Origin of the sequence: Algoriphagus aurantiacus (assembly GCF_035156405.1) — a bacterium.
Taxonomy (GTDB): domain Bacteria; phylum Bacteroidota; class Bacteroidia; order Cytophagales; family Cyclobacteriaceae; genus Algoriphagus; species Algoriphagus aurantiacus.
Genome location: NZ_JAXRUT010000005.1, coordinates 1 through 57,671, shown reverse-complemented (window position 1 = coordinate 57,671; position 57,671 = coordinate 1). Strand labels below are relative to the sequence as shown.

Annotated in this window: 47 protein-coding genes (1 of these 47 running past the window's edge); 24 read left to right on the top strand and 23 right to left on the bottom strand. The window is 40.8% G+C overall.

The features are described 5' to 3' along the window. Nucleotides 1-1,030 carry the 5' portion of a sugar isomerase gene (locus SYJ56_RS06870; protein WP_323832907.1) on the bottom strand. Its footprint begins 245 nt before the window's first position, so 1,030 of the gene's 1,275 nt are visible here — the first part of the coding sequence; it begins with the start codon at nucleotides 1,028-1,030; its stop codon lies off the left edge, out of view. Nucleotides 1,031-1,818: 788 nt separating this feature from the next. On the opposite strand from SYJ56_RS06870, the gene SYJ56_RS06865 reads away from it, so the two are divergent. From SYJ56_RS06865 to SYJ56_RS06840, 6 genes are all read left to right on the top strand, one after another. Continuing rightward, nucleotides 1,819-3,939, top strand: coding sequence for a bifunctional aldolase/short-chain dehydrogenase (locus SYJ56_RS06865; protein WP_323832906.1), 2,121 nt, complete (start codon nucleotides 1,819-1,821; stop codon nucleotides 3,937-3,939). A gap of 110 nt (nucleotides 3,940-4,049) precedes the next feature. Continuing rightward, the gene (locus SYJ56_RS06860; protein ID WP_323832905.1) at nucleotides 4,050-5,030 is read left to right on the top strand and encodes a GntR family transcriptional regulator; all 981 of its coding nucleotides are present in this window, start codon (nucleotides 4,050-4,052) and stop codon (nucleotides 5,028-5,030) included. A gap of 10 nt (nucleotides 5,031-5,040) precedes the next feature. Next, nucleotides 5,041-6,366, top strand: a complete 1,326-nt coding sequence (locus tag SYJ56_RS06855; protein ID WP_323832904.1) for an FGGY-family carbohydrate kinase — start codon at nucleotides 5,041-5,043, stop codon at nucleotides 6,364-6,366. Nucleotides 6,367-6,478: 112 nt separating this feature from the next. Continuing rightward, nucleotides 6,479-7,237 carry a (Fe-S)-binding protein gene (locus SYJ56_RS06850; RefSeq protein WP_323832903.1) on the top strand — a complete coding sequence of 253 codons (759 nt, stop codon included), beginning with the start codon at nucleotides 6,479-6,481 and terminating at the stop codon, nucleotides 7,235-7,237. Further along, nucleotides 7,234-8,595 (top strand): lactate utilization protein B, encoded by a 1,362-nt coding sequence (locus SYJ56_RS06845; protein WP_323832902.1) that lies wholly within the window; start codon nucleotides 7,234-7,236, stop codon nucleotides 8,593-8,595. The genes SYJ56_RS06850 and SYJ56_RS06845 overlap by 4 nt, the downstream gene beginning before the upstream one ends. Beyond that, nucleotides 8,588-9,148, top strand: coding sequence for a LutC/YkgG family protein (locus SYJ56_RS06840; RefSeq protein WP_323832901.1), 561 nt, complete (start codon nucleotides 8,588-8,590; stop codon nucleotides 9,146-9,148). The genes SYJ56_RS06845 and SYJ56_RS06840 overlap by 8 nt, the downstream gene beginning before the upstream one ends. Here SYJ56_RS06840 and SYJ56_RS06835 read toward each other — a convergent pair. The 3 genes from SYJ56_RS06835 to SYJ56_RS06825 form a co-directional block, all read right to left on the bottom strand. Then, entirely contained in the window at nucleotides 9,145-10,452 is a 1,308-nt protein-coding gene (locus SYJ56_RS06835; protein ID WP_323832900.1) for a sensor histidine kinase, read from the bottom strand. The genes SYJ56_RS06840 and SYJ56_RS06835 overlap by 4 nt on opposite strands. A gap of 99 nt (nucleotides 10,453-10,551) precedes the next feature. Next, nucleotides 10,552-10,932 (bottom strand): VOC family protein, encoded by a 381-nt coding sequence (locus SYJ56_RS06830; protein WP_323832899.1) that lies wholly within the window; start codon nucleotides 10,930-10,932, stop codon nucleotides 10,552-10,554. 80 nt (nucleotides 10,933-11,012) lie between these two features. After that, on the bottom strand, nucleotides 11,013-12,056 hold the full coding sequence (locus tag SYJ56_RS06825) for a 6-bladed beta-propeller (RefSeq protein WP_323832898.1): 1,044 nt from the start codon (nucleotides 12,054-12,056) through the stop codon (nucleotides 11,013-11,015). A 208-nt stretch (nucleotides 12,057-12,264) separates the two neighbouring features. Here SYJ56_RS06825 and SYJ56_RS06820 point away from each other — a divergent pair, with 208 nt between their 5' ends. The 4 genes from SYJ56_RS06820 to SYJ56_RS06805 all read left to right on the top strand — a co-directional run bounded on the left by SYJ56_RS06820 (nucleotide 12,265) and on the right by SYJ56_RS06805 (nucleotide 17,398). Further along, nucleotides 12,265-13,104, top strand: coding sequence for a sugar phosphate isomerase/epimerase family protein (locus tag SYJ56_RS06820; RefSeq protein WP_323832897.1), 840 nt, complete (start codon nucleotides 12,265-12,267; stop codon nucleotides 13,102-13,104). 136 nt (nucleotides 13,105-13,240) lie between these two features. Continuing rightward, nucleotides 13,241-14,371, top strand: a complete 1,131-nt coding sequence (locus SYJ56_RS06815) for a geranylgeranyl reductase family protein (protein ID WP_323832896.1) — start codon at nucleotides 13,241-13,243, stop codon at nucleotides 14,369-14,371. Nucleotides 14,372-14,624: 253 nt separating this feature from the next. Beyond that, nucleotides 14,625-15,230 carry a DUF2911 domain-containing protein gene (locus tag SYJ56_RS06810; protein ID WP_323832895.1) on the top strand — a complete coding sequence of 202 codons (606 nt, stop codon included), beginning with the start codon at nucleotides 14,625-14,627 and terminating at the stop codon, nucleotides 15,228-15,230. A 386-nt stretch (nucleotides 15,231-15,616) separates the two neighbouring features. After that, nucleotides 15,617-17,398, top strand: a complete 1,782-nt coding sequence (locus SYJ56_RS06805; RefSeq protein ID WP_323832894.1) for an arylsulfatase — start codon at nucleotides 15,617-15,619, stop codon at nucleotides 17,396-17,398. Between the two features lie 322 nt (nucleotides 17,399-17,720). Here SYJ56_RS06805 and SYJ56_RS06800 read toward each other — a convergent pair whose 3' ends face one another. The 3 genes from SYJ56_RS06800 to SYJ56_RS06790 all read right to left on the bottom strand — a co-directional run bounded on the left by SYJ56_RS06800 (nucleotide 17,721) and on the right by SYJ56_RS06790 (nucleotide 24,289). Continuing rightward, nucleotides 17,721-20,147, bottom strand: coding sequence for an ABC transporter permease (locus tag SYJ56_RS06800; protein ID WP_323832893.1), 2,427 nt, complete (start codon nucleotides 20,145-20,147; stop codon nucleotides 17,721-17,723). Between the two features lie 214 nt (nucleotides 20,148-20,361). Continuing rightward, on the bottom strand, nucleotides 20,362-22,722 hold the full coding sequence (locus SYJ56_RS06795) for an ABC transporter permease (protein WP_323832892.1): 2,361 nt from the start codon (nucleotides 22,720-22,722) through the stop codon (nucleotides 20,362-20,364). A gap of 352 nt (nucleotides 22,723-23,074) precedes the next feature. Then, nucleotides 23,075-24,289, bottom strand: coding sequence for an exo-beta-N-acetylmuramidase NamZ family protein (locus SYJ56_RS06790; RefSeq protein ID WP_323832891.1), 1,215 nt, complete (start codon nucleotides 24,287-24,289; stop codon nucleotides 23,075-23,077). A 708-nt stretch (nucleotides 24,290-24,997) separates the two neighbouring features. Here SYJ56_RS06790 and SYJ56_RS06785 point away from each other — a divergent pair. Next, nucleotides 24,998-25,144, top strand: coding sequence for a hypothetical protein (locus tag SYJ56_RS06785; protein ID WP_323832890.1), 147 nt, complete (start codon nucleotides 24,998-25,000; stop codon nucleotides 25,142-25,144). A gap of 481 nt (nucleotides 25,145-25,625) precedes the next feature. Here the strand turns inward: SYJ56_RS06785 and SYJ56_RS06780 are convergent, their stop codons facing one another. The 3 genes from SYJ56_RS06780 to SYJ56_RS06770 all read right to left on the bottom strand — a co-directional run bounded on the left by SYJ56_RS06780 (nucleotide 25,626) and on the right by SYJ56_RS06770 (nucleotide 28,282). Then, a complete protein-coding gene (locus tag SYJ56_RS06780) occupies nucleotides 25,626-26,627 on the bottom strand; it encodes an NADP-dependent oxidoreductase (RefSeq protein ID WP_323832889.1) in 1,002 nt (333 codons plus the stop codon). A 132-nt stretch (nucleotides 26,628-26,759) separates the two neighbouring features. After that, nucleotides 26,760-27,524, bottom strand: a complete 765-nt coding sequence (locus SYJ56_RS06775; RefSeq protein ID WP_323832888.1) for an SDR family oxidoreductase — start codon at nucleotides 27,522-27,524, stop codon at nucleotides 26,760-26,762. A gap of 17 nt (nucleotides 27,525-27,541) precedes the next feature. Beyond that, on the bottom strand, nucleotides 27,542-28,282 hold the full coding sequence (locus SYJ56_RS06770; protein ID WP_323832887.1) for an SDR family oxidoreductase: 741 nt from the start codon (nucleotides 28,280-28,282) through the stop codon (nucleotides 27,542-27,544). A gap of 104 nt (nucleotides 28,283-28,386) precedes the next feature. On the opposite strand from SYJ56_RS06770, the gene SYJ56_RS06765 reads away from it, so the two are divergent. Further along, on the top strand, nucleotides 28,387-28,806 hold the full coding sequence (locus SYJ56_RS06765) for a winged helix-turn-helix transcriptional regulator (protein WP_323832886.1): 420 nt from the start codon (nucleotides 28,387-28,389) through the stop codon (nucleotides 28,804-28,806). 846 nt (nucleotides 28,807-29,652) lie between these two features. Next, complete coding sequence (locus tag SYJ56_RS06760; RefSeq protein WP_323832885.1) at nucleotides 29,653-29,958, top strand: hypothetical protein; 306 nt, start codon at nucleotides 29,653-29,655, stop codon at nucleotides 29,956-29,958. A gap of 104 nt (nucleotides 29,959-30,062) precedes the next feature. On the opposite strand, the gene SYJ56_RS06755 is transcribed toward SYJ56_RS06760, so the two are convergent. The 5 genes from SYJ56_RS06755 to SYJ56_RS06735 form a co-directional block, all read right to left on the bottom strand. Beyond that, on the bottom strand, nucleotides 30,063-30,353 hold the full coding sequence (locus SYJ56_RS06755; protein WP_323832884.1) for a hypothetical protein: 291 nt from the start codon (nucleotides 30,351-30,353) through the stop codon (nucleotides 30,063-30,065). Further along, nucleotides 30,346-30,678, bottom strand: a complete 333-nt coding sequence (locus tag SYJ56_RS06750) for a hypothetical protein (RefSeq protein ID WP_323832883.1) — start codon at nucleotides 30,676-30,678, stop codon at nucleotides 30,346-30,348. Before SYJ56_RS06750 ends, SYJ56_RS06755 begins: the two co-directional genes overlap by 8 nt. Nucleotides 30,679-30,689: 11 nt before the next feature. Continuing rightward, nucleotides 30,690-31,736 carry a HEPN domain-containing protein gene (locus tag SYJ56_RS06745; protein WP_323832882.1) on the bottom strand — a complete coding sequence of 349 codons (1,047 nt, stop codon included), beginning with the start codon at nucleotides 31,734-31,736 and terminating at the stop codon, nucleotides 30,690-30,692. Nucleotides 31,737-31,943: 207 nt separating this feature from the next. Next, entirely contained in the window at nucleotides 31,944-34,919 is a 2,976-nt protein-coding gene (locus SYJ56_RS06740) for a TOTE conflict system archaeo-eukaryotic primase domain-containing protein (RefSeq protein ID WP_323832881.1), read from the bottom strand. Between the two features lie 697 nt (nucleotides 34,920-35,616). Continuing rightward, nucleotides 35,617-39,087 carry a DEAD/DEAH box helicase gene (locus tag SYJ56_RS06735; RefSeq protein ID WP_323832880.1) on the bottom strand — a complete coding sequence of 1,157 codons (3,471 nt, stop codon included), beginning with the start codon at nucleotides 39,085-39,087 and terminating at the stop codon, nucleotides 35,617-35,619. 434 nt (nucleotides 39,088-39,521) lie between these two features. Between SYJ56_RS06735 and SYJ56_RS06730 the strand changes: the two genes are divergently transcribed. From SYJ56_RS06730 to SYJ56_RS06715, 4 genes are all read left to right on the top strand, one after another. Then, nucleotides 39,522-39,944 carry a helix-turn-helix domain-containing protein gene (locus SYJ56_RS06730; protein ID WP_323832879.1) on the top strand — a complete coding sequence of 141 codons (423 nt, stop codon included), beginning with the start codon at nucleotides 39,522-39,524 and terminating at the stop codon, nucleotides 39,942-39,944. Nucleotides 39,945-40,024: 80 nt separating this feature from the next. Next, complete coding sequence (locus tag SYJ56_RS06725; RefSeq protein ID WP_323832878.1) at nucleotides 40,025-40,297, top strand: helix-turn-helix domain-containing protein; 273 nt, start codon at nucleotides 40,025-40,027, stop codon at nucleotides 40,295-40,297. Nucleotides 40,298-40,354: 57 nt separating this feature from the next. After that, entirely contained in the window at nucleotides 40,355-41,323 is a 969-nt protein-coding gene (locus tag SYJ56_RS06720) for an AAA family ATPase (RefSeq protein ID WP_323832877.1), read from the top strand. 9 nt (nucleotides 41,324-41,332) lie between these two features. Then, nucleotides 41,333-43,789, top strand: coding sequence for a S8 family peptidase (locus SYJ56_RS06715; RefSeq protein WP_323832876.1), 2,457 nt, complete (start codon nucleotides 41,333-41,335; stop codon nucleotides 43,787-43,789). 71 nt (nucleotides 43,790-43,860) lie between these two features. Here SYJ56_RS06715 and SYJ56_RS06710 read toward each other — a convergent pair whose 3' ends face one another. The 8 genes from SYJ56_RS06710 to SYJ56_RS06675 form a co-directional block, all read right to left on the bottom strand. Beyond that, nucleotides 43,861-44,994, bottom strand: coding sequence for an ISAs1 family transposase (locus SYJ56_RS06710; RefSeq protein WP_323832875.1), 1,134 nt, complete (start codon nucleotides 44,992-44,994; stop codon nucleotides 43,861-43,863). A gap of 201 nt (nucleotides 44,995-45,195) precedes the next feature. Then, on the bottom strand, nucleotides 45,196-45,402 hold the full coding sequence (locus SYJ56_RS06705; protein WP_323832874.1) for a hypothetical protein: 207 nt from the start codon (nucleotides 45,400-45,402) through the stop codon (nucleotides 45,196-45,198). Beyond that, the gene (locus tag SYJ56_RS06700; protein ID WP_323832873.1) at nucleotides 45,402-45,818 is read right to left on the bottom strand and encodes a DUF6941 family protein; all 417 of its coding nucleotides are present in this window, start codon (nucleotides 45,816-45,818) and stop codon (nucleotides 45,402-45,404) included. Before SYJ56_RS06700 ends, SYJ56_RS06705 begins: the two co-directional genes overlap by 1 nt. Before the next feature lie 536 nt (nucleotides 45,819-46,354). Beyond that, a complete protein-coding gene (locus tag SYJ56_RS06695) occupies nucleotides 46,355-46,909 on the bottom strand; it encodes a hypothetical protein (protein WP_323832872.1) in 555 nt (184 codons plus the stop codon). A gap of 6 nt (nucleotides 46,910-46,915) precedes the next feature. Further along, a complete protein-coding gene (locus SYJ56_RS06690) occupies nucleotides 46,916-48,265 on the bottom strand; it encodes a restriction endonuclease subunit S (protein WP_323832871.1) in 1,350 nt (449 codons plus the stop codon). Nucleotides 48,266-48,278: 13 nt separating this feature from the next. After that, the gene (locus tag SYJ56_RS06685) at nucleotides 48,279-49,919 is read right to left on the bottom strand and encodes an HsdM family class I SAM-dependent methyltransferase (RefSeq protein WP_323832870.1); all 1,641 of its coding nucleotides are present in this window, start codon (nucleotides 49,917-49,919) and stop codon (nucleotides 48,279-48,281) included. Between the two features lie 3 nt (nucleotides 49,920-49,922). After that, a complete protein-coding gene (locus tag SYJ56_RS06680) occupies nucleotides 49,923-52,748 on the bottom strand; it encodes a DEAD/DEAH box helicase family protein (RefSeq protein WP_323832869.1) in 2,826 nt (941 codons plus the stop codon). Next, nucleotides 52,749-52,994, bottom strand: a complete 246-nt coding sequence (locus SYJ56_RS06675) for a hypothetical protein (RefSeq protein WP_323832868.1) — start codon at nucleotides 52,992-52,994, stop codon at nucleotides 52,749-52,751. It lies immediately after the preceding gene. Between the two features lie 200 nt (nucleotides 52,995-53,194). Here SYJ56_RS06675 and SYJ56_RS06670 point away from each other — a divergent pair, with 200 nt between their 5' ends. The 7 genes from SYJ56_RS06670 to SYJ56_RS06640 all read left to right on the top strand — a co-directional run bounded on the left by SYJ56_RS06670 (nucleotide 53,195) and on the right by SYJ56_RS06640 (nucleotide 57,493). Continuing rightward, on the top strand, nucleotides 53,195-53,449 hold the full coding sequence (locus SYJ56_RS06670; protein WP_323832867.1) for a hypothetical protein: 255 nt from the start codon (nucleotides 53,195-53,197) through the stop codon (nucleotides 53,447-53,449). A 102-nt stretch (nucleotides 53,450-53,551) separates the two neighbouring features. Then, nucleotides 53,552-53,719 carry a hypothetical protein gene (locus SYJ56_RS06665; RefSeq protein WP_323832866.1) on the top strand — a complete coding sequence of 56 codons (168 nt, stop codon included), beginning with the start codon at nucleotides 53,552-53,554 and terminating at the stop codon, nucleotides 53,717-53,719. A gap of 140 nt (nucleotides 53,720-53,859) precedes the next feature. Next, nucleotides 53,860-54,216, top strand: coding sequence for a helix-turn-helix domain-containing protein (locus tag SYJ56_RS06660; RefSeq protein ID WP_323832865.1), 357 nt, complete (start codon nucleotides 53,860-53,862; stop codon nucleotides 54,214-54,216). Beyond that, nucleotides 54,197-54,931, top strand: a complete 735-nt coding sequence (locus tag SYJ56_RS06655) for an ImmA/IrrE family metallo-endopeptidase (protein WP_323832864.1) — start codon at nucleotides 54,197-54,199, stop codon at nucleotides 54,929-54,931. Before SYJ56_RS06660 ends, SYJ56_RS06655 begins: the two co-directional genes overlap by 20 nt. Then, nucleotides 54,918-55,448 (top strand): hypothetical protein, encoded by a 531-nt coding sequence (locus SYJ56_RS06650; protein ID WP_323832863.1) that lies wholly within the window; start codon nucleotides 54,918-54,920, stop codon nucleotides 55,446-55,448. The genes SYJ56_RS06655 and SYJ56_RS06650 overlap by 14 nt, the downstream gene beginning before the upstream one ends. Before the next feature lie 450 nt (nucleotides 55,449-55,898). After that, complete coding sequence (locus tag SYJ56_RS06645; protein ID WP_323832862.1) at nucleotides 55,899-56,555, top strand: DUF6266 family protein; 657 nt, start codon at nucleotides 55,899-55,901, stop codon at nucleotides 56,553-56,555. Nucleotides 56,556-56,824: 269 nt separating this feature from the next. Beyond that, on the top strand, nucleotides 56,825-57,493 hold the full coding sequence (locus tag SYJ56_RS06640) for a DDE-type integrase/transposase/recombinase (RefSeq protein ID WP_323832861.1): 669 nt from the start codon (nucleotides 56,825-56,827) through the stop codon (nucleotides 57,491-57,493). Nucleotides 57,494-57,671 lie beyond the last annotated feature (178 nt).

Below are 57,671 nucleotides of genomic sequence, written 5' to 3'. Positions count from 1 at the left end.
TAGTAATCGCTTCCAATGCCTGGATTAAATCGACCAATGGGTCTTGAGTATTGTAGCTCGCATCGATCATCCAAGAAATACTATTCCAATCCTGAGCACCGTCTTGATCTCCACCTATCAGTTCACAGAAAATCAAAAACAACTGATATGGCTTGATACTACTTGGATTCAGGTCGTCGTCCCCATATTTACTATCGTTAAAATGAAATCCAGCAAGAAGATTTTGGTACATCAGCGTGGCAACGATCTGTTCAATATTAGTTTTTGGCAAATGATGGCCAAGATCCACTAGCACTTTGGCTCGCGAGCCCAATCGCTTGGCAAGCATAGTGGAAGTCCCCCAATCAGGAACTACTGTATGGTAGCAATTCGGCTCGTAGGGCTTATACTCTAACATCAAGTCCCAGTCCGAAGGCATGAATTCGTAGATTTCACGGAGCGACTCCTCCGTCCAAGCAAGTGTACTTCTAAAATTTGACTGCCCGGGAAAATTACTTCCATCCGCCATCCAAACTGTAAGCCCCTTGCTTCCGAGTTTTTTACCTATGTTTATCACATCCTCATTATGAGCGATGGCTTCTTCTCTGATTGCTTTATCCGGATTGCCTAATGATCCCAATTTGGCGTATTCCTTCTGATTCTGATCCTGAGAACTAGTGCTGTTCATCGTATCAAATTTCAGATGTAGCTCAGTCGCCAAGTCTTTCACCTCCTTGTAATCTTCTGGCATATCCCAAGGAATATAGACAGATACAGAGTTTGTCTTACATGTTAATTGCTTAAGCAATCCAATATCTTCTAGCTTTTCGTTAAGATTTCTAGGCTCTCCGCCTGTTCTCGACTTCTTATTCTTTGATCTACCATTACCTAATGCTGCACTTGGAATAGCAATCTGAAATTCCTGAATCTTACAGATAACATCCTCAAAATTTATACTTTGCTTGGAAAATCTCTCCCGTAAAAGATCTAGCGAACGGGAATGAAAGTCATTGGAAGAAAATGATGCTATTTGGTCTTCTGTAATTCTCATAGAAAAGTTTATATAGTTACGTTTTTACTCGGTTTGTTGAAAAGAAGGGCAGTTAACAGTGCGTAAGTACACAATGTCCACAATAAATGTAAGTAAGAAATCATGTGTCTCTAATACAAATCTTACCAGTATACTAGAGAATGAGAGTGAAATAATCGCACCGTAACTTCATTTTGACAACACTTTATAATAATAAAAAGCGCTTAAACATCCAAATCCATAGCTTTTCCAATTTTTTATAAAAATAGCCAAGAGGAATATCATTCAAAATACTCCAATTGTAAATCAAAAATTCACCAATGTCAAGCACTTTTAATGACTGCAATTCTATAGCCGAAGCGCACGTCGCTCAAATTACCAACCAAAAAATAAAAGCCGTTTGATCGATATTAAAGATGAGTACTTATCTGAAGATGATATACAAAGAAATAAAGTGAATTTGATAAAATTCCATAGTCTGGACACTTCTCTTTGAACTTTATGGATTGTAACTTTTACTTTTTAGATTACAGTCGCAAAATAAGTTTTCAACAACCCTCAAAAATTTACCCCTTATGCTACTGGAAGTAAAGTATACAACACCACTATTTTCAACAACCCCTTCGGAATTAAATTTGGAATAAACGACGATTTACAACTAATTATCTGTATTTAAATACTTTAGCCAAATATAACAATCGAAATCAATCTAATAAATCAATAGAAATCTTTGGGTATTCAAGACAGCACAGGATACCTGAGGCAATCTTTTCACCCATATTCACTATCAGAACAATCTGCGAAACGCAATGAGCATAACAACACAAAACTTTAAGCATGTAAGTTTCCTTTGGGATGATGCCGTAGCATCCAAACTTGAGGGCAAAGAAGTTGACCTTCTTATCTACCGATCAAATATACTGGGAGCTGACCTGAGAATCACCAATTACGGTGGCGGGAACACCAGCTGCAAAACCTATGAAGCAGATCCACTTACCAAAGAAAAAGTAGAAGTAATGTGGGTCAAAGGTTCAGGTGGAGATATCGGAACCTTGACAAAAGCTGGCTTGGCTGGACTTTATGTAGACAAACTCCGCGCTTTGAAAGGCATTTACAGAGGTCTGGAGTTTGAAGATGAGATGGTCGAACTTTTCAATCATTGTATTTACGACCTGAAGTCTAAAGCACCTTCGATTGATACTCCTTTACACGCATTTTTACCCTTCAAACATATCGATCACCTACACCCAGATGCTGCGATTGCTATTGCTGCAGCAAAGGACGGAGAGCAGATCACCCAGGATCTTTGGAATGGTCAGATAGCTTGGGTGCCTTGGCAAAAACCAGGTTTTGACCTTGGCCTTCAACTGAAGCAAGCCCTTGATGAAAATCCAGGAATCCGAGGCATTATGCTTGGTGGACACGGGCTTTTCACTTGGGGAGATACGGCTTTCGAATGCTATATCAATAGCTTGGAAGTGATAGAAACTGCTTCTGAATACTTGGCTCAGAATTATGGAAAAAACCGCCCGGTGTTTGGAGGTGAGAAAGTAAAATCTCTAGCTCCTGAGCAGAGAAAAAGTCAAGCAGCTAAACTTGCCCCTCTATTAAGAGGCCTAGCTTCTTCAGAGAATCTAATGGTCGGCACGTTCACTGATGCACCAGAAGTACTTCAATTTATCAACAGCAATGACTTAAGTAAATTGGCGCCCATGGGTACCAGTTGCCCAGATCACTTCTTGAGAACTAAGATTTCTCCTTTGGTTTTGGATATTTCTGCTGATGCAGACCTTTCCGATCTTACAGATTTGAAAGAACAAATCAGTGTAGCATTTCAGGCTTACCGCGAGATGTATGCAGATTATTACGAAAACCACAAGCATTCGAATAGTCCAGCGATGCGCGATCCAAATCCAGTGATTATTATCTGGCCAGGAGTTGGGATGTTTAGCTATGCGAAAAACAAGCAAACTAGCCGTGTGGCAAGCGAATTCTATATCAACGCTATTAATGTGATGCGTGGTGCAGAGGCAGTTTCTGAATACGTCTCATTACCTCTACAGGAGGCTTTCAATATTGAGTACTGGCTACTGGAAGAAGCAAAACTTCAAAGAATGCCTAAAGAACAACCACTTTCGAGAAAGATAGCTTTGGTGACTGGAAGTGCAGGCGGAATCGGTTTGGCTATTGTAGAAAAATATATCCAAGAAGGCGCCTGCGTAGTTGTCACTGATATAGACGGCGATAGACTGAAACAGACTAATGATGCGCTATTGAAAAAATACGGTAAAGATGCATTCTTGGCTGTGAAACTGGATGTGACTAATGGAAAAAGTCTAGAGGCTGCTATTGAAGCTACATGCCTACAATTTGGCGGAGTGGATATCGTGGTAAACAACGCCGGAATTTCTATCAGTAAACCTTTCGAAGATCACACCGACCAGGATTGGGACAGATTAAATAATATCTTAGTGATGGGCCAGTATTATATTTCCAAAGCCGGAGTCAAAATCATGAAGCTTCAAGGCCAAGGTGGAGATATTGTAAATATTGCAAGTAAAAATGGCTTGGTGGCTGGACCAAAAAATGTTGCATACGGCACTGCCAAGGCTGCACAACTTCACATGTCAAGATTAATGGCGGCTGAATTGGCGGAAGATAAAATCAAAGTCAATGTAGTGAATCCTGATGCTGTGATCGAAAACTCAAACATCTGGGAAGGTGGATGGGGCGAAAATCGCGCTAAAGCATACGGAATTGAAGTAAAAGACTTGCCTCAGTTCTATGCTAATCGTACCTTATTGAAAGAAAGTGTGAAAACCAGTGACATCGCAAACGCAGCCTTCATTTTCGTAAGTGGCCAGCTGGACAAAACAACAGGAAACATGCTAAATGTAGATGGCGGATTAGCTGCTGCATTCCCAAGATAGAAAACGAATTAATAAACCTCGAATACCCTTAGTACCTACCAGTAACCCAAAATGCTATGTTAGTTGACAAATCGGAAAGGATCCATACGGATTCACGGACCCCTAAATATATGCAGGTAGTCAATCTCATTCTTGATGATTTAGAAAGCGGCAAGCTCAAAATCGGAGATAGAATTCCTTCGATCAATGAGACGAGTTTTGATTTTCTACTCTCGAGAGATACCGTTGAGAAAGCTTATAATGAACTTAGAGATCGTGGTATTATCACTTCTGTGAGAGGCAAAGGTTTCTACGTGAATTCTAACAATTTGGCTAACAAAGTAAAGGTTCTATTGATATTCAATAAGTTGAGCTCTTATAAGAAGATCATCTATTATTCTATAGTAGAGACTTTAGGAAATCAAGCGACAGTGGATTTGCAAATTCACCATTACAACCGCACGATTTTCGAAAACCTTTTGGAGCGAAACCTAGGCAACTATAATTACTATGTCTTAGCACCACATTTCTTTGATGAGAATAACCATCCAGAAACATGCTATGACCTGATTCAGCGAATTCCTAAAGATAAACTCCTGATAATGGATCGTGGCGTGAAAAATCATGAAAACGAGTTCCCAGGAGTTTATCAGGATTTTGCCAGAGATATCCTTGAAGCATTGGAGTCGGGTATTACTCACTTAAGGAAATACTCAAGATTGATTTTGGTTTTCCCAAAAGGAGACATGTATCCTGTTGAGATTATTGATGGTTTTAAGCGCTTTTGCTTTTTCCACAATTTCAACAACCTGATCCTTGATGGCATCGATGATGAGCAACTGTATGAAGGAGATTCATTCATAGTATTGGCAGAAACTGATCTTGCCAACATCGTGAAAAAATCCCGCGAGCAGCAGCTTCAACTAGGGAAAGAAATAGGGCTCATTTCTTATAATGAAACTCCTCTGAAGGAGATATTAGCAGACGGAATTACTACCATCTCTACTAACTTCGTTGAAATGGGCACAACGATCGCAAATCAAATCTTGGGAGAAGAGGACAAAATCCCACTGAAAAGTCCATTTAAAATGATCATCCGAAAATCGCTTTGATAGCGAACCTATGAGTAAAATTCCAGTAACGGCTGTTTTTGATATCGGTAGGACAAACAAGAAGTTCTTTCTTTTTGATGAAAATTTAACCGAAGTACACAGTTCCTATATTCGACTAGACCCGATTCCGGACGAAGACAATTTCCCAAGTGAGCCTTTGGGACCGCTGGAAGAGTGGATGCTCAAGACCTTCAAAGAAGCACTGAAATCACCAGATTATCAGATCAAGAAACTGAATTTCTCCTGTCATGGGGCTTCCTTTGTACATACGGAAGATAGTGGAGTTCCTGCCACTCCGCTTTATGATTACCTGAAGCCTTTCCCAGAAGATCTTTTAAGTAGGTTTTATGAAGAAAACGGAGGAATGATGACCTTTTGCCGAGCCACCTCCTCTCCTCCATTGGCTATGCTCAACTCAGGTTTGCAGCTTTATTTCATCAAGTATGCAAAGCCCGATTTCTTCAAAAAAATCAAACATTCATTCCATTTCCCTCAGTACTTAAGTTTCTTATTTACTGGAGAAATGGTGTCAGATTATACAAGTATAGGATGCCATACGGGACTTTGGGATTATGAAGCGAACGATTATCATGAATGGGTTGATAGGGAAGGAATTCGCCCATTACTTCCCCCAATAGTTCCCGGAAACACACTTTTGAAGACTAAGCCAGAACTCGGAAATATCCCCTGCGGCATTGGAGTTCATGATTCATCTTCGGCTTTGCTTCCTTACATCAAGCAAGAATCCGAACCCTTTGCCCTACTTTCCACAGGCACTTGGGCAATCTGCATCAATCCTTTCAACAAAACTACGCTTACTAAAAATGAGCTTAAACGCGATTGCTTACAGTTTCTCAGCATCAAAGGTGACCCCATCAAAATCTCCAGACTATTCATCGGAGAAGAGCATAAATATCAGGTGGAAAAGCTGTACGAACATTTCCAAATGCCACTTGGCACTTACAAGAAATTGAAATTCAATACTACCCTATTTGAAAAAGTAAAAGATCATAAAAGCAAACGAATTCATTTCCAATACCTCAAACCTGAAGATTATGGATTTGATCAAGCTAAAGAAAATGATTGGTCGCTTTTTGCAGAGTTTAATGAGGCCTATTACACCTTTATCCATGAGTTGACGGATCTGCAAACCGCCTCTATCAAGCTGGTAATAGACAATGCTCCAGTAGATAGGCTTTTCATAGATGGAGGATTCAATGCCAACGATATCTTTGTAGAGATGCTTCGCAAAAAACTTCCGGGATTAAAGATCATTCCAAGCGATTTTCCAAATGGATCTGCATTAGGAGCTGCCATGCTGGTATCAATGGAATAGATGGCTTAATTTACCTTAATAATGAAATCGAGCATATTACAGACGATACATAAGGCGATGACGATTCTCCATGTGAGATTCCATGTGGCCAATAAAAAGCAATTATAAACACATGAAAAAAGATGCCCCGCATATAGGCCTGTTTATCCCGTGTTATATTGATCAGTTCTATCCCAACGTAGCGATTGCCACACTAGAACTGCTGGAAAAACTAGGTTGCAAAGTCACTTATCCACTTGGCCAAACTTGCTGCGGACAGCCTATGTCCAATGCCGGTTTCGAAGCTGATACTGCTGGCACTACCTCCAAGTTCATCCGGGATTTCGCAGAATTTGATTACATCGTAGCTCCATCCGGCAGCTGTGTTTTGCACGTCAAAAAGCATTCTCCACATATTGATAAGCTCAAAAAAAATCAAGAACACGTACAATCCCACATCTATGAGTTAAGTGAATTTATCACGGACATCCTCAAAGTTGATTCGATCAAAGGCAGCTTTCCGCACAAGATCGGCTTTCATGCTTCCTGTCATGGACTTCGAGGATTGAGGCTTGCCAGTGATTCAGAGAGAAATGAGCCGGTTTTCAATAAAACCCTTCAGCTGATGAAAGATCTAAAGGGAATGGAAGTGGTGGAGTTGACAAGAAAAGATGAGTGTTGTGGATTTGGAGGAACTTTTGCAGTAAGCGAAGAGGCAATCTCCGTACAAATGGGGAAAGACCGAATCGCTGATCATCTGGACAAAGGTGTAGAAATCATTGTGGGTGGAGACATGTCATGCATCATGCACATGCAGGGAATTGCCACCCGAGATAAAGAAAATGTTCAGTTAATGCACTTTGCAGAAATCTTAAACCAAGTAATCTCATGAGTCACCCGGAGAAAGCAACGGTATTTCTGAAAGATAAGGCGCGTGCCAAATGGCATGATGATACGCTGTGGATAGTTAGACAAAAGCGTGACACAATAATCCATCAAATCCCTGAGTGGGAACAACTTCGCGAGCTGGCGTCCCAAATTAAAGATCACACACTTTCTAAGCTTGACTTCTATCTTGAAGAACTGGAGAAAAATGCGACCGCAAATGGTATCAAAGTTCACTGGGCCGAGAATGCTGAAGAGCATAATCAGATTATTGGAAAAATACTTGAAGAGAAACAATGCAAGGCAGTTGTTAAGAGCAAATCTATACTCACAGAAGAATGTCATTTGAATCCGTTCTTGGAAGAAAAAGGCATTGACGTGGTGGATACGGATTTGGGAGAGCGGATTATTCAGTTTCTGAAGCAACCTCCAAGTCATATTGTGTTGCCGGCTATTCACTTGAAAAAGTCCGATATCTCCGAGATATTCCACGAAAAACTCCATACTGAAAAAGGGAATTTGGACCCCGTTTATCTTACTCACGCAGCTCGATTACATCTTCGTGAAAAATTCCTGATGGCTAAAGTGGCGATCACAGGTGTCAATTTCGCAGTGGCAGAAACAGGGGAATTTGTCGTCTGCACCAATGAAGGCAATGCTGATATGGGCGTTCATCTGGCAGATACGCATATTGCCTGTATGGGAATAGAGAAGCTCATTCCTAGAAGAAAAGACCTTGGAGTTTTTCTGCGTCTTTTGGCAAGATCTGCTACCGGACAGTCCATCACGAATTACAATTCACATTTCAGGAGCCCCTCTCCAGGCAAGGAACTTCACTTGATTTTGGTCAATAATGGCAGAACCAAGCAACTTGCCAGAGAGAAATTCAGAAACTCACTGAAATGCATCCGCTGCGGAGCATGTATGAACACCTGTCCTATCTATCGCAGAAGTGGCGGATTCAGCTATGGAAGTACTGTTCCTGGTCCAATTGGCTCCATACTTTCGCCAGGTATCGATCTTAAAAAATACAGCACCTTACCTTTTGCCTCCACCCTTTGCGGGAGCTGCTCAGATGTGTGTCCTGTGAAAATCAACATCCACGAGCAACTCTACGAGTGGCGACAAGAAATCACTAAAGCGCAAGGCTCTTCAGTCAAAGGATTATCCATGAAATTGGCAAATGGGATCTTCAAAAGCCCCTTAGCCTATAAGCTTTCAGGGAAAATGATGCGTGCTACTCTGAAATCACTTCCAGACAGCATCATCTACAATCCGCTGAATGCATGGGGGAAAAGCAGAAACCTGCCAGATTTACCAGAAGAATCATTCAAAGCCTGGTACAAAAAAAATAGAAATGAGTAGTAAAGCATCCATATTAGTAGCCATCCGAGGATTGAACTTAGGAGAAAAGCCTCTTCCGGAAATCCCGGACTTTGCTATAGCTTCTGACCTAGTAGAAACCTACACTCATTCTTTGAATGCCAATAAAGGCACCGTGATCAGTAAAAGAGAACTTGAGCAATTGATTGCAGAAACTGGCTTTCCAAAAATCTACAGCTCTTCTCCTACATTTAAAAAGTATACTAATTGTCAAGTACCGCAGCATCCAACTGATTTTGCAGACTTAGATTTAGCAATCATAGAAGGTCAATTTGCCTCAGCGGAGAACGCTGCAATTTGGCTGGATGATAGTAATTTAGACCTGAGAGCAATTCCTTTTATCACAGCACATTTAGTCATTGTGATCAAGAAAGAGACTATCGTAGGTAATATGCACCAAGCTTATGCACGAATCGGATTGACAGAATCAGGTTTTGGTTTATTCATTGCGGGCCCATCCAAAACTGCCGATATAGAACAGTCTTTAGTAATTGGGGCACATGGAGCCATGAGTCTTAGAGTAGTGATTCTTTAACGCAATTTCTTTGTCAAGGTAAAGCAATTCTTTGTTACATTACTGCTGGTATATTTCAAATCAAAATTGATTTTATCCGCAATTCTTTTGCATAGCGGTAATCCTACACCTGTTCCCTTTTCTTTTTTGGTACCGTAGGAGGTCCTAGCCCGGAAAACAAACAAATGCTTCTGATCTGCTGGAGATATCGTTGCTCCTTGATTGCAGACCTCCCAATTTAATTCATGCTTGCTGATCTTTAGATTCAGGTTAATCATTGAATCCAGTGGCGAAAATTTGATAGCATTATCTAACAGATTTTTAAGAATGATTTTGATCTCATTGATTTCTAAAGATATATCTCGGTCCTCTCCTTCTATTGAAACTTCAATTACCTGATTCTTTTCTGTTGCCTGCATTAGCATCATCTCCTTCATTTCATGTGTCAGACTGGACAGACTAATCTGATGGAGTTGGGTAGGTGTATCTTCCAATTCCGTCATCACCCAACTCAGCGTATTGTTGAGCACTTTATTGAGGTGAAAACTTTGGCATCTAAGATTCCTTAAAATCTGCTCCAATTCTCCTGGCTCAAAAGCATCCTTGTCTACAAGATCAAGAGTGGTATGAAGCATACCAATCGGATTCTTCAAATCGTGAGAAAGTAGTGCGATGAGCTTATTTTTCTGATCATTTAGCATCTTCACCTCATCGATTGCCTTCTCCTGTCTCAGCTTAATTTTATTGAGCAAGTGACTTTGGTTTTGATAGCTTTTGACGAAAAAATGAAGCACTGTAAACACAAATAAACTAATCCATATGATGGTAACTGCATGATCGATAAACTGATGTTGAGGTCCCTCATAATAATTCTCAATCTCTATATACCCATAAGCTTCGGCAAAGAAAAGCAAGAAAAACATGGCTAGAGAGCCAAGAAACCATGCAACTTTAAGCCAGCCCTGAATCAGCAAAGAAGAAACGACCAGCATCAAGAAAAAAGCGTAAATGGTAGGCCCTCCATTTCCGTCATTATAGAAAAAATTAAAACAGATTACTATGTGGGCCAGGATGAGTAAAATGTTTAATGCCAGTTGCGCTTTGCCATACTTAGAAATCAAAAAATAAGCTGCTAAAAAAGGAAAAGAAATTGCGATTTTAACCCAAAAAACTACCGGAGATATCCCCAGAAACGCATCAGAAATACCAAGCAACAATAATAACACTAATGCTAAAAGCGAAATTATAATCGCTATTTGCTTCTGTATATAATTCAGATCGGTAACATTCTCCTCGGAAAGCTCTAAGCCTTTGGTTAGCAACATAAAAAACTCTTAACTAATAATTTTCAAATAATAAATTTCAACCTTCTTGAGAAACTTGCTCGCATAGATTCTGGCAAAAAATCCATGGTTAGCTTAAGACTAACTCATCGAATGAAGGGCTATTCGATTTCCCTCTGAATCCAAAAACACGCCCATGTAACCATATTCAGGTGAAATCATTCTTTTTGGTATCTGCACGTTTCCTCCAGCCTCCTCCACTTTTGCTAATTCAATAGATAAGTCCACAGATGAGAAATAAATTAGAACTCCTGCTAAATTACTTGATTTGTAAAAATCCTTATGTGAAACCAAGCTTCCCTCGGCTCCCACTCCACCACCTTCACCAGGAAACATTGCCATTTGAAAATCTCCCATGTCAATTTTAGTTAGGCTACAGTCAAAAACCTTTTGATAGAAAGAGATAGCTCTATCCATATCACTGACTGGAATTTCAAACCGGCCTACAGTAACTTTCTTCATAATTGGAAATTTTAAAATTGATAAATCATGAAATATAAAAGAATTCAGTCCAATCAACTTACAGTTTTCAAGCAGTTTTACTAAACTCTTGTAAGCTTAATCGGATAAGTTTTACCAGCATTCCACTGACATACATAGATATTTTCATCCTGGTCTATACACACATCGTGACAATGTTTGAAGATCTGCTCAGACTGCACCATTAGCTGAAGTTCACCATTTCTATACTCGGGTGCTGTGCCTCCAGGATTGGAGACTACCTTATTGTCTTTATCCAAAATAGTCACAAAACCTGAATCTGGCGTTTGCTCTAAGTACCGAAGTCTAGACCAGCAAACTCCTGCGTACAGATGGTCACCATGAATCACCGGACGGCACACGAACGCACCTGGCAAGAAAATAGTCTCTAGATATTCTCCATCCAAGGTAAATCGCTTAAAAGAATTATGCCCACGAGAAGTGCAAAGCAAGGTTGGCTCTTTGCCACCACGCTGATCTACTGTAATACCGTGAGCAGTACTAAACTGTGCATCACCAGATCCACTACCACCAAATTTCCTTATAAACTTGCCATTTTTATCGTAGTGTAGAAAAAATTGAGATCCATATCCATCAGCAACATACAAATCACCATTAGGAGCTACCGTTGTCTCAGTAGGTACATAGGCCATTTTTTCTGTATAAATCCCTTCTTTCAATGGAGAATCTATCTCAACCACCACTGCACCATCAAGTGTGGTTTTTACTACCCTGCCTGCATTATCAGAGATCCAGAGGTATTCTGCATCACCTTCATCTACTAACGTCAATCCATGAGCACGATCCATCCCCAGTGTCCATGCGCTAAGAAATTTACCTGATTGATCGTATATAATGACGTTGTTTTTAGGCTCATCAGTAACCATGATCATCCTACCCTTTCGGTCCATTACCATCTCGTGACAGTTATTCACAGGTACTTTGGCAGGATCAAGCATCCCCCATCTGGAATCTACCTGGTATTGAAAATCTCCATGACCAATTACCTGATTATGGTTTCGAGCAAATGAAAAAGAAGGTGAAATAGACATAGCAAGTCCTATCAGGGAAGTGTTTTGGATAAACTTTCTTCGATCAGAATTCATACATACTTAGTAAAGCATCAATTTAAGGATTACAATCGAAAACCAAATAATAATCCATATTTTAGGTCAAGTCAAAATTAAGTAACCATGAAATCGAGCATGACGAAAGCGTCACACAGAGGATGATTATCCGTTACGCGAGATTCCTCCCGATAGCTCCTGATAATTATCGGGACGGGATGACCTTTGAAAATCAAATTATAGACAGATGAATATATATATTAAAGTAATCACACTAGTCCTATTTTTGACCTCTCCATTCCTAAAGCTGCAAGCACAAGAAGTGGCACTTCAGCTCTATTCCCTTCGTAATGAAATGAAAGTAGATCCTGTGAAGTATCACGAGCTTATTTCAGATTGGGGAATATCAGCGCTGGAAGGCGGTGGTGGGTACGGAATGTCGGATGATGAATATGCAAAACTTCTTGCAGATAATAATCTGCGTATCATAGGAGTAGGTGCTGAATACACTCAGCTTACCAAAGACCTGCAACCCATCATAGATCAAGCGAAAAAATATGGAGCGAAATATGCCACTTGCTATTGGATTCCTCATGCTGAGGGCGCTATCTCAATAGAGGAAATTAAAATAGCTACTGCGCTATTCAATGCTGTAGGTGAAGAACTCAGTAAAGAAGGGATCACTTTTTTGTATCACCCACACGGCTATGAATTTGCCAAGGATCGCAGAAAAGTCAGATTTGATTATATGCTTGAACACGCCAAAAACTTTGAGTTCAACCTGGATGTGTTCTGGGTAAAAATGGGTGGTGGCGATCCTTTGAAGATCATGAAAAAATACCCTGGCAAATTTCCCATTCTACATCTCAAAGATCGCAAAAAAGGAACTCCTGGATCAAAAGATGGACGTGGAGATGTAGAAACCAATGTAGTATTAGGCACAGGTGACATTGATATCGCAGGAATAATCGAGGAGGCTAAAAATCAAGGGACTGAATACTTGAGCATTGAAGACGAAAGTTCAAGATCGGTCACACAGATTCCCTTGAGTGTAGCGTTTATCAAAAAGGAATTAGAGAAGAATTAGTAGTAAAACTCAAATCTATCCCTTAAAGCTCAACCTTATCTTAGAATATTGAGATGTTTACATCAATCCTGTAGCATTGCGCCTATTTTGCATTTTCTTTACAGTAGATTTTTAACATTGATTTTCTATTGAGTACATGAGTCACTATGATGTAGCGATAATAGGCTGTGGTCCTTCAGGTGCTATGGCAGCATATCATCTGGCAAAAAAGGGGATTTCTACCGTGATAATCGAAAAGGAAACCCTGCCCAGATATAAGACCTGTGGTGGAGGGTTGGTTTACAGGGGAAGACGTAAGTTGCCATTTGATGTTTCCAAAGTCGTAGAACGGGAGTTTTACCAGATTCAACTCTACTTTGAGGGTGAGAAGAAAGTGCTTACTGCTAAGCGTGATGTCCCTGTCATCAGTATGGTGATGCGGGCTGAGTTTGACAATTTCCTTATCGAAAAAGCCAAGGATCTTGGAGTAGATATAAAACAGGATCATAAGCTCATAGATATCACTTTTGGCGATGTTCCCACGCTTCATACAAGTCAAGGTGACATCCGTGCGAAGCTGATCATTGCTGCGGATGGAGCACTAAGTCCCACGGCCAAGTTAGCTGGATGGAAGGAAACCCGCAAGCTCATTCCTGCTTTGGAATATGAAGTAGAGGTGACCCCTGAAGATTTCGAACGGTTATCCAAAGAAGTACGGTTTGATATGGATAGCGTCCCGCATGGATACGCATGGAGTTTTCCCAAGAAAAATCATCTGTCTTTGGGAATAGCCTCTACTCGAAGAAAAAGAATTGACCTGAAGGCATACTACAAAAAGTATGTAGAAAAGCTGGGCATTAAAGAAATTCTCAATGAAAAATCTCATGGTTATCAGATTCCAATTTCCCCTCGCACAGATGGATTTTACAGGAAAAATGTATTTCTGATTGGGGATGCAGCAGGGTTTGCGGATTCGTTGACAGCGGAGGGAATTTCTAATGCATTGTGGAGTGGAGAATTGGTAGCGGAAGCTATCATCGAATCTGGACTGAATCCCGAAACAGCTGGGGCTATTTACCAGCAAAAACTAGAAGAAGAATTATTACCAGAACTCAACATTTCTCAGACTGCCGCTAAGTGGTTTTATAGCTATCGAATAATCCGGAACCTGCTATTAAGAAAATATGGTGACTATGCGATATCCTTTATGACCGATCTATATTTAGGAGATAGAAGCTATCCGAAGAACTTGATGAAAACCATCAAAAAGAAAATAACTGAAGCTTAAAAATCCGAATTGGAACAATAATCATTATGAATATCCGCTATTGTACTAGTAGAAGTTTAAAGTGACTTAGAATTAAGTTAAATCTCGCGAAAATGGCTTCTTCGGTCATCGGTCATCGGTCTCCTCGCCGTTAAACAAAGAAAATATGGCTACTGGCATCATTGCGGATAATCAGAATAATCAATTACAATTCTTCCAAAAGAACCGTTTCAAAAGTTCATTTAGCTTACCTTCATCATAAATTTCAAAACACATGAAAAACAACAAACTCCTTTTATCGGCATTTGCCCTGATTCTCTTTTTCTCAGTTTCCACATTATCATTTGCACAGCTTCAGGCCCCAGCACCAAGTCCCGCTGCTTATGTTTCTCAGCAGGTAGGTTTTACAAAAATCAGTATTGATTACTCCTCTCCGGCAGTAAAAGGCAGAAAAGTATTCGGTGAGCTTGAAAAATACGGTGCCACCTGGAGAGCCGGAGCAAATGGCCCAACGATTATCGAATTCAGTACCGGAGTAAGTATTGCAGGCAAAAACATAGGTGCAGGTAAATATTCCCTATTCATCACTCCACAGGAATCTGGCGACTGGACTATACACTTGAACAGTAAGGCAAATGAAATTTATGCTTATATGAAGGATGGGAAAGTGGATGAAGAAGCCTTGGCTAAAGACGATGCAGTGGCGATCAAAGTAGCTCCAATCGCCGCACCTGAGACCTTCGAAAGACTTGCTTACTTCATCTCAGCGGAGAACAATAAAGTAGCTTCAGTTACTTTTATGTGGGCAGATGTTATGCTTTCATTTGAAGTAGATACTCAAGTGGATCAAAAATTAGAGCAGTTCAAAGGCATATTCTAGGAAAAGATTTAATTTGAAATCACCAAAGCCCGGAGTTAATTCGGGTTTTTTTTGTGGATTCAATTCAACTAAACCTTCCCTGAGACCTAACTCAGGAGGATAGGCTCCGAATATATGAGTGGAACTCAGGCACAGACATAGATTTTGATTGCTTTATCTATAATTAAATTATATGTATATCCGCTTTTCCGCCAGTAAAGAGACTAAAGCATTATAAAGTTTGGTCAACAGTAGCATTGAAGCCACTTCGGTCACCCCTGCCTACCGGCAGGCAGGCGTCATCGGTCTTCCAGCCAGTAAAACAAGGAAATATGGCTACTGGCATCATTGCGGATAATCATTTTAAATTATCTTAGAAAATCCTTTCGCTGCCAACCCTTGTAACCATGGCAAAAAAGCCACAAAGTATTTTTTATCTGATAGTTGGAATTGGAGTATTGCTTTTCCAATCCTGCAATTCTGATTCGGAAGAAAAAACCAAACCAAACATAATACTTATCGTGTCAGATGACCAAGGTTGGGGAGATCTTGGAATCAATGGTAATCCTAATGTATCTACTCCGAATATTGACCAACTGGCATTAAAGGGTGTTCAATTCAGTAGATTCTATGTAAACCCGGTATGTTCTCCTACCCGAGCTGAGATTTTAACAGGTAGGTACCATCCCAGAGGTGGGGTTTATTCTACCTCAAGAGGCGGTGAACGCTTAGATCTTGATGAAACAACTATTGCCGAAATTTTCCAATCAAATGGATATAATACCGGAGCTTTTGGCAAGTGGCACAATGGATCCCAGCCTCCATATCATCCCAATAACAGAGGTTTTGATGAGTTCTATGGCTTCGCCTCGGGACATTGGGGCAATTATTTCAGTCCTATGCTTGAACGAAACGGCCAAGTAACTAATGGGGATGGGTTCATTATCGATGATTTAACAGACAATGCGCTGGACTACATAGAGGAAAATTCGGATCAACCATTCTTCGTCTATTTAGCATACAATACTCCACATAGTCCTATGCAGGTTTCCGATAAGTGGTGGGACAAATACAAAGAGGCCAACGTTGATTCCACCCATCGGTACGGGGAAAAAGAAAATATAAATAAGACGCGGGCTGCCTATGCACTATGTGAAAACCTAGACTGGAATGTCGGCAGGGTCATGGATAAATTGGATAGCTTAAAGCTCCTGGAAAACACTATAGTGATCTATATGTCTGACAATGGGCCAAATGGCTGGAGATGGAATGAAGGACTGAAAGGCATCAAGGGGAGCACTGATGAGGGTGGAGTACGCTCTCCTTTTATCATGTATTGGAAAGACCAGTTAAAACCACGAATCATCTCCCAGCTTGCTAGCGCAATAGACATTTTGCCATCCCTAATTGATTTGGCGGATATCACAAACTCATTCGACAAGCCCATAGATGGTATAAGTTTAAAACCTCTACTAATGGGATCTAATAAAACATGGGAAGAGCGAAATGTTTACAGTCATTGGAATGGCAAAGTCAGTGTCCGAAACCAAAACTATATACTTGATAGCGACAACAATCTTTTCGACTTAGAATCAGACCCAGGACAACTTCAGCCTATAACTCAACCTTCAGAAACTATTCTTTCCGAATTGATCGATGCAAAAGAAGCATGGATCAACTCGGTATTGTCAGAGCTTGATCGTAATCGGGAGGAAATATTCCCTGTAGGATATGAAAGCAGCAAATACACTCTCCTTCCTGCCAGAGATGGCATTCCACATGGTGGTATTCAGCGATCTAGCATACATCCAAACTCCTCTTTTTTCACCAATTGGACATCAACTACTGATAGTGTTACTTGGGACACTGAAATCCTTACCTCGGGCAAGTACTTGGCGACCGTCTATTACACAGGCAAGGAATCGGCAGTTGGTTCTACCCTTCAGTTAAGACAAGGTCAAAATGAAGTAAAAACCAGCATCAAAGAGGCGCATGACCCAGATTTTGTAGGAGTAGAATACGATCGTTCTCCTCGTGATGAATCTTACGAGAAAAATTTCATGCCTTTGGAACTGGGAGTGATAACGTTAGACAAAGGACGTCATCCGATTTCATTGAAAGCAGCAGAGATAACAGGTCAGGAATTTATAGATGTCCGATTACTCGTCTTAGAGCGCATGAACAAATAGCCTGAGCTATGCCGTCATTGCGAAGGGCAACATTACTCTTAATTACACTTTAGACATCTTGCCCTGAAGCAATCTGATCGTGATTTTACAAAACAGATTGATTTGTCGTCGTACCTCCTCCGCGCAATGACGTAAACCAAAACCTGTGCTGCTTTAATCGTCTGTGAACTCACTGTCAAGAGTACAATCAAAAGAATAATCCCACCAGTTTATCGATTATTAAAAGATCCCATGATTCTTCGCTGCGCCGTAGCGCCGTTGCGTGCCTATTTCCCTTTGCGCCTTTTGCGCCTTGGCGTGAGACAATCCCATCACTTACTACCTACTCACTTTTCAATGCCTTCACGGGATTTGCGCGGATGCTTTTATAAGTCTGGAAGAAAATCGTGGCCAAAGCCAACCCAAAGCATGCGAGTGCAGCGAAAATAACCAACCAAATCTCAATTCCTGTTCTGTAGGCAAATTCCTCCAGCCAGCGCTTCATAAATACCAGCGCCAGCGGCACTGCAATCAACATGGAGATCAAGATCAATTTGAAATAAGAAGCCGAAAGCATCAGGAATATCTCCGGCATAGTCGCTCCGAATACCTTTCGTATTCCGATTTCTTTATTCCGCAACTCAGTAGTATAAGCAGTCAATCCAAATAACCCCAAACAAGCGATGATAATCGAAATCCCTGTCAACACCTGAAGCAGGTTTGCCATTTTCATTTCGGACTGATAGACTCTTCCAAAATCCTCATCCAAGAAGCTGTAATTCATCGGCACGCGTGGTTCATATTGCTTCCAGGCCAACTCCAACTCACCCACTCCTGCCTCGATGTTTCCACCCTGAATCTTCACAGATATGTAATCTCTAAGGAAGTAATCGTTCATGTATTCTATCACAAGCGGTTTAATCGCATTTCGAAAAGATTCGAAATTAAAATTCTCTACCATTCCGATGACTTCCAGTGTGGCCTCGTCGTTTTCACCTTCATTTTTTATTACCAACTGGCCTATGGGATCATCCAAAATCCCCAGTTGCTTTGCCGCCATTTCATTGATTATGATCTTGTTTTGATCAGCACCGGATGTTTCTCCAAAGTTTCGTCCCTCCAGAAGTTTGAATTGATAGGTATCCAAATAGGAAGCGTCCGCTTCGTACCAATTCATTCCTTGTTCCAAATCTTCGGTGGGAAGATTAAAGGAGCGCATCTGGAATTGACCTGACATGGGAATTCCTGTCGAAAAACTCATCGACTGCACATTCGAGCTGGACACAAAATGACCTTTGAAATCCTCCCGCTGGGAATTTTGGATTTCCCCGTCGTTGTGGATAATCACCAACTGATCCCTATCAAAACCTGGATCAGAATTTTGGATAAAACTCATCTGACGCTGAACAAGCAGTGTACATATAATCAGGGTAAGCGAAGTAGCAAACTGAAACACCACCAATCCATTGCGAAAACTGTGGCTGTTTTTTCCAACTGACAATTGCCGCTTGATGGTTTGCAGGGGCTTGAAAGATGAAAGATAAAATGCGGGATAAAAACCTGAAAGTAGCGTCAGCACAACTATCAATGCCGGACATATCCACAGTATCATGCTGTTGGTATAGAGATTGAACTGTAAATTTTTACCGGTAAGTTGATTGAAAAGCCCATTGCTAAGTGCTACGATTACCAATGAAATAGCTACACTTATCAACACCAATAGAAGTGCTTCGGTGAGGAACTGATAGATGAGTTGGGATTTCCGCGATCCCATTACTTTGCGCACACCCACTTCCATAGAGCGAAGTCCAGCTTTAGCGGTTGCCAAATTCATAAAATTAATACAAGCCAACAGCAGGACAAATGCTGCGACCAATGAGAAAATATAAATGTAACTCTGATAGCCATTCGCCTCATGTTCTCGAAGTAAATGCGAGTTCAGATGAATATCCTGCACGGGCATTACCTTCAGGTTATAATTCGAATTCTCATCTTCACCTCCCAGCATAGGAACAACAAAGTCCGCAACAATACGGTCAAGTTTTTCAGCAACGACCTGCTGCTTTTCCTTCGGAAACTTCGCATAAGTGTGAAGTATAGCCCAAGACCAGTTGTCCATGTCAAATATCTCGGCATTCATGCCTGGCTCATATACCAGCATGTCAAAATGAAAATGCGACTGAGCCGGAATATCTTCTACCACCGCCGAAATCTCCCTCAGATCCGGATTATTGCTACCCAAGAGAAGGGATTTGCCCACCATCTCTTTCGGAGAAACATCGCCAAAGTATTTATGCCCCAAGCTCTCCGTGATCACAACATTCTTGGAATCAGCCAATGCTTTCTCCTTATTTCCTCCCAACAGATTGAGGTCAAAAACATCAAAGAAGTTAGGTTCCGCGTAATAGACTTTTTCCTCCCGAAATACCTGTTCCTTATTTTGACCTGATCCGGGCTGTATGGTAAAATCATTCCACTTCAAAACCCGTGTGACTGCTTCCACCTCCGGAATATCCGCTATAATTCTGGGTCCAAGCGGAGGTGGTGCGGTGGCATAGCTAGCCGTACTGTAATCTCCCCAGTGGGATGTGATCCGAAAAACCGATTCAGAGTCTGGATAGAAGCGGTCGTAATTCACCTCATCCTGTATGAAGAGCATAATCATCAAAAAACCGGAAATACCCATTGTCAGGCCCAATACATTGAGAATGGTATAAAGTCTGTTTTTCTTCAGGACTCTCCAGCCGATTTTAAGGTAGTTTTTCCACATGGTTTTCTATACTTATTTGATTCTTACTTATTCTTTAACTTCAATATTCATCATTCGACGTTCTACATTCATCATTCGTTTTACCCGTCATTGCGAGCGAGGAACGAGCGAAGCAATCTATTTAAGAGTCACTAGCAGATTGCTTTACTCCTCTGTCGTTCGCAATGACGTAAATCCCCAATCGTACATCCGAAATCATAAATCCCCAATCGTTTCACTCGCTTTTCAGTGTCTCTGCAGGATTTACCAGCGCTGCTTTGATCGCCTGTGAACTCACGGTCAATAATGCAATCAAAAGTGTAATCCCACCAGTCCATAAGAATACAGTCCAGTCTATACTAGTCCTGTAGGCAAATGTCTCCAGCCAATCACTCATAAAATACCAAGTTGCAGGGATGCCGATGATCACAGAAATGAATACCAATTTGGTGAATTCTGAAGAGATCAAACCTACCACACTGCTCACAGAAGCTCCCATGACTTTTCGTACAGAGATTTCCTTTTTTCTTCGCTCTGCAATGAAAGTCGCCAAGCCGAAAAGTCCCATACAGGAAATCATCACGGCCAAGCCTGTGAAAAGCGAGGTAAGCTTAGCAGTACGCTCCTGAGAGCTGAATTTCTGGGCATGTTCCTGATCCACGAACTTATACTCAAAAGGTGAATCGGGATTAAACTTGTTAAAAACAGTCTCTACACTTGCCAAAGAACTCGAATAGTCCCTTCCAGCTGCAAAACGAATATGGATGAAATTCAAGTTACGCTTTGGCCCCATCACCAGTATTGGAATCACATCATCAAAAGGAGATTCCATGATAAAATCCTTAACTACACCCACGATGGTAAACTCATACGAATCATCCTTAATCACCTGACCGATTGGATCTTCAAAACCCATGATTTCAGCGGCTTTTTCATTGACTAATGCCGAAAGACTATCACCCGGAAAAGTATAAATGTCTATATCTCTACCTGCAACCAGCTCCATTCCAGCCGTTTTCACCAAATTTGCATCAGTTCCCATACGACTAATCATTGGCCTAAACTCGGGGTCTTTTCCCTGCCATTCCATCCCATCAGTATCAGAGTGGATATTTGTCAAAGGAGAAAAAGTATAACTCACTTCAGCCACTTCAGGGAGTGCCAGCAATTCATTGCGGAGGGCAGCTTTATTATCTCTCATATTTTGAGTTACCGTATGAAAAATCAGATTCTCCTTAGTTATTCCCAAGTCTCTATTTTGGACAAAGGTCATCTGATCTTGGACTATCCAAACACATGATATCAAAGTGACCACCACCGCAAATTGAAACACAACCAAGACTTCCCGTGGCTTCAATCCAAAGCTTCTTTTTGAATTCATTTTAGACTTGAAAACCACTGCCGGTTTATAAGAACTCAATAAAAATGCAGGATAGCTTCCTGCCAATATCCCTGTAATGAATACATAAACCACAGAAATTCCCCAGAAATAAGGCTGGGTAAAAGGATTCTCCAGTTCCTGACCAACCAAATCTTTAAATGCTGAAAAAGACAAGGAGACAATAAATATCGCTAATAGATATGCCGCGAGAGCAATTAATACAGATTCAGCCAAGAACTGCCCCACAAGCATTCCTTTGCCTGCCCCGGATATCTTTCTAATTCCAACTTCTTTAGATCGCCTGTCACTTTGAGCAGTGCTCAGATTCACGAAATTGATGGCAGCAATGAGCAAAACAATAATGGAAACAATCCCAAACATCCGAATCATCTCTATTTTGCCACCAACAGATTTTCCATTTTCAAACTTCGAATACAGATGCAGGTCCCGAATCGGAAAAAGGAAATCAGAAACTTCATCCATTTCTGAATTTTTCGCTGTGAAGTCGATAAACTTCTGATTAAATGAAGCGAGCTCTGTTCCCTCATTTAGCATGGTAAATGTGCGGTAAGAATTGTTTCCCCAGTAATCATCCGCCCAACCCATAGCTTCCAGTTTCTTGAAAGGTAAAAATACTGTAAAAGGGAAGTCCGTGTTTTCAGGCAAATCTTTGATAACAGCCTTTACCTCAAAATCCAGTTGCTTTTCCACATTGACGGTTTTACCCATTGCCGGAGAATCCCCAAATAGCTTTTTGGCCACCGACTCTGTCAAAACAATATTTCCGGGTTCCGTCAATGCAGCTACCGGATCGCCTTCCAATGCTTCGAAACTAAACATCTTAAAAAATCCCGGATCGGTAAAAGTGGCTTCTTCGTAAAAGTTATTTTCTCCCACTGTTAGAAGCTGCTGATCCCATTCTGTGATTCTCGCTACCTCTTCCACCTCCGGAAACTGCTCTTTCATAGCAGGTGCGTAGGGTGCAGGGGTATAGTCCCAGGTGAATACTTCACCTTGCATTTCAGCATTTCTCCAGTTCGCGTAGACTCGATCCGAATTCTCGTGAAAACGGTCAACAGACATCTCGAATTGAACCCAAATAAGTATCAATATCGAGGCAGCCATACCGATTCCCAGTCCGGCGATGTTGATAAATGCATATCCCTTACTTCTAGTGATATTTCTCCAGGCGATTTTCAGATAGTTTTTCCACATTATTCTACTGATTTAAAAATTGAAATATTCTCTTATCGTCACTTCGAGGAACAGCCTGCCCCGATGAGTCGGGGAAGCAGTCTCTAATCGTCATTGCGAGGCACAGCCAGCCCCGATGTGTCGGGGAAGCAATCTCTATTCACACCACAACGCTCGAAGCAATCTGGTCGTGATTCCACAAAACAGATTGACGCACTCCTTCGTCGTTCGCATCCGATAGCTATCGGATGACGACCTATTCAATTCCACTTTTATGCCAGTCAAAAACACCTATAACAGCACATTAAGAATAAAAAATTAAAAATCTCAAAAATCCATCGGACGTTTTTGTCCGCCTGCGGTCGAATTCCCTTTACGGATAAAGCAAATACTTCAACCGCATTTCCTTGTACGCCGAAAGCTCGGGTTCCCAACCTGCTCTGATGGTTTCCATAGGCACATCATCGATGATTTGCTGTCTGAAATCTCCCCGCCCGATCTGGATCTCAATGTTATTCATCTGGTTGCTAAACCTAGACTCAAAAAACTTCTCCTTTTCAGGGCTGGCTTTGTAGAGTTCGCGTATCCATTCAAAGTTAATCTGCCCGCTCTTTCTTAATAGCTCCGTATCGTATTCCCGCAGATCAATTCCATAACATACTTCGTCCATGAAAATTGGGGTTTCGGCCATTCCTTTTATACCTGTTGGTGTGAAACTGAAATCGTAAATATCCTTGTATGCCGGACTCCCCAATACTGTAAAGGGAAAATAGGTTCCTCGTCCATGATTAACGTAAACTCCTTCAAACATACACAGGCTGGGATACAGTAACACCGACTGTGGGGTATTCAGATTTGGGGAAGGAGCCACAGGCAAAACATAAGGCATATCATGTGCATAGTTGGCTACGGGAATTACTTGGATATCTGCCTTTACCCCGTTGCTCAGCCAACCTTCACCATTTGCCATCATAGCAAACTCACCCACAGTGAGCCCATGAGCCATTGGAATGGGAAACATTCCAATACCGGATTTATACTTCATATCCAGCACCGGACCATCAATCAAATACCCGTTGGGATTTGGTCTGTCCAAGATCAACAAGGTCTTCCCATTTTCCTCACAGGCCTCCATCAAGCGGGCCAAGGCATTGATATTGGTGTAAAACCTCACTCCCACATCCTGTAGATCATAGATCAAAATATCCACATCAGCCAAATCGGCTGCACTCGGCTTATTCTTCCTGCCATAAAGTGAAATGATGGGAATACCTGTTTGCTTATCTACGGCATCACTTACATTGGCACCAGCACTGGCATCACCCCGAAAGCCATGTTCTGGACCAAAAACTTTGACTATGTTAATTCCCAACTTTTGCAAACTATCCACCAAATGGGTTTCACCAATGATAGAGGTCTGATTAGCCAGCACCGCTACCCTTTTTCCTTCCAATAATGGCAGGTACAAATCAGTTTGCTCAGCGCCGGTTTTTATTTCTTGGCGGGGTTCTTCGGTTTGGTTTGCGGGAAGTTTTGTGGTGCAAAAGCAAAGGAGTATGCTTAGCGCAAAAAGTAAAGTGGAATGCATAAGTGTTCGAAAGATAAGTTTCAGGTTCTTTAAAAATACGTCATTGCGAGGAACGAAGCAATCCAGATAAAATTACGTCATTGGGAGGAACAGCCTGTCCCGATGGATCGGGAAAGCAATCCCAAATACTAACGACGAGATTGCCACGCCTCGTTCCTCGTCTCGCAATGACGGTTTCCAAAATCTCCGCCGTGATCTGTGCCTGTCTGCCGTGGTCTGTGTCTCCACAGACCACTAACATTTCGGTCTGTGAGACAGACCGAGGTGACCAATCTTCGGTAAGGGCGAAAGATTTTTCGCCCCGACGTAAAATCTTTCAACGACCAGATTGCTACGCTCCCACGTCGCTCATATCTGCTAGCTATAGGATGACGAAACCCGGTCTGACACGCTTAAAACCAATCAATCGTTCATGCCTACGGCATTTATGTGGAATTCTCAATACTTATTTCCAGCCATTGAAATGGCTGGCTAGAAAATCGTCCATGCCTACGGCATTATTTAGGGAATTATTCCTTACCAGTCCCATTGAGAGCATTCGATATTACTACCAGCTCTATTCCTTACCAGTGACGAGCCATCTTCTTGCCAGAGGTTTCAGAGACTGTGTGAAAATTGATAACAATATGAGCTGGCAAAGTCCCGTAGGGACGGCCGATATCAGCACCACACATGAGTTTCATTGCAGAAAATCCAATCTATAATTGATTGACATTAACCAATATCGGCCATGCCTACGGCATTTATGGAGATTCTTCAACGCTTTATTTCCAGCCATTGAAATGGCTGGCTAGTAAATCGTTCATGCCTACGGCATTTATGGAGATTCTTCAACGCTTTATTTCCAGCCATTGAAATGGCTGGCTAGTAAATCGTTCATGCCTACGGCATTATTTAGGGAATTATCTCCTTACCAATCCCATTGATAGCATTCGATATTACTACCAGATCTATTCCTTATCAGTCCCAGAGGGACGATTCATCTTCTTGCCAGAGGTTTCAACCTCTGGGAAAATTGATAGCAATATGATCTGGCAAAGTCCCATAGGGACGGACGATATCAATTCAGCACCATCATGATTTTCATAACAAAAATTCAATCTATAATTGATTGACATTAACCAATATCGACCATGCCTACGGCATTTATGGAGATTCTTCAACGCTTTATTTCCAGCCATTGATGGTTCGACTTAGCTCACCAACCATGGCTGGCTAAAGGATCGGCCATGCCTACGGTATTTTTTAGAATATCACTCAATACTCTAGTCAATCGCAACCCGACGACACAGATTAGAAAATACTCAATCGAGTAAGTGAATGGTAAGGAAAGTCATTACTTCAGCTTTACCACCACTTTTCCTTTTGCTCTGCCGCTTTCTAGGTAAGACATTGCGTCGTTGATGCCTTTGAAAGGAAAAACCTTATCCAGCACCGGCAGAATTATTCCCGCTTCGATTAACTTGGTCAACTCATTCAATTGTTTCCCACTTGGTTTCATGTATAGGAAAGAGTATTCCACATTCCGCTTTTTTGCCTTCTTCAAAATCCCGTAACTCAGAATTCCTGAGGCCAACCTCATAAACCAGGGTAGCTTGACATCCACGGCAAATGCTTTGGTAGGTGGGCTGGAGATGGAAATTACCTTACCACCCGGCTTCAGAACTGTGAGTGATTTTTCCAAGGTCTTGCTATCCTGACTATTCAGCACCAAATCGTATCCATTCAGTATTTTCTCAAAATCTTCCTTTTTGTAATCCACCAGCACGTCGGCACCCAGCCCCTTCAACATAGCAAAGCTTTTCTCGCTTGCCGTAGTAGCCACCTCAGCTCCCAGATGCTTGGCCAATTGAATTGCAATAGTCCCCACTCCTCCAGATCCGGCTTGGATGAAAACCTTTTGACCTTTTTTCAACTGGGCCATTTCCACCATTGCCTGCCAAACCGTCAAGCCTACCAGAGGAATAGATGCCGCTTCATCCATCGTCAGATTTTTAGGTTTATGTGCAAGGTCTTCTTCATGGATCGCTATAAATTCTGCGAAAGCTCCAATTCTAAAATCTGATGGACGGGAATAAACTTCATCCCCCACCTTAAACCTGTTGACTTTAGTTCCGATGCCTTTGACCACGCCGGCTACATCATGGCCTAAAATTAACGGCACTTTGTAGGGAAGGATCAATTTGAATTTTCCTGCCTTAATTTTGGAATCAAGGACGTTTAATCCTGCCGCATGGATTTCTACCATAACATCATGCGCTCCCAACTCAGGGATTTTAACTTCGCTCAGCTTCAGCTGCTCATTCTTGCCGTATTTATTTAGGACGTATGCTTTCATAATTTTTATTTAAAGTCTCTATGGCTCCCGCAGGCAATTGCTAAAAAAACGCTGACCTTTGTAGATAGTCATCTACAGATAACGTTCCTCTTTCATCCCCCTTAATGAAGTCCTGATTTATGAATGATTTTATTACTGTAAAGCTTTATAGGCCTTTTTTGGATTCACCAGACCAAGAGCTTTTTTTGGAGCAAGTCTGCTCATGAAATAGACCGCTTTGGTATCGCCTACGCGAATTGTTAAATTATCCTTTTCAAGCCCTTTTACTAACCCCTTAACTAATGCTTCCGTAGTGAGCATTTTATCATTTTTGGATGCAGTCATTTCTGTCGCTACCAAAGGAGGCAATAGTTCAAATACCTTGATACTGCTGTTTAGAATTCTCAGATGCTCCCGGAGAGATTCGGTATAAAAACGTAAGGCAACTTTGCTCGCAGAGTAAGTAACTTCCAACAGAGAAGGGACATAACTCAAAATGGAGGTTGTATTGATGATAGCTGCCTCCGGCTTGGACTTAAGCATGTCCATGAATAGATTATTCAGCCGAACGACACCCAAGTAATTGACTTCCATTTCCTTGGATCCAAACTCTTCGTGTTTGTCACTGGACATTCCCAAATTTTCCGACGGATACATCACCCCTGCATTATTATACAGAATGTCAATTCCGCCCATTTCACTCACTTCAGTGAACAGTTGCTCTGCGTCTTCTCTATTTGCCACATCACTTTTCAATGCCAAAAGTGCCGGATAAAGAGATTTCGCTTTATCCAGCTTTTTCTGATCTCTTCCTGTGATGATCACTTTAGCTCCTTTTGCCAAGAACTGCCTTGCTGCTTCCAACCCAATTCCAGCTGATCCTCCGGTGATTAGGATAGTTTTTCCTTCAATTTTCATTGCTTAAAAATTAGTGATTAAACTTCCGCATCCACTGCAAGCTTAGCGGCAACTTCGGCTACTAGCGCATGAATCCTCTTGGTATCTCCCACGGGTACTTCGACCTGATCTTTCTCCAGTGCCACAAACAATTCCTCGGCCACCTCAGCAGGTGGAATCCCATTTGCTCCACCTATTTCTGCAGAGAATTCTGTATTTACCAAGGGCGGATATACTTCGTACACAGTCAGGTTTTTGTTACCTTCGAAAGTATCTCTCAAACCTTGTGTGTAGCTATGCAGTGCAGCCTTACTTGCTGAATAAGTCGGCAAATATTGGTTTCCTCTGAATACCGCAATTGAAGTCACGTTCACGATGGCAGCATCTTTTTGTTCCAAAAGATGAGGCAAAAGCAAAGAAGTGAAATGAATCACACTGATGTAATTAGTATTAATTTCCTGATAGGCTTTCTCTGCCGCGTCATTGGCTGGGTCGTTGAGGAGATTTAAAAATGCCGCTCCGGCATTGTTTACGATGATATTGACTGCCGGATACTTTTCTGTCAGTTCCTTGGCTATTCGGAGACGCTCAGACTCCAAAGACAAATCCCCCTGAATCGCTTCTGCATTATCTAATTCATTCAAGGCGTTTTGTAACCGCTCCGGATTACGGCCGTTGATGATGACCTTGTTCCCTGCTTGGCTAAAACGCTTTGCGATAGCCAAACCGATACCGGCGCTTCCACCGGTTATAAAGATTGTGTTTCCTGTAGTTTGCATGTTTTTTTGCTAATTCTAAGTGATTGTTGTAATTTTGCTTGCAAATTGCAAGTGCAAATATACTTATTCACTTTCATTTTGCAAGTGTTTTAAAAAAATATTCTATGACTATCTCAAAAAAACGATCCTCTTGTCCGATAAGCAGTACGCTTGACATCTTTGGAGACAAATGGTCACTACTGATTATTAGAGACTTAATGTTTGCCAAAAGCTGTACTTATGGTGATTTTCAAAAATCTGAAGAAAAAATTGCAACCAATATTCTTGCTTCCAAACTAAAGGCATTAGAAGAAAACGGAATCATCAAAAAATCCAGACATCCAGAAAGCAAGGCAAAAGTACTCTATCAACTCACGCAAAAAGGGATAGATTTACTTCCAATCCTTGTAGAAATAAATCTTTGGGGAGATAAGTATTTTGAGATCCCAAAAGAATTGGAATCCATCATCAACGACATAAAGAAAGATAAGGCAGCCTTTATTGAAGCCAATTCGAAAGAACTGATGGAAGCCATCGGACTTTGATGGAGCTATCTAATTATCTTATCGATCTATATCCCATCTGCTACGGTACACTTCCAAAGGGGATTACACGCTCGATTATACTATGAATTACCTATTTTAATCGCTGGACTACAGCTCCTTCTGATTTTCATTGCAGAAAATTCAATCTCTAATTGGATTAATTTTTACCCATATCGGCCATGCCTGCCAGCCCTCCGGGAGGCGGACCTACCGATCAGGCAGGCCTACGGCATTATTAACAGAGCTATTCCACCCTACAGGCTGGCTGCTCACTAGATTTGCTGAAATTCTGACAATCTGCCGCACCCGCCGTGGTCTGTGTCTCCACAGACCACTATTTTTTGGTTCAGTAAGACTCAGACAGAGGTGGGAAAACTTCAAAGATTCCACCCTTATACAAATCCCTTACGACGACCAGGTTGCCATGCCCCTCACGTCGCTCTCAATTGATAACTATCGGATGACGAAACCCGATTTGATATTCATAAAACTATTCAATCGTTCATGCCTGGTAGGCAGGCCTACGTCATTTATGAAGATTATTCAATGCTTTATTTCCAGCCATTGAAATAGCTGGCTAAAAGTTCGGCAATGCCTACGGCATTCAATAGAATTGAAATACTCACTTATTTCCACCTAGTATCTGGAGACTATGGTACATGCATACTAGTATTAATTCCATATCTATTCCTTACCAGTCCCAGAGGGATGATTCATATTCTTGCCAGCCATTTCAATGGCTGGACTTTTTGATGGAAATATGCATTTGAAGAGTCCCAGAGGGACGGACGATATTTATTCAAAATCTTATATGATTTTCATTTTAGAAAATTCAATATAATCGGATTGACATTAGCCAATATCGGCCATGCCTACGGCATTTATGGAGATTCTTCAACGCTTTATTTCCAGCCATTGAAATGGCTGGCTAGTAAATCGTTCATGCCTACGGCATTTATGGAGATTCTTCAACGCATTATTTCCAGCCATAGAAATGGCTGGCTAGTAAATCGTTCATGCCTACGGCATTATTTAGGGAATTATCTCCTTACCAATCCCATTGATAGCATTCGATATTACTACCAGATCTATTCCTTATCAGTCCCAAAGGGACGATTCATCTTCTTGCCAGAGGTTTCAACCTCTGGATAAATAATGCCAATTTGATCTAACAAAGTCCCAGAGGGACGGCCGATTTTTTCTCCAACTCTTTAAAAAGGAATTCCGATGAAAAAGGTAATCTACCGGCGCCAATGTCATTTCAGCTTCTTCAGTGCTAGATGGCATTCCTTGGCTAAAGGGCGCAGATTTTCACGGCTATAAGTCATTTCCAATTCCTTACATTTCTCTATTTGGTCCCAATAAACACCGAAAAACCGATCAAAAATTTCATCTCCTCTCATCCCCATCAACTCCGCTATGCAATAAGAAAGCTCTAATGAATGAAAACTTTCCTCATTAAACCCAATAGCCTCCAATCCATAGATCAATTGAATATGCCTCAGATCCTGCAGAATCAATTCTTCTATCAACAAATCCTTATTCATCCTCCCCTCCTTTTAATTCTTTGGCAAGCTCGACCAAAGACTGATAGCATTCTTTAGCCAAGGGACGGAATTCTTGTCCCATGTTTGTGATGGGGTAATCGTCACCATGTCCCATATACCAGAAATATGCATCAGAAAACCGGTCCACTCCATCATATTTTTCTACGCCAAAGAGCGCCGCAATCAATTCATAGATTCCTAGATAGTGATCGTCAGATTGCAGGTCCACATTTCTTAATCCTATTATGAGTTGATTATGCTTCATATCTGCCATAATCAGTTCCTCGATCAATTCTTCAAAAGAAATAGTCAATTCTGTTTTCATGGTTTTGATAGTTAAAGTGATTGAAAAAAGTATTCATAATGCTTATTACACAATTCCCGAACCTGTGCAACCCGAGAGGAGAGTGTTCTGGACAACTGCTCCTCTACCGGAAATTCTGTTCTATACCGAGCCTTGCAATAGGCATCCTCTAACATCTGAAGTAGCTGGACTTCCTCCTCAGTATCTTGTGGAAACACCGAAGCCAGCTCTGGAATAAACTGGTAACATTCTCTAAGCAGCACTCGTGTTTCATGGCTTTTTAGCTCCCGCTTTTCCCACACCAGAATAAGTGCTCTAAGTCGAAGTTCAAGCGCTTGATGGAGAAAAAACAATGAGGATTCCCAATTGAAATTTTCTTGCTCCTGAAGGGCATGTCTCCAAAATAAGTCTGCTTTCTCCCAATTTTTCTCAAGACTAGCTCGGAGGTGAAGCATTCTTTCTTGTAACCTTTCATGAGGTAACTCTATCAAGTCAGGCACGCCTTCCTTTCTATAAATCAGGTGAAGTTGCCGGATGTGATATTGGAAAAACAGATGGCCTTTGCCAAGGACATTATTAAGATGATTCCGGTTGATGGAGTGAATGGCAAACTCCTGTCTTCCGGAAGTCAAAAAACTAAACAATCCAATTGTGTTACGATGCTCTTCCAGGTCTTGATTCTTGAGAACTACATAGATCTCTCGGCGATGTGAAACATCCAGATGTCCCAGATTTGGCAGGTCAAACAAAAAGATCAATTCTGGGTCAACCAGAATCTTCAATGCCTCGATCAGATGGAGGAAATAATTTTCTGAGGTTTCTATAAGCTCAGGAAAAGGCTCGGGGTCTGGAAGGGGATCTGCTTGATATAGCGCATCCACCAAGGATTGTAGATTCTCATAGAACCGAATCATTCCCTTTCGTTTATTTAAATCTTTTTCAGCGTCAGGATCAGATGTCCAGGACTTGAAGAGACTCCAAAGTTGAAGTTTGACCCCTGTCTCCTCTCCAAACTCAGCAAATAGATTTGAAAGAAGCTCCTTTCTCGCTTCATTGGAAGTAAAGTGATTTTGTCCCATTATTAAAACAGTTTATTGTCTCTGCTGACAACTAATGATCAGCATTGGGATAAAGCTCAAAAAACCCTCATAAGTAACCTATTCTTAGGAAGGATAGATTATTCTAATCGCAGGATATAATACTGAAGCTCTGCCTCAACATCAGGACAAGCTATTCATTAGCTGATCCTATCTTAAAAATTTATTACTGTTTTACTTTTATTACCCTTAAAAAAGCCTCTCTTCTAGATGCTCTTTCCAGACAATAAACCCTTTTTTACTGTCCATGTAATCATGTTGTACTTTACTGAAATCTATAGGATTGGATTCAAGAAACTTCTGACGCCCTTCATTACGGATTGTATTAAGCTGGCTGTCAATTTTCTGAATCTCCAGCTTTAGCTCATTAATATTTTTTGGCATGCACCAAAGGTATGTGGCTTCTTCTGTATCAACAGTTTCCATAACTAGGTGCTGATTGTCTATCCCTTCTATCAAAAAAATAAAAGCAAACGGCTGAAGCATAAACCGGATTTTCAATATTCTTCCTTGATGTCTCTCTGCCAAATATTGTAATTCTCTTTGATGACGAAAACTTCCCTTACTTAATACATCAGACAATAATTCTTCCCCTGTTTCATATGGCCCATTTGCTGTTTGCATGATTGTGTTCCCAGACTTACCTAAATCTAAGGATGAACGATCTCTCAGAAAACCTCTTTCCATAAATCGAAACCTTACACTTTCAACTGCTTCACGGGTAAGCTTTTCCAAATCAGAAGAAACTGCCGTTAATGCAATAATCTGATTCTGATTATCGACAACTACTGTTACATCGATAACGATGATTTTTGATTTGAGAAACTTCTCAAAATAAGGTTTGAGTACTTCAAATTCTGGTCGGATGTTCTGCTGTTCAATATCAAATTTTATTGGAACGGGATATTCTGCAATTGTACATTCAAATTGGACGCTTCCATATAGAAAATCAAGATCAGCAATTTTTATTTTAACTGTTTTTTCTATAAAAGTTTCTTGTTTATCTGCAGTTTGATCATCCTTTTCTTGCTCGTCAGGAAAATCAAATAGCGTGTATTGTTTCTCTAGCTTCCTATAATAAACATTCCTTTTCAGAAACATTCTATTCAGGTAATCAACCTTTTCATCCCGATAATCATAAACCGTAGGGCTTACCTCGGAGCGCTGAACTCTACCGATATATTGAATCAATTTGCCTACGAAAGCAAAAGGATATACCAAAAAAAGGCATTCGCCATTTGGAAGATCGGAACCCTCTCCAAAAAACTGACCTGTAGTTATTAAAACCTCGTAATTCCCAGTTCGCAATTGAGACCACTTCTGATCACGCACATTCTCAGAATCCCCTCCATGTAAGATTATGGTTTCAAATGATTGCTTCAGATAAAGTTCCAATGTATCAACATGCTCTTTTCTTTCAGTAATAATTACACATTTCCGTCCCTTATTAAGCTCAAAAACAACGTCTTCTAGAATAATCCTATTCCTGGAGGAATCGTGGATCAATATTCTTGACAATGTCTCAAACTTGTCAGTTTTTCCATTGAATGGGACTTCGAAACCTGTATTTCGAATTATGATTTCAGGAAAGGCAGACTTCGACAAATCACCAATACTTATTTCAGTAATCACTTCTCCCAGATGGGTAAAAATAATCTTTCCATCGCTGTACTTCCTGAATGGAGTTGCGGTAAGTCCGTAAAGATATCGGGAGTTAAATTCCCCTATTGTACCTCTGAATGTTTTGGCCGGAACGTGATGACACTCGTCTACGATTATTAAACCAAAAGTATTCTGGAAATTATGAATATCAGCATTAGAGAGACTTTGAATAGTCGCTACTGTTATTTGCTTTCCAATTGTCGCTTTTCCTTGTCCTATTTTCCCTATATCCTTTCTAGCAATACCTAGAAATGATTCTATTCTTTCTACCCATTGAAGAGCTAATTGCTTTCTGTGAACTATAATTAATGTAGGCTGTTGCTTATCTGCAACAATTTTTAAAGCCAAGACAGTTTTACCGGATCCGGGTGGGGCAACGATAACTCCCAAGTCTTTCTTACTAATTAACTGCATACTTTCTTCCTGATAAGGCCGCAGTAATCCTTGAAAGGAATACAAAACAGGGGGCTGTAAAAGCCGTTCATCAGAAAAATAAAAATCAAGTTGATTGAGTTTACAAAAGCGAATTAACTTGCCTGCAAATCCCTTGGGTAAATACACAGCATCACCTTCTTCTTCAATTAATCTAAAAAATCTATCCGTACCATAAGTACTCTTCCCACTTCCTTTTTTACTAAAAAATGCTGTATTCGGAAAGTTCAACTCCTCTTTGATATATGTAAAAAGCAGAGGATGAATAGCATTTTTGTTCAACCGTATATTGTTTTTCAGAACAATCTGAAGCTTGTCGGTGCTTTGTTCAGTAAATATATTTTCCGCCAATCCGCTATACAGTTTTTCCAAACGAATAATGGAAGCCCTTTTGATTTGACCGATAAACCTCAGTTGATCTGGATAGGCAGTTAGGGTTTCAGGGTCTATAAAACATGTATTGCCTTTTTGTACAGATAGTCCATTTAGAGGTAATGCGATCAAGTTCCCCAATCCCTTTCCTGAATGGCTATCTTGATTCGGAAAAAGCCTGTCAAAACTCGTGTTTTTATCAAATGCTGATGTTGCACCGGATGAAATCAATAAGGAGGAAATAATCTTACGGCTTTTGTAAGCAGGTATAGGTTGATCAAAAAAAATCCACACATGCCCTCCATTGCCTGAGCGGGACCGCTCGAGATATGCCGGGATACCATTTTCAATGCAGCTATGTATTAATTTCCTCGCAGATAACACCCAATCACCTTCATCAAAATCAGCAGCAATAAACCAAGACGTATTATCCTGAAGCAAAGGATATATCCCGATAAAATGTTCCCCTGTTAAGTGTTTACTGATCTGTTCATCCGTTAAATTGAGAAATGACTTTTCAGAAAAATCATGGAAAGATCCTCCTTGCATTTTGTGGACTCGATAACGATAGGGGTCAAAAAAATACGCAGGCATATACCCACTTTTAGACCCTTTCTCCCATCTTGTAGCAAACACATCCTCCCTTCCTTTGAAAAGAGACTTAACTAAAGCAAGATGTTCAGGAGTAGTTTTCTTCATTTTGGCATAGTCTGAATTAAAGCCCGAAACTCCACTAAAAAGGTATTACAACCATTATAGTAAAGTATTTTCTTACAAATTCTTCGTTTGCAGCCAATTTTATAAAATCATTGTGCTTTCACAACAAGTAGGCACATTTCTTTAAGTGAGGTATTTTTCAGGATTCAGAACCAGTGCTTCAGATGGGAAATTTCCCATTGATTTTATTTGTAGTTTGCTTTTGCTTACCAACATTCAGATTCGCAAAACTTGACATGAATTGCTTTAATCTAACTATTAGTTCAACCCCTCCAGGGTTGATCCTGTATACATATTATGTCCGCTAACCACCCATTTCATGGGTGGCTATTGAAAAGTTTGACCACTTTGTGGTCGGCTTTCAATCGGTAATATTTGCTAAGTGATGACGAACAAGTATGATTTCATACTTTGAAACAATTCCTATTAACACTAACTAATCCTCCCCATTATCATGACTATACGAAAGAAATAGTAAACCAGATGACCTACCAAACTCTAAGTCTTTTTGTATTCAATGATCCTGAAGAGCCTGTCCCGATCCTGAAGGGATCAAACCCTCAATAGCCATGGGTGCAACCCATGGATCATAGCAGATCACGTCTCTTTAGCCCAACCCCTATAGGGGTTGAACAAAACTTTTTATTATAGAACCCCCACATTTTCATTCCTTTCGAGGCTAGCCAAATAGCTCCAGTGCTGCTTCCAGCGACATGGACGATAAAAGAGATTCACCAGACCCAATGACATTTTCGGCCAGCTCCCGTTTTTCTTCTTGCATAGCCAGTATTTTCTCCTCCAGTGAATCCTGACAGATCAGGCGGTAAGCCATTACTTTCTTGTCCTGTCCGATTCTATAGCATCTGTCTATTGCCTGATTTTCCACAGCAGGATTCCACCAAGGATCTACCAGATAGACATAGTCTCCTGCGGTAAGATTTAGGCCTGTTCCACCTGCCTTCAGGCTCAACAAGAAAACCCGGACTTCTGCTTCTTCCTGAAATGCCCTAACTGCTTCCTGACGTTTTCGCTCAGTGATTTTGCCATCCAAATAGGAATAGCCTATACGCTCTTTTTCCAACTGCTCCCTGATTAAGGCCAACATCCCGGTAAATTGTGAAAACACTAAAATCTTATGGTTTCCGGTCTTTTCCTGAATATGTTCCATCAACTGGATCAACTTTGCCGATTCTCCTGCTAGCTTCCCGCCAGCTGGTATCAGACTCGGATCATCACATATTTGCCGTAACCTCATGATTCCCTCCAGTACAAACAGGCTAGGGTTACCCACGGCTTCGGAATCCATTTTCTCAAGGATTTTGGCTCTATATTGGGCTCGGACAGACTCGTACAATTCGCGCTGCTTCGGTGTCATCTCACAGTAAATCACAGACTCAGTTTTTCCCGGAAGCTCAGGAGCGACCTGCTCCTTTGTCCTTCTTAGTATAAAAGGCTGGGTAACCGTCTGAAGAGCCTGCATCCTGATTTCTTTCCCCTCGGTTTCTTTGAGCATGAAATTCTTCCGAAATCCTGCCGCTGTACCAAAAAAGCCCGGATTCACAGTATTCATCAGCGCATAGAGATCCATGGTACTGTTTTCAACAGGAGTTCCGCTTAGTGCTATCCGTTGTTTTGCATTGAGCTGATTGATCGCCTGAAAGCGTTGTGTATCCGAATTCTTGATTGCCTGGGCTTCATCCAGAATCAGCATCTGAAAATCAAATCCTAAAAGAAATTCCAAATCCGTCTTCACAATATCATAAGTAGTCACAATGACATCATATTCCCCAAACTTCCCCTGCAGATTTTCTCTCGAAGCACCATAATACCGGGTCATCCGCAGTTTGGGTGCGAACTTCCTTCCTTCTTCCAACCAATTAAACAGTAATGAGGTAGGAACTACTACCAAATTTGGAACTGTCTCTTCCTGTAGATTACAGATCATTTGTAGAAAGGTAAGCACCTGTAGCGTCTTGCCAAGCCCCATATCATCTGCCAAGATACCTCCCCATTCCTCCTCAGCCAGCTGCTGCATCCACTGAACCCCTTCTTGCTGATAAGGTCGTAATTCGACCTGAATTCCCTCCGGAGTTTGGATGCTCTGCCTTTCTTTTTTACTCTGGTAAGCAGCTGATTTACGGGAAATCCATTTTTTTAGTTTATCCGGCATGGTGCTATTCCCCACCTCCTGAAGAATGGGAAAATGACAGCGGGATATGCGAACCCCATTATTTTTTTCCATCCCAAAAGCCATTACCTTTTGCAATTGCTTTTGCCAAGAATCCGGGATTCGGGAAGTCCTGCCATTTTTAAGCTGGATAAGGCCATCATTTTTCATCACCGATTTTCTGAGTTCCTTCATGCCGACCACCGTATCTCCTGCCTGAACTTGGATGCCAATATCAAACCAGCCGGATTCTTCCTGAAAGTCCAACTTAACCTCAGGAACAGCATAATGCCAGTCTGGAATTCCCAGTGATTCCCAACCTCGAATGGTCACGCCCTTTGATTCCAAACTACCCAAAGCCTCCGCAAACCAGAAATTGTCCAAAAAATCTACCCTCGGCAATTCAAAACCCCAGTTGAACAGAGCTTTCTTAAAATCTATATGAAGGGCTTTGATCAACCGGACCAGATCCTCTTCTCCAATTCTGTCTCGCATTATTTGCCGGTAGCCATCTTCCACAGGTTCCAGCCAGTGGATTCCCTGGGTCAATGGATTCACCTGCCGCCCATCTTCGTAGCATATCCTGGGAATTATTAGAATTCTATGTCCAAGAGTTTGTAGGAAAACCGATCGCTCCATGATTTTCGGATTTTTTGGTGCCCCCCGATTCAATGATTTGGGGATATTAACCTGAAAATAGGTAGTCAGCCAAGGAAGAAACTTCGTATTAAAATCATCGTGGGATTCCTCAAAGGCAATGAGATTTGCGGGGTAATATCCGAAATAGTTATGTATTGCCAGATCAAGGGGATTTTGGATCCTAAAGACCTTTTTTGAAGCTCTTTTTTCCATGAAAAAAAAGGGTTTCTTCGTAGGAAACCTCATAGAACTTTCCACCTGGTCTTCTCCCAAATGAATCCGTTGGTAGATTATTAATTGGTTCTCCTCCTTCTTAAGATCAAAGCTGAATCTCACAGGTTCTTCGGCAAGAGTTGCCTGAATCATTGAGCTCTTCTTGGGTTTTCCTTTGACATGCTTATGGGAGGTGTAGCTGGCCAGGTAGAAGTATTTTTCTTCCTGAAGCAAAACAGCCAAATCATCCCAAATCCGGAAGGTTTGCTGGAGTTTTGGCGAAATACCTTCTCCTGCAGTAGTCATTGATTTTGGAAAGATTTCCGAAATTGAAATTAGCTTTTGGTCAGGGCTTGTCACCTCCTCATCTATTTCTACAATAGCCTCCAGCTGAAGCATCAGGGCATAGATTTTTCGCTGTCGGGCAGAGAACATGGTCAAACAGTCCAATGCTCCTTCGCACACAAATGATTTAAAAGAACGGATCTCATCACTGTTATTGCCTAATGAGGCAATAAATGGAACTAGACGTGCATAGTTGTCATCATGGTAATTTTGGGGGACGCAGAATCCGACCACTAAATTTTCCTGATCCATTTCTTCCTTTCTGATCCATAGTCTTGTATCTGCAAAAGAATGTACCTCCGATTCTGTACGACCTTCTTCATATACTTTACCGATAGGCTTTTCAGATTCGAGGTAGCCACTGCGGGAAATCGTAAACAATGAAGGTTTGGAAAGAACCAGCGGGAAGTAGGGCGAGCGAATTAGCGTCCTAATCATCCAATTATACTCGTTATCAAGCGAAGACAAAAGTAGGTATTCTTCCAATTCAATCAGCTCAACTGACCTTTCTTCGCCTCGCTCTATCAGTAAATGATCAGCGAATAATTGTAAGGTGAATACGGTAACCATATTACGAATTGATAGAGAAGCTTCCATTCGGATATGGCCCTCCAGCAATTCACTTTCCATATTAAGTGAAAGCTTCTTTTTGGGGACGTAGCTCTTTGTGGAAATCATGGCTCTTGCTGCTTCCAAGTCAATAAGTAAGGACTTATTGCATATAGGAATTATAATTTCTGTAGGTAAAATAGAAAACTCGGTTACGGTGGATGGATAGGATTCCATAGGCGAAGGGAATGGCTTTTTGAAGTTGGATAAAACTGAAACTCTGAAGGCAAAGAGACTTGATACCTAACTTCTATGCTATTCCCCGACAGCATAAACCAGAATAGCGAAAGGATAAAAAAGGAAAGTAAATTATGCTTAGAGAAAAAAGCCTCGCAACAGTTAAAAATGTACTTTCAAATCAGCCTATGACATGAATTGACGCTAAAATTTTAGTAATGGGATAAATTATCCCCGCCAAATGCCTATTTTACCTAAGAAATCCAGTCTCACATCCTGTGTCAAAAGCAGGAAAGGATTAAATTTGATCTAACACAGAAATAAGTCCATCGCCTCGGTCTGTGTCTTCACAGACCGAAAAATATAACCATAACTCAACTGGCTTGTGTCTACCCTTACGGGACTTCACAGGCCAGATTAATAAATACAATCTCATGAACGACTCATCATCCAAACACATCCACCAAGGCAGAAACGTCAAGCGCTTCCGGGAAATGCTGGGCATCAAGCAGGAATCACTGGCTTATGAATTGGGTGATGACTGGAATCAGAAGAAGATCTCCCTGCTCGAGCAAAAAGAAGAAATCGAAACCAGCCTGCTTTCCCAGATTGCTGATGCCCTAAAACTACCTTTAGAGGCTTTCCAGAATTTTGATGAGGAACAAGCTGTGAATGTGATTGCAAATACATTTAATGAGCGTGCTTTTGAAAATGCGTTTGCTAATAATTGTACTTTTAATATTAACCCAATTGAAGAAATCAAGAAGCTCCATGCAGAAAAAATCGCCTTATTTGAGCGTATGCTGAAGGAAAAGGATGAGATGATGGCGAGGCTGGAGAAGTTGATTGGGAAGTGATATATTATATAATTAAATCTCTAGAAGTGAGCAACTTGCTTTTTATAAAATAGCACGATTTATGTTTTTATTAAGTCAGTATGTCTTCAAATAATAATCAGTTACTCAAATCTTTACTATCGGAAATCGATCCACTAGAACAGTCTAAAGTTGATACAAAAATGGATGTTGCAGCTAGAATTGCTACTGCCATGGACTCCAAAGGCTGGAACAACCAAGATCTGCAAAAAGTAATGGGAGCAAGTCCTTTGCAGATCAGGAAGTGGTTATCAGGAACGTATAATTTCACACTTGATTCCCTCGTACAATTAGAAGAGGTTCTTGATGTCAAACTTTTGAATAAGAGTTTATAAATCTATATTGAGTTATTTCCTTTGGATGGATAATTTACCTTTGCAACAAAAACTGAAATGGCAGCGGCTGAACAAATAAAGAGTTTGATCAAATCTTTTGGAGAGGGGGACGAATCCCGCTTTTACGCTACTGCTATGCAAATTGCTGCTGCAGAAGCACGTAAAGGACATGTCGCGATTGCGGAAGAATTAAAAAAACTGATTGACAAAGGCAAATCTTCCACTTCTATCGTCAAAAGACTTCCTGTAAATGCCGCTCAAAAAGAGTTGAATGACTTACTGGAGCTAGTCAGTCCAGAAATAAAACTGAAAGACATGGTTTTGTCATCTGAGATTCAGGAAACATTGGCAAAGGTAATTCATGAGCAAAGACATCTAAAAAAACTGCTTAGCCACAATCTTCAACCTAGAAGAAAGCTTTTGTTGGTTGGAACTCCAGGCTCAGGAAAAACCATGACAGCACACGCATTAGCGGGGGAATTGGGACTTCCTTTATTTATTATAAGGCTTGACGGTTTGATCAGCCGATATCTTGGAGAGTCCATTGCAAAGCTTCGATTGATCTTTGATGCCATGGTGGATTTTAGAGCTGTCTACCTTTTTGATGAGTTTGACAGTATTGGCAGCACCCGAACTCAGGGTCAGGACGTAGGAGAAATCAAACGGGTATTGAATAGCTTTTTACTTCAGATTGAAAAAGATAAATCCAATAGTTTAATTATCGCTGCAACCAATCTTCCTGAAAGTCTGGACACTGCCCTGTTTAGAAGGTTTGATGATATAATCCAATACGGGAATCCTTCTTTGGAACAAATACATCAAATCTATTCCTCAAGACTGGATGAGCTTGATAGTTCTTCAAATTGGAACCTTGGCCATATCTCACAACTCTCACTAGGTCTCAGCTATGCAGAAGTCCACAAAATCTGTGAAGATATCTGGAAGGATTTTTTAATCTATGGAGAAGATTACATCACTGAAAAAAGAATAATTCAATATATAGAAAACAGAAAACGCACCTACTAACGGCTGACTATGGATGGTGTTTATAAGCATATATTTTTTACTAATAAGGCCAAATCAGTCAGTTTTACTCCGCTCGGATCTGGAAGATTTCCAACAAACGAAAAAATCAGTCAGGTAAGTCATGGCAAAAGGCTAAAAGATGAGTTTGACGAGGCTTTCATTGATTTTTGGGAAGGAGAACCAGGAGATTACGTCTATGTAGAATTTGAAACTTTCCCAGGCTTTGCATTGGACTTAGCTAAATTTGAGGGAAAATCCGGAGATATCAGAGTTGCCAACCTAAAAGAAGAATATTACGAAGATGATCAGGCTAAGACCATAAGTGCAGTCTTTTTATCAAAAAAAGGAGTAAATGATTTCTTAAAAAAGGTTGACGATTATTCCAATCTTGAAAAGAACACAGAAAAGGGAAATCCTAAAAATGCGAGCCTGCTATCCAATATTGAGACGATAAAACAAGCTACGTTAAAATCGTTTTGGCAGGAACCTGAACGTTCATTTCCAGAGGCGAATGAGGAAGTTTGGTGGGAGGTATGGCTGGATATCACCATGGATTCTGCAGATACTGTAAAGGAAGCAATAACGACAAGCTTATCTGAATATGGAGTTCAAATAGCTTCAAGATTCCTAATCTTTCCAGAGCATTTAGTAATACTTATTAAGGGTAGCCCAAAAAAGATTATGGGGCCATTACTCCATTCCACCTATCTGGATGAATTAAGAAAGCCTGTAGAATTAGCTGATACATTTAATTCTATGGACATCCCAGAACAAAAAGAGTGGATTGGGGATCTATCTCAAAGGCTCGAAATCAATAATGAAAGCACTATTTCCGTTTGCTTATTGGACTCCGGAATAAATGAAGGCCATCCTCTCCTGACTAATTTAAGACACATAATTTACCCTGACACGGTAGATCCTTCCTGGAATACTGATGATAGTTGGTCGGGCTCTGGACATGGTAACCCTATGGCAGGGATCATTCTATTTGGAGATTTATCTGAAGCATTTTTAAATAAAGATTCAGTCAGACTTCTCCATAGGCTTGAAAGCATTAAAATCATCAATCAAACTCAGCCAACTGATCCAGACTTATATGGAGTGATAACAGAGGAAGCAATAGCACGAGCAGAAGTAATTAATATCACTCCTGAAAGAGTGTTTTGTTTGGCAATTACTGCTGACGGGGTAATTCACCAAGGAAAGCCTTCGTCTTGGTCAGCAGCTATTGATAAATCAGCCTTTGGTGAGGAGGATTGGAAAAGATTGATGCTTATTTCAGCCGGCAATATTCCTAATTATCATTGGCCTGGATATCCAGCTTCAAATTTTGAATACAGTATCCATGATCCGGGACAGGCATTCAATGCGCTAACCATTGGAGCCTATACACTCAAAGATAGGATTGATTTAGTTCGGTATCCAGGTGCCAGTCTATTAGCACAAAGAGGTCAACTCTCTCCCTCTAGTAGTACAAGTTTTTCCTGGAATAGCGATTGGCCTAATAAACCCGAAGTTGTTTTTGAAGGAGGAAATTGTGGGATGTGGAATGGTGGCCTATGTGATCCAGATTCCTTACTTCCTTTAACCATATCAAAAGGAGGAATGGCCAAATCACCGTTCTGCACATTTGGAGATACCTCTGCAGCCACAGCATTTGCCACTAAGTTTGCAGCATCAATTCTGGAAATCTATCCTGAACTTTGGCCAGAGACAATTAGGGCACTGCTGGTTCATTCTGCACAGTGGACTGATCAAATGTTGGAAGGTAGAAAAATTGAAGAGCTACCAAAAGAGGAAAAAATAACTCTTTTAACTTCGGTAGGGTTTGGGGTTCCTTTTCTTACTTCCGCTATTTATACCCTACAGAATTCTGTTTCCCTTGTGATCCAAGAAAAAATAAAACCTTACACATATGAAGAGAGTAGGGTTAAAGCCAATGAATGCCACTTATTTACTCTTCCATGGCCACAGGAACAGCTTTTAGAATTAGGAGATGTCCAAGTAAGGCTAAATATAACCTTGTCGTATTTCGTAGAGCCTAACCCAGGGAATAAACGCTATGCAAATGCCAATAACTATGCTTCCCACGGGCTTCGTTTTAAACTCAAAGACAGAAACGAATCCTCCTCCGCATTTATGGCTAGAATTAATAAAGAAGCGAGAAAATCCCTTGAGGAAGGATACGAAAAAGAGGGCAAAGAAAACTGGGTCCTCGGTCAACAAATCAGAGACAAAGGTTCAATTCATAGGGATATATGGATAGGAAATGCTGCAGATTTGGCTACCAAAAACGAATTGGCCATAATCCCAACCGGAGGATGGTGGAAGACTAGACCCATCCATAAAAGATATGTACAATCAGCTCGGTACAGTTTAATTGTCAGCATTGAAACAGATACAGAAGATATCCTGACACCGATTTTGAATGAGTTGAAGGTGGATGTTGACTCGATTGTTCTTTGAGGCATTTACTAGAGTATTAAACTATGCATTATAATATCGACTGCTACCTCCTAAATACAGGGAAATCGCTTTTAAACTTTAAGGATTTTAGCTCTATACCTGTCGTCCAGTGCAGCCAGCAATCTTTTGGACGGTTTACTCTTTTTTGTAGTTTTCTCCTGATCGATCAGTGTGAGTGCCATTTTGGCGATTTTATTGAAGTTGAGCGCTGAGTGGTCTTTCTTTTTGAGTGAGGCATCTTCTTTGAATATCACGTCCAGACTCCAATGGAGGTTGTTTTCCACCGCCCAGTGGCTCCTTACCGCGTCATGGATGAGCTTCACCTCCGCTTTCAGGGAAGTTATATAGTACCTGGTCTCGGCAGTTCCCTTTCCGGTCTGTTTGATAATTCTTTCTGAAGTTATTCTTACAACGGATTTTAAACCCGGCCACTCCTCCCTGCCGTCAAGGAACTCCAATTGGTCGACTACTTCACATAATCTGTGCTCTATCCTTCCATGTCCAAGCTCATTGCTGCTGTATTCTGCTTTAACCGCAGTGATGGAAAACAGCTTTTCTATCTGGTCTTTAAGTTCCTTCTGGTTTCCCTTCACCATCAGCATATAGTCGGCTTCTTTTTTCTTTATTGCCCCGGCAATGTTTTTTTGACACCCCATGGCATCCAGGGTGACAATGCAGCCTTTGAGGGCCAGCAGTTCCAGCAGTTCCGGTATAGCGGTGATTTCATTGCTCTTGGAATCCACTTTTACCTGCCCAAGGCATAACCCGTTGGCCGTTGCAAAGGCTGATACCACATGTAACGCGGACTTCCCATTGGCCTTGTCTTCAGAACCGCGGAGTGTTTTGCCGTCTATGGATACCACTTCCCCCGAAGTGATACGGGCCATAGACTCAATCCAGGAAACAAAACACCTACTGAATGCCTGTGAATCAAGGGCAGCGAACACTTTACCCAGAACATCATGGGAAGGTATTCCGTTTTCAAATGGGTAGAATCTGCTAAGCCAGTCCAGCTTGGCACGTCCAAAAAGACTGATAGCCGTCCAGCTATCCGCCCCACTGACAACTGCGGCAATGGCAAGGAACAGGATTTCTTCAAGGGGGTAAAGGTGGTTGCCTTTGGCTATACGTCGGGGATCTTTCAATTCTGAAAAAAATGAGGAGAAAGCCGGGTGTACTTTCTGGTCTAAATCTGGATTGGCCATTTTTTTGACCACTCCCAAAAATAACCAATAATCCTTAAATTTTAGCGATTTTTAAAAGCGATTTCCCTGCTCCTAAATATTAGGAATTCTAATATTTAAACTTTATCAACTTTGTGAAAAATATCTTGATGTGGATTTGGGCTTAAATAAAAAGCGGGCCTAAACCCGCCTAAAACGCTATTCAAACCTAGCGCACCATTTTCACTTAGAAACATTGACGATATTTCTACCATCAATACTCATACTTAATCTTACTTGCCAATATTGACCCATATCACCAATTATTTCACCTGGAACACTCATAGATGCTCCTGGGCCAATTGACATTGAACTCCTTCCTGGATCACCCAAAGTTACCCCTTGAGTTCCACCAGCAATTTCAACTTGAATCTGATCTCCTACTTTCATTATGCTACTCTTTTTAGTTGAGACGGATCAATTTTCAAAAGATTCATACTTAATCCACTTTGAAAATCACCGTTTACCCAAAGTTCGAAAGTGTATTTCCCAAGTTCCTTTAATTCCAAATTTCCAAAATTGACAACAAGGTTGGTGGTTGAATAATTAGCAAATTCATTGGGAACAACATTGAGTTGCCCCTGTATTTTGGTAATTTCTTGACCAATTGGATTTTGAAACCTGATTTCTATTTCATGTAATCCAGCCTCCTTATTTGCCATTCTTACCCTTAAGGCAATTGAACAATTTGGATGGATAACTGGTACATTTTGACAGTGGACCGTATCAAACGTTCCTACAATAGTCAACTTCCCGGGTTGACATTCGGCTGCGTAATCGCAGAGTGTAAATATTTCTATTTCCATTTTTTATAGATTTTTAAATTTTTAAAGTGTCTCCTATCTCGGGTGAAGCTCAAATTCCCGCATCACAATGGCTTACCAGCTTGTTAAAAATTTTAAAAAACTTTTGTTCAAACAGATAATTCCTTCACTTTTGCATCATAATTTGGGTCTAACCAAATAAAAATGCCACTTATCTCTTAATCCGGTGACCAGCCATTAGTGATTGATGAAAGCATGCGATGAGCGCCAAGTCAATCTGAGTAAGTGCCTATAAAAGAAAAATGTCAGGTGGCCGCCTGACATTCTCTTTGTATAGGATTTTGAGATTTCAGTCCGATATTTTTTCTCCATCTCTTGACAACTAAAATGCCAAAGAATTGATAAAAATCATTTACTTGGTTTTTAGGCCAATTATTGTCAGAATGAATTAAAATTTAAAAATTGTAGTTCATGTACAGAAAAACACACCTGACAATCTGACTTAGATTTTAAAAATAGCTGTCATATCTGCTTAATAATACTGCCTTGACCGTTGTCCACTTGACGGAATTATTGATTTATTCAATCTTTCCTAATTCTATTTTGGCATTTTCAATAAACTCAAAATTAGCTTCGATATATTTGAGCACTCCTTCAAAATACCCCTCTATTGTATCTCCAGCATTATTTCGTTGATTATTCTCTACAAAAGTCCTAAGCAACCCAAAATCCAAGGATTCATTGGTTTCCAATAAATTAGACTTTAACCCAATTAAATAGCGAAGTAGCATTGGATTTTGGTCTCTAAACTGAACTAGATTTGAAATTAATGACTCTAAAATCTCTGTATCCAAGCGATGAGGAAACTCATCAAAAATTAGCCGATTTTCTCGTTTACAAGCATCTGTAATCCGATGACAGGATTTTCGAATCTTCTCATTGCTTTTCCGAATCATTGCAAGTTCCTGATCAAGCAAGACAAGGGTATTTTTATTAAAAGATTTTTCCTTTTTCCTTTCCCCTCTCAAGTGATACCAGTGAGTTAGATAAACCGGAATCCAAACCCCAAATGAATACAAAAACACATTTAGAAAGTTAGAAAGGGTAAAGAATTCATTGAGAGATTCTAGCATAAATTCCTATTTATTCCCATAGCTCCCCCTCTCCTCCGCCACCATCCCCAGCTTCTCCTCCACTAGCTCTTCCGCATCAGGTACAGTCACTTGCCCATTCATGAGCATAGGTAAGAGCCAGTCTCTAAGTGAAGCGAGTTCTTGGTTTTGATTGGCATTACTTGTCATTTTTTGAAAGTAAGGATCTATTAAGTCTCCATATTTCTTTAAAAGATTATCTGGAGGAACTGGCAATCGAAACTTAGCCAACTCCTTTGCATCAACTCGCTTTCTCCCAGATGTTCCAGTCATTTTTGAAATAGCGTAATTTCTAAATGAATCCGAACGGCATAAAATAGCTAAATAGCTGATATGGCACTTTTCCTTAGCCCGAATATTAATGAATTCCGTTGAACCGAAACCAATACTTCCCTCCTCTAGCATGGTAATCAATGCTGTTTTCCCATTTTCCAGGCAGGGGGTAATTCGTGCTACTACTATATCTCCATTCTGAAATTTGATTCCTCCTGTGAATCCTTTTTCCTCAGGTATCTCTGTCATATACCCGCTTGTAGAAATTGATGTCATTCCTAAATAAGGAGCAACCGCATTTCTACCTATTTTGAGCGATGGATTAAAATCTGAAAGTTCTTCTAAGTCTCCAACCTCCCACCCTTCCGGTATCTCCCTTTTCAATTCCTTATTCCAGACCATTTTGCCACCAGCTGATTTATAAGGTTTGATATCTTCAGCGCGAGAAGTCTCATCCGCAGGCTTGTCCTTACGGAAATCAAAGGGGAAATCAAACTGCACAAACCAATACTCATATATCAACTTCGCCATCTTCTCCAATTCTGTACTAGTGCGGTTATTGAGCTCGATTTTATCGTCTAAGGCAGAAAGAATGGAGGCGATCTTTTGTTGGGTTTGAAGACTTGGAAATCTAAATCTTAATTCACCAATCACTTCTGGTTTGATAGATGGATATGCTGAAACTGAATTCTCTGCAATGCCTTGAAGGTATTGAATTATTGAGGGTTGGGTGAGCAGGTAATAAAGGAATTTCGGTTCAACCTCACTCGAGGTTACGTCAATTGTTGTAAACCCAGTAGAAACAATAAAATTTTCAATGTTTAGGTTCTCAGCAATTCCATAATGCTCTTGCTCAGGCCTTACTGTTGAATATAGAATAGTTTTATTCTGAACTTTTCTCTTTGCTCTACTTGGGAAATCTTTATCCAAGAATTGAATGGAAGAGATATTGTTTTTTGTAATACTACTGGTATCCAGATAATTAATAAATTCAAGATTATCCTTTGAAGAAATATTCCTCTTATTCAGCTCTGCTATAGCATCGACCTTTTTGATTTTTATCATTTCGCTGCTCTTTTCAAAGATAGTTCAGTTTCAAGCTCTTCAAATCCTCTAAAATCTCCTTATCCAAACTCTTCCCTTCATCAAATAATCCGTTCAGCCGCTCTTCGAAGCCGTTAAGCTTAACCTGAAACTCCTCAGCCGTGATATCCACATACTCGATCTTCACCTCAAAGTATTGCCCGGCAGAAAAGGAAAAGTTCTTTTCCTGAATCTGTGACTTGCTGACTACAACCGAAAGGTCTTCGACTGCTTCTTTGGAATTGAATATGTCAATAATCTGGCTTTCCTCTTCCCTCGAAAGTACGGTACGCTGATTCTTTCCTTCCTTGACAGTTTTCCCGAGTTTGGAAGCATCCATTAGCACGATTTGCTCAGTCCCAGCTTTCTTGTCTATAATGAGAACAGACACATTGGTCCCCGTGCTGGCGAAGATATTACTTGGCATACTGACCACACCACGTAGCCAGCCTTTATCGATCAGACGTTGCCTTATCTTCTTCTCTATCCCACTTTGCGCCGTTATAAATCCAGTCGGCACCACTATAGCAGCTTTTCCACTGTCATTGAGACTGTACATGATATGCTGGATAAAGAGCAGGTAAATCGCCATAGATTCTTTCTTGGCTTTGGGCTCCTTGGGGATCCCGGCAAAAAAGCGTTCTTTGAAATTATCCTTTTCCAAATCGTCCCGAAAATCAGCGAAGTCAAGCTTGAACGGTGGGTTAGACACGATGTAGTCAAACTTCTGCTTGTCCAGATAGAATGGATGCGAAATGGTATTGGTCTTGATTACATTCGGAATGCTATGCGTCAGATTGTTCAGAATCAGATTCAGACGAAGCATGGTGCTGGACTTCTGAGAAATATCCTCTGAGTAGATGGTACACTTATCCTCTCCGATCTGATGCGCCAGGGACATCAGCAGCGATCCTGACCCCACACTTGGATCATAGCACCTGCCTTTTCCTATATTCTCAGGGTCCACCAGAATATTGGCTATAATCCTTGCCACCGCATTAGGGGTGTAATATTCCGCATATTTCCCCCCGGAATCGGAATTGTAATCCTTGATCAGGTACTCAAAAATATCTTTGAAAAAGTCGTACTTCTCCTCAAAGTAATCTTCAAAACTTTCCTCAAAGCTAAACTCAAAGAGCTTGTTGATCAAAGCCCGACAAAAGTCATCCCGCTGGGAAGAATCTGAAATAAACTGGCTTAATTCATCAAACAACTTATCCTTCGCCCCAGAAAAGGACTTGATAGAAAATATACCTGCATTTTCTAAACTTATTCCCAATAGCGTTTCATCAAAGGTTTTGGCAAAATCTTCTTTGTTTTGGGTATTGTGAAGATGTGCAATGAGCTGATGTGGCTTGAGTTGCGGCACATTTTCATCCAACAAGTCCATCAATAGCTCCAGGTCTTCTTCCTTCAACTTTTCCAGTTCGGCATTGAACTCCTTGCTGGCACCTAATTCAGGTCGTAGCTTTTTTACTTCGTATCGAAATTTGTCATTCAGGAATTTGTACAAAAACACCTGAGAGATAATCTTAAATTCATTGCCATCATTCCCCAAGCCGTAGTTGGCACAGACACTCTTCAGGTTATCAATGAGCTGCTTGGTCTTGGTGGTATAGGTAATATCCTGTGTCATTCTTTATATTCTAGGTTGGTACAGTTGAAAATATTCCTTCCCGATGAGGGTACTGATATTTTGTCGTGTTCCGGTATCTAATTCTAATTTTTCGTCAACCACAAATTTTTGCGAAACGAGTCGCACCAAATAGCGGTTAAAAAGGGCTTCATTGCTTAAATAGTCTTCCTGTCCTTCCAATCGCCCATCCACGTCTCTCTTCACCAGCATCAGCGCCCGATGCAATTGCAACTCCTTAGCACTGAGCGTTCCCTTTTCTGTCAACCTTTTGTGGATGCGGGCATATTTTTCATCATTGCCGTACTTTGCTTTAAGTAAGGCATTTTTGCGGTTGAGCTCTTTGGCTTCCTCATGGATTTTGCGGAGCAAAGGTAAGTTTTCCAACAGATCGGTCTGTGTGGTTTCGCTCAAATTTTTCTTTTTGAAAATGCGTTCCAGCTCTTCGCGGAGACTCACAAAATGTGGATCACTTTGGTCAAAGTTGTTTTGTAAGGCTTCCCTGGTCTTGCGCAGCTGCTCCTTCAGTTCATCCGCTAGCTTGAGTTCTTCTTCACCTACTTTGATAAACTGGAAAATAATATCCTCCAAAGCGACATTTAAAAGATTTTGCGTTGCCTCTTCGTTGCCGATATTTTCGACAAAGTTAAGATTATCCAATCTGTTTTGGGCTTCTATCAGCAGACGATTGAGCACTTCGAAATCCACCAATTCACCCAAACCTTCATAGCCCTGGAGCGCAATCAGGTTTTTCAGTTCCTTAGCTGTCCGTAACGCTTTGACCAAAGCTATCAGCTCTTTCTTATCGTTGATTTGGCTTATCTGCTGGGAGAAGATTTCCCTGTTTTCGGTTTCGAAGTGGAATAAGGTTTCCTGAATATGCTCTATCTCAGCTTTGATTTCTTCGGCTGACTTGAACAGATTGGAATACATATCCATTTCATCTCCTAGCTGATCCTGCAGCTCACGGAAATACAGTTGGTTGGTGCGATCAAAAGCTTTGGAGATATCCGCAAAGTCCACTACATATCCGTAGTGGTATTTTTTATACGGACGGTTTACACGGGTAAGAGTCTGCAGTAAATTATGATCCTGGATCACCCGGGCGAGATAGAGCTTCTTCAATCGCTTGGCATCAAAGCCGGTAAGCAGCATATTATAGACAAATAGTAAGTCAATTTTTCCGGCTTTGTAGGCTTTGATAAGTTCTTTCCGTATGCCTTTGTCATTTTCATCATGCAGGATTAATGCTGCAGTCAGTTTCCCTTTTTTCCGCTTTCCATAGGGAAGCGACGGTTCCGCTGCCATAGGAAGTTTTTCTGCCTCTATTTCTTGAACCCCATATTGCTCCTCAAATAACTGAAACAACATTTTCGCTTGCTTCGAGGAGTCACAGACTACCAATCCGCCCAGTGTCTCATCCTGCCAATAGTCTCTAAACTGATCCAAGTCCTTGGTAATATAATCGAGTAACCCTTGGGCAAATCCCGGTTGCGCATATACATCCGAGGCCTTGATGTCACCTTTCAGGAGTTTGATCTGCTCCATCATTTCCTTCATCTCCATTTTGAACCTGCCTTCGATCTCTTCCCGGATCAATCGCAAGGTGTAGCCGTCAGCAATGGAGCGGTTGTAATAATACTTGTGGATATAATTGCCAAAAAGCAATCTGGAATCGTATTCCTTGGCGACTTCCCTAAGCAATGGTGTTCCTGTCAAAGCTATGATCACAGCCTTTCGATCTGAGTTGATCAGATTTGCGAGGTAGTTGCCTTTGGGATTATAGCTTCCATGCGCCTCATCAAGGAAATAGATACGCTGGGTATTGATATCGTATTCGTGCAGTTGAACCGCAGTAGCATCATCGCTGAACTTTTGAATATTTACTACCGTGATTTCCGGTCTTCCGCTGTCATTGTGAATAGCTCCTGCCACCTGTAAGTCTCTGACAAATTCCTGACGGGAATTTACTGGGTTTACTTTCAGCCCCCTCTTGGAGAATTCAGTGCTAGCCTGAATTAACAAATCGATGCGGTCTACTATGAAATAGAACTTGGGAATTACATTCTTCTGCTGATAATAATCCGTTAGATGCTTGACATTGTAGAAGGCCAAAGCAGTTTTTCCTGAGCCCTGTGTATGCCAAATGATTCCTTTTTGTTTGCCCTCATCCAATTTTGCAGCAATGGCCATCGTCGCAAATATCTGCGGATAGCGCATGATGTGCTTTTCCAAGCCTTTTTCTTCCTCCACATAAGCTATGGAATAGCGCAAGATAAAAGCCAAGCGCTCTCTGCTAAATAAGGATGTCAGGATTTTGTTTGTGGGTGATCCGACTTCTTTGTTGGTTTTGAACTCCGGACTATGCTTGATGACAAGTAAGTTATTGTCCTTCAGGATCGCATTTTCTTGTTCATCTGAAATCTCCCCTAGTTTTTGCTTGACAGGGTAATCCTCATCTTCCCGGAAGTAATTGAATAATAGATCGGAGTAGGCCGCAGTTGCATAAAATGCCCCGAAAACAGGTTCGACTATACCGTCCTCATACTCCATGTTATTGGAGAAAACCATCAGTTGGGTGATGTTGGCAAATCTTCGGAAATGCTTGTTTTTAAATCTGGAATTGATCCTGCTCCTTTCCGCAATAACACCTTCTTTGTTGTGTGGCTTTTTAACCTCTATAAAGGCAAGAGGCATTCCATTGATCAAAACGGTGATATCCGGACGGAATTCTTCATCGTTGTTTTTGCAGGTCAATTCAGCGGTGACATGGAAGCTGTTGTTGTCGAAGTTTTTGAAATCAATCAGCTTTATACCAGAATTGGCTGTCAATCATTGAAAAAACTTCCTCCCCAAATCCTCATAATCTAATTCCAAACTCAATTCGTCCAGTACTCGAATGATTTCCTCTTTAGACGAATCAGGGTTTATGCGAAGGAGACTTTCAACAAAAACGTTTTCGAAAATATTGGTATCCGCTCTTCGATCCTGTTGTCCTTGAGGTATATAGATAAAACCCAAGCGTATCAAATGTAAAATTGCCGGGATTTTGACCCTAGAATCTTCGTTAAATGCCATCTAAATTGAACTTGTAAAAAGTAGGAATCCATCAATATGGGGAATTCCGGCAAGCTTGGCAAGGAGAATTTTGTACTGAAAGAACTATTGAACAGCAATTGAGGCCTACTATACTTCATCAGGTAATTTATCCCTCTTCAGAATAGTTTAGAATAGAAGGATTGAAAAAATTGATGCTGTTCAACCAACATCCAGCAAACATGAATTTATTCATATCCAATATCAACAACTCCTGCATTTCAATTGGAGGTGACATTCAGGCTAATTATTCCTCCAGTGACCCAAGAATATTTGAACTGCTACTCAAATCTCTTGAAATCAACAGAAACCTAATCGCGGGCATTATTACCGCATGGGAATCGGAAACAGAAATGATTGAGCATTTGAAATCTCTGATGGAAGCTCAAAAGAATCTTGAATTGGAAATTTCAGACCAGTCCTCCTCAGAAAAATAGAGGAGGAATTAAAAACTTATCCAAAAGTATAGCCTAGCCTTAACAGAAGATGAGTTACTAAATCCTTTCAAATTCCTGAAAAAGGTATCCAAAGCTGTATTAATGACAGAGTGGTTTGAATTCTGTGAGCAATGCGAGCAGAACAGTCTGGCTTTTGACTATGAGGTTTATTGGGATGGGATAGCCAAACAAACAGCCTGCACCTATTTCCCAAAACTGCACGATCTCGGCTACCTGATTATAGCCTCTGAAAAGCCAATAATGCGATAGAAGTTCTGCCCCACAAAAAGGCACATTCAGTTTGAGGTAAAAAATCCGCGTTCCTCTTCTCTAGTTAAAGTCTGTTACATTTCTTTTTAATTATCTGTAACTTTGTAACTTTGTAACATAATTTTTTAACCAAAACCTCTATGAATCAGAATCAAATCATCGGGAAGAACCTTCAGGCTCTTCGTAAAAAACAAGGCTTTACCCAAGATCAAATTGCGGAATACTTGGGTATCTTACGTGAGGAAGTGAGCTATTATGAAAATGGAAGCAGAACTATGCCTACTTCTCTAATGTCTCCTCTGGCGAATTTGTATGGAGTAGATGAATATGATTTTTATGAAGAGAATTTTAATATAGCTAGTGTGAACCTAGCCCTGGCTTTTAGAGCAGAAGACATTAAATCTTCAGACCTTGAGCAAATCGCCAAGTTTAAGAAAATCGTCAGGAATTATTTAGGCATGAAATCCCTATTGGAGAATGAACCAGCTTGTTCTTGAAAAATATGCTGCTCAGTTCCGGGCAGAGCTTGGATATAGCAATACGGAAAGCATCCATCTAAAAAGCTTACTACATAAATTAGGCGTTCTGGCAGTTTTCAGACCTTTGGAGATGGGGATTTCGGGAATGGCCATCAAAGTTGGCAAAAGCAATCGCTTTATGCTGATCAATACTGCCCGAACTCTTGGCCACCAGCATTTTACAATTTGTCACGAACTATATCACCTATTCATCCAGCATAGTTTTGATTACCAGATTTGCCAGGTAGGCCTTTTTAATAAAAAGGATAGAGAAGAGTTTAATGCGGATATTTTTGCATCCAAATTTTTAATGCCAGAGGAAGGAATTCTTGAATTGATTCCCGACTCAGAACTTTCGAAATCCAAAGTTACTTTAGCGTCAGTGTTAAAAATAGAGCAATACTTCTCTTGTTCCAGAAGGGCGCTTCTAAACCGCTTGTCTGATCTCAAACTGATTGACAAAAATCAGAAAGAGGATTACAAAGAAAATGTAAGAGCAAGTGCCATGAAACATGGGTACTCGCTCAAGCTTTACGAAAAAAATGAGCTGAGTGAAGTCATTGGCGATTACGGAAATCTCGCAAGGAAATTATTCGAACAAGAGCGGATTTCTGAAGCTCATTATTATGGACTTTTAGAGGATATAGGATTGGATTTTTCAGTTTTAGGAAGCAATGGGGATGAAAAAGAATGATAAAATCATCCTAATCGACGCAGATGTCCTTTCCCATTTTATCGTCGGAGGACAAATCACCTTGCTTCCAACAATCTTCCACTATTCCATCAAAATCTTGGACAAGGTCTATGCAGAAATCTCCCGGATGCCTGGAAAGAAAACGGAAGTGGACAATCTTTTGAACTTTAAATTGATAGAACAAATCCCATTTCCGGAAGACAACCAAGAAATAAAAAAGGAATACCATTATATCAAAAACAGACTGTTTAAGGGAGACGGGGAATCCGCTTGTCTGGCAGTGGTCCGGCACTCGAAAGATATCTTAGCAAGCAGTAATCTGAAGGACATCGCCAGCTATTGCAAAATGCATCAGATCACCTACCTAACCACTATGGATTTCCTATGTCAAGCTGTAAAAAATGGGCAGCTATCAGAATCAGACTGTGACAACTTTATTGAGAAAGTACTGAAAGCAGGGAGTAGGCTGCCTGTGAAAAGATGGAAAGAATATAAATGCATGGAAATTCTATTTTAAAAATTGGATTTGACTCCATGTGCTTATTCTTTAGGACGGAATCGCAAACGAGACATCCTGTACCTATTATCTCCCCAAAATACATGGTCTGAGATACCTGATCGTAGCTTCTGAAAAGCCAGCGAAGTAATATTTCAGTCCTTAAACCATTTGGTGATTATTGCTCATTGAATAAAGGCAATCCAATCCCTTTCTAGGTCCTCACATACCTGCCAACTTCCCTGCATTTCCCCTAACTATACTACACCTATACAAGGATTCACAGTGGCGTAATTCCACATATAAAACCATACCATGACCAATACTAAACTAATTAATAAACATTCTAAGACCAATTTTTTATTGCTCTTAGAACGTTTATACTATGCTAAAAATTTCATTTTTATTTAGTTTTATTGGTGATTACCCCTAGGACAACCTATATTATGCTGTAAATCAACTACTAAGCATATGGCAAGAATCACTAACTCAATCCAAGAAGGGTTATCGGGCAGTGTGGGAGATCTGGTTTTTTACAAAGTGGGTGGAGTAACTTATGCCCGCAGAAAGCCCGGCAAACAAAGTAAAGCTACCAAAGCAAAAACATCGGTAATCAAGCGCCGCTCACAATCGGTAAATACCCAAGCGCATAACTTCCTTAAAAACATCACGCATATCTTACGCTTTGGCTATCAAAATCAGGTAGATGGAGCGAGGCGTGGGTATCATGCGGCAGTATCTTATACGATGAAAAACTCCTTCAAATTCGAGGGAACGTCAAAAGTGCTGGATATAAGTTTGGTGAAAGTCAGCCGGGGCAGTCTTCTGGGTCCGCATGACCCTAAAGTAGAGCGGGTTCCTGAGGGAATAAAATTCACTTGGACAGATAATTCCTGGCAGGCAGCTGCAACGACCTATGATCATGTGTTTGTCTTTCTACTTTCATCTGAAGGAAGCGGAACAGAATGGGAGTTTCTGGGAAATACAAGAGACAAGGGAAATCACTTTCTTCCCGTTTCACCTATACTTAAGGATACAAAATGGCATGCCTGGATTGCCTTCAGCCAGGAAAATCCTTGGACGAAAAAAAGAGATTTATCGGATTCTGTATATCTGGGCATTGTATAATTGCATACCACTATCCGCAGATCTAGCATTAAATTCCAATCCACATCTTCTCCCCTTTCAGCTATCTGACTTTAGCTTTCAGAATTCCCCTAATTCCCTTGCTTTTGAATGGGCAAGATTAGGATATAAAGTAGTTCTTTCCTCATGACGTAAAGAACTATTTGAAAAAGTGGCAGACTATATTGAACAGTCTGGAGGGAAAGCAATGGTGGTACTGGGTCTGCTACATTTGATTTGACAGTAAGTTAAGCGCCCTTTACTAAGAACCAATGAAAAAGGGAGGAGGAAGATCCTTCGACAAGGTCTTTAAGCTGATCGTGGTAGAACTCCACAAAAGCGGTAAATCCTCCAGTGAAATCAGTCGTGAGCGGGGTATTCCAGCAGATATGGTAAGCCGCTGGAGCCGGGAACATACTGCTTCAGGAGAAGCCAGTTTTGCGGGCAACGTTAAACCCATCATGAGTGCTGAACAAAAAGAAATTGCCCAGTTAAAGAAAGTATTAAAAGAAGCTGAGACCGAACGGGATATCCTAAAAAAGGCCGTAGACATCTTCTCCCGATTCCAATCAAGGTTGGCTCTACCTGAAATCATGGATCTGTTTGACAGGAAAATCATCGGATGGTCCATGAGCCGGACCATGAAAGCCAGTAGGACTGTGAAAGCGGCTTTCGAAATGGCCATTCAAAACAGACCAGTCAATCCAGGGGAATTGATCTTCCATTCAAATCGGAGAGTCCAATATGCCTGTGAGGAATTCCGGAAACTGCTTCAGTCCTATAAAATATTACAGAGCATGAGCAGAAAAGGAAACTGTTGGGATAACGTCGTGGCCGAAAACTTCTTTAAAATCCTCAAATCAGAACTGATCTATCAGATCCCAAAACTACAGTACGACCAGACCAGAATTGAAATCTTTGAGTTCATCGAAATCTGGTAAAACAAAAAAAGAAAACATATCTATCTCGACTACATAACTCCGGAACAATTCGAAAAATCAAATCAATCCAAGACCGTTGCAGGGAGAATGTATTTATAATCAACTGATTAACAGTATATTATATTAATTTTTCTGTGTTATTCTGACTGCTTCTTTGTATTTTAGGGTATGAAAAACG

Coding starts and splice junctions, on each gene's coding strand:
- SYJ56_RS06865 (WP_323832906.1), top strand. CDS start 1,819: ATGAGCATAACAACACAAAACTTTAAGCATGTAAGTTTCCTTTGGGAT.
- SYJ56_RS06860 (WP_323832905.1), top strand. CDS start 4,050: ATGCAGGTAGTCAATCTCATTCTTGATGATTTAGAAAGCGGCAAGCTC.
- SYJ56_RS06855 (WP_323832904.1), top strand. CDS start 5,041: ATGAGTAAAATTCCAGTAACGGCTGTTTTTGATATCGGTAGGACAAAC.
- SYJ56_RS06850 (WP_323832903.1), top strand. CDS start 6,479: ATGAAAAAAGATGCCCCGCATATAGGCCTGTTTATCCCGTGTTATATT.
- SYJ56_RS06845 (WP_323832902.1), top strand. CDS start 7,234: ATGAGTCACCCGGAGAAAGCAACGGTATTTCTGAAAGATAAGGCGCGT.
- SYJ56_RS06840 (WP_323832901.1), top strand. CDS start 8,588: ATGAGTAGTAAAGCATCCATATTAGTAGCCATCCGAGGATTGAACTTA.
- SYJ56_RS06835 (WP_323832900.1), bottom strand. CDS start 10,452: ATGTTGCTAACCAAAGGCTTAGAGCTTTCCGAGGAGAATGTTACCGAT.
- SYJ56_RS06830 (WP_323832899.1), bottom strand. CDS start 10,932: ATGAAGAAAGTTACTGTAGGCCGGTTTGAAATTCCAGTCAGTGATATG.
- SYJ56_RS06825 (WP_323832898.1), bottom strand. CDS start 12,056: ATGAATTCTGATCGAAGAAAGTTTATCCAAAACACTTCCCTGATAGGA.
- SYJ56_RS06820 (WP_323832897.1), top strand. CDS start 12,265: ATGAATATATATATTAAAGTAATCACACTAGTCCTATTTTTGACCTCT.
- SYJ56_RS06815 (WP_323832896.1), top strand. CDS start 13,241: ATGAGTCACTATGATGTAGCGATAATAGGCTGTGGTCCTTCAGGTGCT.
- SYJ56_RS06810 (WP_323832895.1), top strand. CDS start 14,625: ATGAAAAACAACAAACTCCTTTTATCGGCATTTGCCCTGATTCTCTTT.
- SYJ56_RS06805 (WP_323832894.1), top strand. CDS start 15,617: ATGGCAAAAAAGCCACAAAGTATTTTTTATCTGATAGTTGGAATTGGA.
- SYJ56_RS06800 (WP_323832893.1), bottom strand. CDS start 20,147: ATGTGGAAAAACTACCTTAAAATCGGCTGGAGAGTCCTGAAGAAAAAC.
- SYJ56_RS06795 (WP_323832892.1), bottom strand. CDS start 22,722: ATGTGGAAAAACTATCTGAAAATCGCCTGGAGAAATATCACTAGAAGT.
- SYJ56_RS06790 (WP_323832891.1), bottom strand. CDS start 24,289: ATGCATTCCACTTTACTTTTTGCGCTAAGCATACTCCTTTGCTTTTGC.
- SYJ56_RS06780 (WP_323832889.1), bottom strand. CDS start 26,627: ATGAAAGCATACGTCCTAAATAAATACGGCAAGAATGAGCAGCTGAAG.
- SYJ56_RS06775 (WP_323832888.1), bottom strand. CDS start 27,524: ATGAAAATTGAAGGAAAAACTATCCTAATCACCGGAGGATCAGCTGGA.
- SYJ56_RS06770 (WP_323832887.1), bottom strand. CDS start 28,282: ATGCAAACTACAGGAAACACAATCTTTATAACCGGTGGAAGCGCCGGT.
- SYJ56_RS06765 (WP_323832886.1), top strand. CDS start 28,387: ATGACTATCTCAAAAAAACGATCCTCTTGTCCGATAAGCAGTACGCTT.
- SYJ56_RS06755 (WP_323832884.1), bottom strand. CDS start 30,353: ATGAATAAGGATTTGTTGATAGAAGAATTGATTCTGCAGGATCTGAGG.
- SYJ56_RS06750 (WP_323832883.1), bottom strand. CDS start 30,678: ATGAAAACAGAATTGACTATTTCTTTTGAAGAATTGATCGAGGAACTG.
- SYJ56_RS06745 (WP_323832882.1), bottom strand. CDS start 31,736: ATGGGACAAAATCACTTTACTTCCAATGAAGCGAGAAAGGAGCTTCTT.
- SYJ56_RS06740 (WP_323832881.1), bottom strand. CDS start 34,919: ATGAAGAAAACTACTCCTGAACATCTTGCTTTAGTTAAGTCTCTTTTC.
- SYJ56_RS06735 (WP_323832880.1), bottom strand. CDS start 39,087: ATGGAATCCTATCCATCCACCGTAACCGAGTTTTCTATTTTACCTACA.
- SYJ56_RS06730 (WP_323832879.1), top strand. CDS start 39,522: ATGAACGACTCATCATCCAAACACATCCACCAAGGCAGAAACGTCAAG.
- SYJ56_RS06725 (WP_323832878.1), top strand. CDS start 40,025: ATGTCTTCAAATAATAATCAGTTACTCAAATCTTTACTATCGGAAATC.
- SYJ56_RS06720 (WP_323832877.1), top strand. CDS start 40,355: ATGGCAGCGGCTGAACAAATAAAGAGTTTGATCAAATCTTTTGGAGAG.
- SYJ56_RS06715 (WP_323832876.1), top strand. CDS start 41,333: ATGGATGGTGTTTATAAGCATATATTTTTTACTAATAAGGCCAAATCA.
- SYJ56_RS06710 (WP_323832875.1), bottom strand. CDS start 44,994: ATGGCCAATCCAGATTTAGACCAGAAAGTACACCCGGCTTTCTCCTCA.
- SYJ56_RS06705 (WP_323832874.1), bottom strand. CDS start 45,402: ATGAAAGTAGGAGATCAGATTCAAGTTGAAATTGCTGGTGGAACTCAA.
- SYJ56_RS06700 (WP_323832873.1), bottom strand. CDS start 45,818: ATGGAAATAGAAATATTTACACTCTGCGATTACGCAGCCGAATGTCAA.
- SYJ56_RS06695 (WP_323832872.1), bottom strand. CDS start 46,909: ATGCTAGAATCTCTCAATGAATTCTTTACCCTTTCTAACTTTCTAAAT.
- SYJ56_RS06690 (WP_323832871.1), bottom strand. CDS start 48,265: ATGATAAAAATCAAAAAGGTCGATGCTATAGCAGAGCTGAATAAGAGG.
- SYJ56_RS06685 (WP_323832870.1), bottom strand. CDS start 49,919: ATGACACAGGATATTACCTATACCACCAAGACCAAGCAGCTCATTGAT.
- SYJ56_RS06675 (WP_323832868.1), bottom strand. CDS start 52,994: ATGGCATTTAACGAAGATTCTAGGGTCAAAATCCCGGCAATTTTACAT.
- SYJ56_RS06670 (WP_323832867.1), top strand. CDS start 53,195: ATGAATTTATTCATATCCAATATCAACAACTCCTGCATTTCAATTGGA.
- SYJ56_RS06665 (WP_323832866.1), top strand. CDS start 53,552: ATGACAGAGTGGTTTGAATTCTGTGAGCAATGCGAGCAGAACAGTCTG.
- SYJ56_RS06660 (WP_323832865.1), top strand. CDS start 53,860: ATGAATCAGAATCAAATCATCGGGAAGAACCTTCAGGCTCTTCGTAAA.
- SYJ56_RS06655 (WP_323832864.1), top strand. CDS start 54,197: ATGAACCAGCTTGTTCTTGAAAAATATGCTGCTCAGTTCCGGGCAGAG.
- SYJ56_RS06650 (WP_323832863.1), top strand. CDS start 54,918: ATGAAAAAGAATGATAAAATCATCCTAATCGACGCAGATGTCCTTTCC.
- SYJ56_RS06645 (WP_323832862.1), top strand. CDS start 55,899: ATGGCAAGAATCACTAACTCAATCCAAGAAGGGTTATCGGGCAGTGTG.
- SYJ56_RS06640 (WP_323832861.1), top strand. CDS start 56,825: ATGAAAAAGGGAGGAGGAAGATCCTTCGACAAGGTCTTTAAGCTGATC.